Here is a 42,537-nt window from a genome sequence, read left to right as displayed (position 1 = left end):
TGCCCGGGCGGCAGGAGCCTGACCGTTAACACAGTCGGTCAACCCAGCCTGAGCAGCACAAACCACGATGAAACAACCCCATTGGGGCGCTTGGGGCTAGCGCTGCTGGAGACGCTCCGCGCGGATCGTCGGCGGGGCGGCGCGCTCGGTCATGGCTTCCGAAGCCGTGCGGGCGCCCGGGAGGTCCGGGGCGTGGCCGGAGCGGGTGGCGAGCTGGTCTTCCACCGCGTCGAGGAAGTCGTCGACCTCGCGCTCGTCGTAGCCGCGCTTGCCGATCAGCGGCTTCGCGAAGATCACGTGGTGCACTTCGGCGGCGGTCAGGTCGTCCTCCTCGGCGAACGTCTTGGCGATGCGCCGGACGAACTCGTCGACCTCGTGCTTCGCGTAGCCACGGCGGCCGATCGGGGCGTTACCGAAGGTGACCTCGGTGAGGTCTTCGGCGGTGAACGACATGCAACTCTCCGATTCCGGGGTTGGGCGGTGCGAACTGCCGTACACCGTCCTAGCCCGTGAACGGGCCCCCCGGAAGGGGCGGACCTCGAAGCTCACCCCGACGGGCGGCCGCCGTCCGCCTGTGAGTGAGCCGGGACTACGCAGCGCTGTGTGGCCGGACTCACATCCGTCAGGACCGGCCGAACCACTTCCGCGGGCCCTGCGGGCGCCGTTCTTCCACCGCCGGCCGCGGGTTCCGCAGCTCGATGAGCGCCGCCTCCGCCTCGTCCAGGAACAGGTCCACCTGCGCCTGGTCGTAGCTGCGCATGCCGACGGCCATGATCGTGAACTCGACGTAGTGGATGTCGTCGGCGGTCAGGATGTTCCGGCCGGCCAGCGCCTCGGCGATCAGGTCGAGGAAGGCGTCGACCTCGTCCTCGTTGTAGCCGCGCCGGCCGAAGCGGGGTTTGCCGAACGCGATCGCCCGGACTTCGTCAGGGGTCATGGGCTCACCTTGCCACTGATGTCAGCCTGCATGGAAGGCGTTTTGCGCGGCCGCGAGACCCGTGCCGACCAGTGCTTCGGTCGCGTCCGCGCACCTGTCCACCTCGAACGGGAGCTCCTTGCGCTCCACCGTCGAGAAGTCCTTCAGCACGAAGTCCGCGGGGTCCTGGCGGCCCGGCGGCCGGCCGATGCCGAAGCGGACCCGGTAGTAGTCGCGGGTGCCCAGTGACTTCGTGATCGAGCGGAGCCCGTTGTGGCCGTTGTCGCCGCCGCCGAACTTGAGCTTCAGCGCGCCGAAGTCGACGTCCAGCTCGTCGTGCACCACGACCACGCCGGTCGGCGGCACCTTGTAGAACCGCGCCGCGCCGACCACCGCGCCGCCGGAGAGGTTCATGTACGAGCGGGGCTTGACGAGCACGACGCGGCGGCCACCCAGCCGCCCCTCGAGGACTTCGCCGCCGCTCTTGTGCGTCTTGAACTTGCCGCCGACGCGGGCGGCGAGCTCGTCCAGCACCATGAAACCGACATTGTGCCGGTTTCCGGCGTACTGGGGTCCGGGATTGCCGAGGCCGGCGAGCAGGATCAGCTCGCCGGCCCCAGGCAGGTCTTCGGTCATGCGGAAATGCTATTCGGCGGCTTCGGCCGACTCGCCGCCCGCTTCGGTAGCGGCGTCTTCGTCGTCGGCCTCTTCACGCTGCGGCTCGTTGACGGCGACGACCAGCGACTCGGGGTCGGTGACCAGGGTGGCGCCCTGCGGCAGCTCGACCTGGCCGGCCAGCACCTGGCTGCCGACCTCGAGGCCCTCGATCGAGACCTCGAACTGCTCCGGGATGTGCAGCGCCTCGACCTCGACCTGCAGGGTGTCGACGCCCTGGTTGACCAGGCCGCCGGGGCCGGGGTTGCCCGTGACGACGAGCGGGACGTCGACGACGATCTTCTCGCCGCGCTTCACGACCAGCAGGTCGACGTGCTCGATGTAGTTCTTGAGCGGGTGCACGACGATGGTCTTCGTCAGCGCGAGCTCGTCGGAGCCCGCGATGGCGAGGGTGATGACGGCGTTGGAGCCGTTCTCGCGGACGACGCGGGCGAACTCGATGGCCGGCAGCGCGAAGTGCCGCGGGTCCGAGCCGTGGCCGTACAGAACGGCGGGGATCTTGCCGGCGCGACGCGTGCGGCGCGCGGCGCCCTTGCCGAACTCGGTGCGCGGCTCGACGGACAGACGTACCTCGGACACGGTGTGGCACTCCTTCAAATCACGAACATGGTGCGGGAGACAGCATGCTGCGGCGGGGGATGCGGGCGTTGTTCTGTTCAGGCGGTTGCGTTCGGCGGCGAGTTTCCGGGCGTGCACGACAGCCGGGGGCTACTCCGAGCCGCCGCGTCGATCACGCCGGGCACCCAAAAGGGCCCCGCCTCGCCGAGACAACCTCAAGAGTGTAAACCAACCTCATCACGGTGGGTTGCGGCGGGGGCCCTGGCCAGGCTAGAACCCTCCTGAACCCCGGTGCGTGACGACACAAATCCGGTGGCGGGACTTCACCGGCCGAGGTGTGCTCGGACACACCGGCAGAGCAGGGGGCGGAAGATGCGGGCTCGACGGGCCATGGCGGCGGCGGTGCTGCTGCTGGGCGGACTGCTGGCCGGCTGCCAGGTGGCGGTCCCCGGCACCGCCGGGGTCTCCGCGGCCGGGCAGCGGACGGCGGACCTGCGCGCCGAGCAGCGCGCCGCGGTCGACGCGGCCCTCACCGCGCTGGGCAAGGCGCCCGCGCTCTCCCTGAAGTCGACGACCAAGGGCGCCGAGCAGCAGTTCCGGATCACCCGCGGCGGCAACGCCTTCGGCGGGCTGCCGCTCGAAGGCCGCGTCGTCCAGGTGACCTCCGCCGCGGGCCAGTTCTACCTGCAGGCCGACGCCGACTACTGGAAGGCGCACGCCATCGACGAGGGCACGCAGTTCGGCACGAGCTGGGTGCGTTCGCTCGGCTCCGAGCTGCCCTTCGACCCCGCCGCCAAGTTCGCTCCGCAGGCGCTGGCCGACGGGCTGCGCAAGGCGCTGGCCGGTCTCGACCGGCTCGGCGAGCCGGTCAAGGCGAAGCTCCCGGACGGCACCGAGGTCTACCAGCTCGGCGCCGCGCCGACCGTCCTGCGCGTCACCACGGCCAAGCCGAACCGGGTCGTCAGCTTCGCCCCGGCGCTGCTCGACCCGCAGGCGGGGCCGAAGTTCGGCGCCGAGCTCCGCGTCGACCCGGTCGCCGGCGACGCGCTGAAGACGTTCCACACCGACCTCGACAACGCCGTCGGCGGGCTGGGGCAGCCGTTCGAGGGCCTGGTGCAGGCCAGCGCCGTCGTCACGAACGACAACCTCGACTGCAAGGACTTCGTCGGCTCCTGCACGACGACGGTCGACGTCTCCACCAGCGTGGTCGGCACGCCGGCGGCGGGCGGGAAGAGCGTCGTGCACATCAACCTCTCGGTCGAGGTCAGTGCCGACTCGCTCGGCGCGCAGACCTGCACGGCGGCGGCCGACGCCGAGCCGTACGCGACCGTGAAGATGTCCTGCACGGTCAAGTTCAAGCTGCCGAACCGCACGGCCAGCTACCAGGTGCTGTCGAAGCCGAACGCGACGGCGGAGGTCCGCGCGGCCCTCGACGTCAACGCGGTGAAGCAGAAGGTCGCCGCGGAGTTCGCGGGCCTGGGCGGCTGAGCTGGACACCTACCCGGGGGTGCGTTCCTTCCGTTGAAGTAGGTGATCTTCCGTTCTTAGCATCGGCTGCAGCAGCCGAATCGAACGGGAGAAAAGACATGGCCAAGCTGGTGGTTTTCGGGGGGACCGGGTACGCCGGAGGCAGGATCGGCGCCGAGGCGCTGCGGCGCGGGCACGACGTCGTCGGCGTCGCGCGGAACACCGGCACGGTGCCCGAAGGCGTCGAAGCGGTGCAGGGTTCGCTGCACGACGAGGAGTTCGTCGCGCGGGTCGCCAAGGACGCGGACGTCATCGTGGTCGCCACCCCGGCCCGCGCGATCGACGGCGAGAAGCTCATCGACGCCGTGCCGTCGCTGGCGCGGATCGCGCGCGAGAACGGCGTCCGGCTGTCGTTCGTCGGTGGCGCGGCGAGCCTGCTCGTCGCCGAGGGCGGCCCGCGGCTGTTCGACACCCCGGAGTTCCCGGCCGAGTACAAGGAAGAGGCCGGCAACCACGCCGAGGTGCTCGGCCTGCTGCGCGAACAGCCCGAGGGCTTCGACTGGTTCTACGTCAGCCCGGCCGCCGAGTTCGGCGCCTGGATCCCCGGCGAGCGCCGGGGCGGGTTCCGGGTCGGCGGCGACATCCTGCTGACCGACGAGAACGGCAAGTCGCACATCGGCGGCGACGACTTCGCGACCGCGTACGTCGACGAGATCGAGCAGCCGAAGCACCGCCGCGCGCGGTTCACCGTCGCCTACTGAAGTTCTTTCAGGACGGGCGCGAAGGTCTCGAAAAACGGCTCGAAGACCGTGATGTACGAGAAGCCGTAGCGCTCGCGCCGGTTTTCGAGCTGTCCGGCGATCTCCTCGACCGTGCCCAGCAGGAGCTGGGGCGCGTCGAGGAGCTGGCGGGCGTCCTGGACGGCGCTGCGCTCGGTCTTCTCGTGCCACGCCTCGGCGGCTTTGTCCCGGTCGTCGGTGACCTCGACGTGCTGGACCAGCATGTTGTACTCGATGTCGCGGCCCTCGGCGCGGGACCGGAAGTACGCGACGCGCTCGTCCACCGCCTCGGCGTTGTCGAGCTTGAAGGTGCCCGGCGGCTTGCCGGGCTGCTGCCTCAGACCCGCGAAGCCGACAATGTCGGCGTGCTCGGCGGCCAGGTCCAGGACGCCGTCGCTGTTGCCCGCGAGGAGTAGCCGGGGGTGCTCGATGCCCTCGTCCTCGAAGTGTTTCCGCAGGTAGCCGAGGCTCTCTTCGAGGTAGCCGATCCGGGCGGCGGCGTTCTGCCACGGCAGCCCGGCGGCGTCGAACTCGGCTTTCATGTGCCCGGCGCCGAGGCCCAGATCCAGGCGGCCGTCGAGCAGCGCGGCCGTCGAGGAGGCTTCGCGGGCGAAGAGCGCGAGGTTGTAGAAGGGCACGTTCGACACGAGGGTCCCGAGCCGCGGCCGCTCGGTGACGGCGGCCGCCATGGCCAGCACCGGGAACGGCGCGAAGCGTCCGGTGCCGAGGTGGTCGGGCACGGTGATGGCGTCGTAGCCGAGCTCCTCGGCCCGGCGGCACTTGGCGATCCAGGCGTCCCGGCTGCCGATCTCGCGGAAGCTGACGCCGAACTTGAAGTTCCCCATGCGCCGACGCTAGCGCCGGGAACCCCCGCCGGGCGCGGAGTTCGCGCCCGGCGGACGGGTTCGTCAGGCTTGGCCGTCGAACAGCGACGTGACCGAGCCGTCTTCGAAGACCTGCTGGATGGCCTCCGCCAGCATCGGCGCGATCGACAGGACCGTCAGCCCCTCGAAGCGCTTCTCCTCCGGGATCGGCAGCGAGTTCGTCACGATGACCTCGCGCGCCTTGCACTGCGAGAGCCGCTCGGTCGCCGGGTCGGACAGGATGCCGTGGGTCGTCGCGATGACGACGTCCGCCGCGCCTTCGTCGATCAGGGCCTCGGTGGCCTTCACGATCGTGCCGCCGGTGTCGATCATGTCGTCGATCAGGACGCAGAGCTTGCCCTCGACCTTGCCGACCACGCGGTTCGCGACGGCCTGGTTCGGCTTGTCCGGGTCGCGCGTCTTGTGGATGAACGCGATCGGGCGGTCGCCCAGCGTCTGCGCCCACTTCTCGGCCAGCCGCACACGGCCCGAGTCCGGCGAGACGACCGTGATGTCGGCGTTGCCGTAGGTCTTCTTGATGTGGTCGGCCAGCACGCTCTGCGCCATCAGGTGGTCGACGGGGCCGTCGAAGAAGCCCTGGATCTGCGCGGTGTGCAGGTCGACCGTCATGATCCGGTCGGCGCCCGCGGTCTTGAACAGGTCCGCGATCAGCCGCGCCGAGATCGGCTCGCGGCCCTTGTGCTTCTTGTCCTGGCGCGCGTACGGGTAGAACGGCATCACGACGGTGATCCGCTTCGCGCTCGCCCGCTTGAGCGCGTCCACCATGATCAGCTGCTCCATCACGTACTCGTTGATGGGCGTGGTGTGCGCTTGGATGACGAAGGCGTCGGTGCCGCGGACGGACTCCTCGAAGCGGACGAACAGCTCGCCGTTGGCGAACGTGTGCGCCGTCTGCGGGGTGATCGTCACGTTGAGGTGCTCGGCGACCTCTTCGGCGAGCTCCCGGTGCGCCCGTCCGGAGAAGAGCATCAAGTTCTTCTTCGGCGTACCTGACTTCGGACTCATGCTGGCGACTCCCCGTCGGTTCCTGCTGCTGAATCGGCGTCGAGGGCGGCCTGGGCCGCCTCCGCCGCGGGCGTACCCGGCCGGCGCCGGATCGCCCAGCCTTCGATGTTGCGCTGCGGCGGCGCCGACACCGCGAGTGTGCCCGGCGGGACATCCTCGCGGATCACGGCACCTGCACCACTGTAAGCGCCGTCACCGATCCGCACCGGGGCGACGAAGGTGTTGTCGGCACCCAACCGGACATGCGACCCGATAACGGTCTTGTGCTTGTTCACGCCGTCGTAGTTCACGAACACGCTCGAGCAGCCGATGTTGCTGTTCTCACCGATCGTGGCGTCGCCGACGTAGGTCAGGTGCGGCACCTTCGTGCCGGCGCCGATGTCGGCGGCCTTCGTCTCGACGAACGCGCCGAGCTTGCCCTTCTCACCCAGCTTCGTGCCCGGCCGCAGGTACGTGAACGGGCCAACGTTGACGCGGTCGCCCAGCTCGGAGTCGGAGCCGTGGACCCGCACGACGGACGCGCCGGCGCCGATGGTCATGTTCGTCAGGGTGCTGTCGGGTCCGAGCGTCGTGCCCTCGCCGACCGTCGTGGTGCCCTTGAGCTGCACGCCGGGCTCGATGACGACGTCACGCGACAGCGTCACGCCGGCGTCGATCCAGGTCGAGGCGGGGTCGACGACCGTGACGCCTTCGCGCTGCCAGCGCTGCACGATCCGGCGGTTGAGCTCGGCGCCGAGCACCGACAGCTGGACGCGATCGTTGACGCCCTCGGTCAGCCACGGGTCGTCGACGACGAGCGCGCCGACGTCGAGGCCGTCGCCGTTCGCGATGCCCAGGACGTCGGTGAGGTAGAGCTCGCCCTGCGCGTTGTCCGTCGACAGCCGCGAAAGGCCGTCGCGCAGCACAGCGGCGTCGAAGGCGTAGACGCCCGAGTTGATCTCGGTGATCTCCGCCTGCTCCGGGGTGGCGTCCTTGTGCTCGACGATCCCGGTGACCTTGCCGGCCGCGTCGCGCGTGATCCGGCCGTAGCCGGTCGGGTTCGCGACCACCGCGGTCAGCACGGTGACGGCGTTCTTCGCCTCGGTGTGCTCGTCGAGCAGGGCGCCCAGCGTCGCGGTGTCGAGCAGCGGGACGTCGCCGTAGCTGACGATCACGGTGCCGGTGAGGTCGGCGGGCAGCGTCGCGAGTGCGCAGGACACGGCGTGGCCGGTGCCCTTCTGCTCGGCCTGCACCGCGGTGCCGACGGCGCGGCCGAGGGCGTCGGCGACCTGCGCGAGGCGTTCGCCGACCGCCTCGCGGCCGTGGCCGACGACCACAACGAGGTGCTCGGGGCTCAGGCCGGCGGCGGCCCGGACGGCGTGCTCGACGAGGGGCCGCCCGGCGATCGGGTGCAACACCTTCGGCGTCGAGGAACGCATGCGGGTGCCTTCACCCGCGGCCAGGATCAACGTGCTCAGCGGGCCGGTCAACGACGCTCCCAACGGTAACCAAAAGATGGCTTCTGTCGGGCACTGATCCTAACTGGGCTCCTCAGGCTCCCACGTCGGGTCGGTGGGTAGGCCTTCACCCGCCCATGCCGCGGCCGGGTCGGCGGCCATCGAGTTGGCCGACGCCACCTGGTTGCCACCGCCGCGTTTCGCCTGGTACATGGCCGCGTCCGCGCGCGCGAGGACCTGCTCGGCGCGCTCCTGCGGCCGCAGCGAAACGAGCCCGATGGACAGCGTGACGCCGTGGGAAAGGTGGTTCGGCAGGCCCGCGACGGACTTCACGGCGCGGCCGAGCGCCATCTTCGCCGCGGACGCCGGCGTCCCCGGGAGCAGGACGATGAACTCGTCACCGCCGTAGCGCGCCACGAGGTCGTCTCCCCTCAGGGCGTCACGAAGCGTGCTCGCCACGACGCGCAGCACGTTGTCGCCTTCGGCGTGGGACGCCTTGTCGTTGACGCCCTTGAAGCCGTCGAGGTCGACCAGCGCGACGGCCAGGGGCTGCGCGTCGGCCGACGACGCGAGCTGGCGCAGCTTCTCGTCGAGCGCGCGCCGGTTCGGCAGGCCGGTGAGCGGGTCCTGCAGGGCCTGCTGGGTGATCGCGCCGTGCTCGGCGGAGAGCCGTTCGTGCTCGCGGCGGGCGTTCAGCGTGGCGATCTGCGACTCGCGCAGGCTCCACATCTCGGACTCGAGCCGGGTCGCGTAGTCGATCAGCGACTGGCTGGCGCCGGACGCGTAGTCCGGGCTGGTGTCGAGCCGGGCCAGCTCGCGGGCGATGTTCAGCCGCATCGACGGCTGCGAGGTGTCGTCGGTCAGCGACTCACGGGCGTGCCGCAGCACGCCGAGGGCCTCTTCGCGGCGGCCGGCCTGGTCGAGGCAGCGGGCCAGCGCGATGGCGACGATCTCGCGTTCGCCGGGGTAGCCGGTGCCTTCGTGCAGGGCCCGCAGCCGGTCGATCTGGTCGGCGCTCGGGCTGTGCAGCGCCTGCGCCGAGGCGAGGACGCCGACCTGGTCGACGGCCGGGACGTTCGCCTTCCGCGGGAACAGCGACTCGGTGAACGGGCCTTCGGCGGCCACGGCCATGGACGCGGCGGTGCGGAACTTCTCGGCGCTCTCGTCGTACTCGTCGATGCGCTCGAGCCGCAGGCCCCAGCCGAGCAGCATCTTGACCCGGTTCATCAGCTGCAGCGTGATCTCGTGCGGGCTCGCGCTCTCGCGGATCGCGCTGGCGGCGCGGCCGATCACCTCTTCGGCGGCTTCGTACACGCCGAGCTGGTTCAGCACGATCCAGCAGTCGTTCAGCGCCGACCACAGCATCCGGTTCCAGGCGCGGATGCCGACCTGCCGGTTCGGGATCGCGGAGTCGTCGAGGATGGCCAGCGCGCGGGCGATCTCGGTGAGCGCGGGGTCCTCCTGCGCGGCGATCACCAGCCGGCGGCCGCGCAGCGCGTGCGCGTCGGCCCGCAGCAGGGCGAGGCCGTGCCGGCGGGTGTGCGCGAGCATCTCGTCGAGCCGCGGTTCGGCCTCCGCGGCCAGGCCCCTGGTGATCAGGCGGGCGATCGCGGACGCGCGCAGCAGCTGCGCGATCATCGTCGGCTCGCCGCGCCGCTGGGTCTCGTCGAGGAGCTCGTCCATCAGCTCGACGATCTGGAGCTGCTGGTTGTACTCCTGCCGCTGGACCGCGGCGATGAGCTCCCGCGCGCGCCCGACGAGCCACGCATCGGACATTTCGGCCAGCGCGGGACGTCTGGCCGCCACCGGGTCGGTCGCCTCGTCGGTCAGCGCCAACCTCCCGGGTCGTGGGTTCGGGTCCTCTGAGCTGCTCCGCCGCCAGGATTCGAACCTGAACTGTCAGAACCAAAATCTGAAGTGCTGCCGATTACACTACGGCGGATCGATCCTGGTCAGGATAGCGACGATTGGGTGTCGTCCGCGCGGGGGTTGCGTTATCGCCCAGTCCGCCGGGTACCCCGGTTCCGAAGGGTCGGTGTGAGGTTCCGGCACTCCCCAGCCGCCGAAACCTCCTGTACCGTAACTTACGGCATCGTAGGTTAGGTAACCCTTCGTAAAAGGGCACCCGTGCAGGAAGAAGTGAAGCGTATGACGGCCACGCTCGACCGTTCTCAGCCCACCGGGGAGCCTTCGGCCCCCAAGGGGCCCAAACCTGTCATCGAAGGCACGCGAGGCATCGGCGTGCAGCTGTCGGTCTACTTCGGTGTGATCGCGCCGCTGGTGGCACTGCTGGTCGCGGTGCCGTTCGCCTGGGGCTGGGGACTGAGCTGGGTCGACGTCGGCATCTTCGTGGTGTTCTACGCGATCAGCGGGCTCGGCATCACCGTGTCGTACCACCGCTACTTCACGCACGGCTCGTTCAAGGCCAAGCCGTGGCTGCGCGTGGTCATGGCCATCGCCGGCAGCATCGCCCTGCAGGGCCCGGTCATCACCTGGGTCGCCGACCACCGTCGCCACCACGCGTTCTCCGACCGCGACGGCGACCCCCACTCCCCGTGGGCGTTCGGCACCTCGCCGTGGGCCATCGCCAAGGGCTTCTGGCACGCGCACATGGGCTGGCTGTTCGAGCGCGACCAGACCAACGCCGAGCGCTTCGCCCCCGACCTCGTCAAGGACCCAGCGATCAAGAAGGTCGACGACCTGTTCTGGCTGTGGGCCCTGGTCAGCCTGGCGCTGCCGGCGCTCATCGGCGGGCTCGTGTCCTGGTCGCTGTGGGGCGCCGTGACGGCGTTCTTCTGGGCCGGGCTGGTGCGCATCTGCGTGCTGCACCACGTGACCTGGTCGGTCAACTCGATCTGCCACATGATCGGCGAGCGCCCGTTCGCCGCGCGCGACAAGTCGGCGAACTTCTGGCCGCTGGCGATCTTCTCGTTCGGCGAGTCGTGGCACAACCTGCACCACGCCGACCCGACGTCCGCGCGCCACGGCGTCAAGCGCGGCCAGATCGACATCTCCGCGCGCCTGATCTGGATCTTCGAAAAGTTCGGCTGGGTGCACGACGTGCGCTGGCCGACCCCGCAGCGATTGGCCCGAATCGCCACGGAAAAGGGCTAGTCAACTAGGCTTCACGAATGGCGGGGAGACGACGTTCGAAGCGTGAGCAACAGGTCACCGGGGCACGTCCGGCCGCCCCGGTGACCCGCGTCCGGATGACCGGCAGCGAGCGGCGTCAGCAATTGCTGAACGTGGCGCGGGCGCTGTTCGCCGAAAAGGGGTTCGACGGTACGTCGATCGAGGAGATCGCGCACCGCGCCAACGTGTCGAAACCCGTGGTGTACGAACACTTCGGCGGCAAAGAGGGCATCTACGCGGTGGTCGTGGACCGCGAAACGCAGCTGCTGCTGGAACGCATGGTGTCCACCCTCCACGGCGGCCACCCCCGCGTGATGCTGGAACAGGCGGCGACGGCGTTGCTGTCGTACGTCGAGGATTCCCGCGACGGTTTCCGGATCCTGGTCCGCGATTCGCCGGTGGCGAGTTCGACGGGCACGTTTTCGACGGTGCTGAACGACATCGCGAGCCAGGTGGAGCACATCCTGGCCCAGCAGTTCGCGGCCCGCGGCTACGACGAGAAACTGGCGGCGCTGTACGCGCAGGCGTTGGTGGGCATGGTCGCGCTGACCGGCCAGTGGTGGCTGGACGCGCGCAAGCCGAAGCGCGACGAGGTGGCGGCGCATCTCGTGAACCTGGCCTGGAACGGGCTGTCGCACTTGGAGCACAAGCCGAAGCTTCGGCTGGGATGAGCGCCCCTCAGCGCAGCTGCCCGGTCTCGTGCAGGTGGTCGAAGATGATCTTGTCCACCGCCGAAACCTTCTCCCTGTCCGCATAGCCCAGCCACGCGATCTCTTCGATCTCGCTGCTCGCTTCCAGCGTTCCGGTGTACTCGGCCGTGAAGCACGTCATCCGCACCACGACGCCCGTTGCCTTGCCGTCCGCCTGGGCCTCGAAGACGCCCGCCGGCTCGATGGTCGGCTCGGTGATCGCCACCGTCAGCTCTTCGCGGATCTCGCGGACCAGCGTCTCGGCGTCCGTCTCGCCCGGGTCGCGCTTGCCGCCCGGCAGGTAGTACACGACCTTGCCGCGCGAGCGCGTGCTCAGGATCCGGCCGTCCACCAGGTACAGCCAGGCGATCTTGTCGATCATGCCAGCCCCTCGAGAGTCTCGTCCGTCGTGACGACCGTGCCGAGCCGCGGGAAGATCTTCGTGATCGCGTTCTCGTGCGAGATCTCGGAAAGCGCGGTCATCGCGTCCGACACCGCGACCGTGTCGTAGCCGTGGTCGGCGGCGGCGCGCAGGGTCGACTCGACGCCGAACTCCGTCGCGATGCCGCCGAAGTACACGGTTCGCACGCCCTTGCCGCGCAGGAACTCGTCGAGGTCGGTGTTCGCGAAGCCGCCGATCACGTACTTGGTGACGATCTTGTCGTCCTGCGCGTCGAAGACCAGCTCGTTGCCCGGCGGGTTGTCCGGCCGCGACACCTTGACGATCACCACGGGCGCGCCGGCCTCGCGGAACGCCGTCCGCAGCCGCAGCGCGTTCGCGACGACTTCCTCCCCGCTGTACGGCGTGGTCGGCAGCGCCACGATCCGCTCCTGCAGGTCGACGAGCACGAGCGCGGACGTGGCCGGGTCGATCTTGGTCATGCCCCGATCCTAGGCACTAGGCTCGGGCGCATGGGGAACAGCAGGGAAATCTTGGTGACGGGCGGCGGTACCGGCATCGGGTACGCCGTCGCGGCGGCCTTCGCCGAAGCGGGTGACCGGGTCACGATCACCGGGCGTCGCGAGCAGGTGCTCACCGAGGCCGCGACGCTCCTGGGCGCGCGGCCGGTCGTGTTCGACGCCGCCGATCCCGTGGCCGTCGAAGCCGCATTGGAAGAGTTGCCGGACCGCGTCGACGTGCTCGTCAACAACGCCGGGGGCAACACGGACTTCGTCGACGGCGACGGCGAGGGGCTGGCCGGCTTCGCGGCGGCGTTCGAGCGCAACCTCCGGTCCAATGTGGTCAGTGCGGCGCTGGTGACGCACGCGCTGCGTGAGCGCCTGGCCGACGACGCGCGGATCGTCACGATCGGCTCGATCGCCGCCCGCACCGGCGCCGGCTCGTACGGGGCCGCGAAGGCCGCGGTCGAGGCGTGGAACATCAGCGTGGCGCAGGAGCTCGGGTCGCGCGGGATCACGGCGAACGTCGTCGCACCCGGACTGATCGGCGAGACGGAGTTCTTCCACGGCAAGCTCTCGGACCGCCGCCGTGAATGGCTGATCGGCAACACGATGAACAAGCGACCGGGCACGCCGGAAGATGTCGCCGCCGTCGTGACGTTCTTGGCGAGCCCCGCCGCCGGGCACGTCACCGGACAGGTGGTGCACGTCAACGGCGGGGCTCACCTGGGCAAATAGGGCTCGTCGGGGTTCGTGGGTTGGAGGCCGGTCCCCGATCGCCAGGTCGGCGATGGCGCTCGGGGACCGGCGCGGTGCTGCCGCGGGAACGCTATCTTCGGACCGCGTCCAACACTCGTCGGGGGCGGGCGAAAACTCTTGGTACAGAACATGTTCCGCGATCCGCCACCCCGGCGGAAGTGCCCACGGCACCGGACGGCCGTGGTTTTCTCATGGGTGCGCGGGTATTCCGGCGAAAATCACTTCGAGCGTGCTGTGCCGCGGAAACGCGACGGCGCGATCAGGCCGGCGTGACCTTCAGCAGCTTGTCGCCGGTTCCGTCCGAAGTCGTCACGTACAGTGCGCCGTCCGGGCCGCTCCGCACGGCCCGCAAGCGGCCGAACTTGTCGTCGAACTCCGGGGGGAGCGTGACGTCCAGGACCTTGCCCGCCGGGTCCAAGTGGTACAGCAGCAGCTTCTGGCCCTTCAGCGCCACCACGACCAGCGCGCCGTCGTTCGGGCCCCACTGCGCGCCCGTCAGGAACGCGTCGCCGCTGATCGCTTCGGTGATCTTGCCTGAGGTCCACAGTGGACTCACCGCGTCCGGGAACCGCTTGAGGTCGGTCATCGGCACGCTCTCGTCGTAGCTCGAGTCCGTGCCGCCCTTCGACGGGTCCCAGCCGTAGTTCGCGCCCGGCTTCAGCAGGTTGACCTCGTCGTCGAAGGTCGGCCCGTGCTCGGCCGTGATCACCTGGCCGCTGCCCGGCCGGATCGCCACGCCCTGGACGTTGCGGTGGCCGAAGGTGTAGATCAGTCGCTCGCGCGGGTCCGCCGACGTGATGAACGGGTTGTCCGGCAACGGGTTCCCGGTCTTCGCGTCCAGCCGCAGCACCTTGCCGCCGAGGGAGTGGCGGTCCTGCGCGATCGTCGACCGCGCCGTGTCGCCGGTGCCGACGAGCAGCGCGCCGTCCGGCGCGAACGTCGGGCGGCAGCCGGAGTGCCGGCCGCTCGGGTTCACCGGCAGCCCGGTCAGCAGGTTCTTGACGCGGGTCGCGCTCCCGCCGTCCTCGGCCAGCTTCCAGGTGACCAGCCGGATGTCGACGGCCTTGCCGCCGTCCTGGTGGTCCTGGCACGTGATGAACTCGCGGCTGGTCGCGAAGTCGGGGCTGATGACCATGCCGAGCAGCCCGCCCTCGCCCTGCACGAGGACGTCGGAGAAGTCGGCCTGGACGTCGGCGGCCTGCCCGCCGCGGACCAGCGCGAGCTTGCCGGGCCGCTGCGGCACGAGGATGCCGCCGTCGGGGAGGAAGCCGATGTCCCAGCCGTGCTCCAGCCCGGCGGCCACCGTCTCGACCTTGAACTTCCCGGTCGACGCCGCCGGCGTGGACGCGGGCGGGACGCTCTGGACGGGCGCGCTCGACGCTCCCGAGCAGCCCGCGACCAGCAGGGACACCGCACCGATGAGACCCAGCACACGCCGCATAAGGCTCATCCTGCCATCAAGCGGTGAAATCGCCGTTCGCCGCTGCCTCCTTCAGGAACTCCAGGTCGTTCGAGCCCGGGATGTAGTGCCCGGTTCCGGGTACCAGGTCGACGGTCGCGCCGGCCGCCTCGAGTCGCCGCTGGGTCGTCGCGGAGTCGACCATGGCGTCCTCCGACCCGGCGACGGCGTACACCGGCATGGTCAGCTTCCCCAGCGCCGCGTCGCCGAAGACCGGGAACGGGCCGGTGCGGTACCGGTAGTTCGCCGACACGAGCAGCTGGTGTTCGACGATCGGCGACGTCTCCGGCTCGCCCACCGTTCCGGCCACGGACTTCCGCCGTCCCCGCTCTCCGAGCAACGACAGGAACACCGCCTTGACGATGAAGCCCTTCTTCATCGGGCCGAGGCCGATCGGGCACCGCAGCGCCAGCGCGGCGACGCGCTCGGGCCGCCGGATCGCGTGGTCGAGCGCGAGCCAGCCGCCGAACGACGAGGTCAGGAAGGCCGCCCGCGAGACGTCGAAGTGGTCCAGCACCGCGTCCAGCCACTGCGCGTACCGGTCGCTGTCGAGCGGCGGCCGCGTCTCGGCGCTCATCCCGGGCTCGCCGATGATGTCGACCGCGTACACCCGGAACCGCTCCACCAGCGACGGGATCCGGGGCGCCCACTCCGCCGAGTTGCTGCCGGAGCCGTGCAGCAGCACCAGCGGCGGCGCGCTTTCCGGGCCGGAGACCAGGACGAACGTCTCGCCTTCGGGTGTCGGCACGCGCACTTCGTCGTGCGGGACGGGCCAGCTCGTCAACGCCTCGAGGTAGCGCTCACGCAGGAGGCGGGCGCCCGCTTCGGACTTGTATATCGTCATGCAAAGTACTCTATCCTTCCCTATCAAGTGGATAAAAGGGAGTGATCAGGAACCTGGACGCACCAGCCCGGACTCGTAGGCGAAGACCACGGCATGCACCCGGTCGCGCAGCCGCAGCTTGCCGAGGATCCGCCCGACGTGGGTCTTCACCGTCGTCTCGCCGATGTAGAGCTTCGCCGCGATCTCGCCGTTGGAGAGCCCGCGCGCGATGAGCCCCAGCACGTCCTTCTCACGCTCGGTGAGCACGTCGAGCTTCGCGACGTCGACCGGGTCGTGGTCGTCGGCGAGGTAGCGGTCGAGCAGCCGCCGCGTGACCGACGGCGAGACCATCGAGTCGCCGCGCAGCACGCCCCGGATCGCCACGAGCATCTCGTCCGAGGGCGCGTCCTTCACCAGGAACCCGCTGGCACCCGCGCGCAAGGCGGCGTAGGCGTACTCGTCGAGGTCGAAGGTCGTGATGATCAGGACGCGCACATCGGGCAGCTCGGCACAGATCCGCCCGGTCGCCGCGACGCCGTCGAGCACCGGCATCCGGACATCCATCAGCACCAGGTCCGGCCGCAGTTCCCGGGCTTTGGCGACGGCCTCCTCGCCGTTGGAGGCCTCGGCGACGACGAGGAGGTCGTCCTGGCTTTCGACGATCATCCGCAGCCCGACGCGCACCAGCTCCTGGTCGTCGCAGAGCAGCACTCGGGTGGTCATGGCTGTACCGCCTGGCTCTTGTGGGGGTCGAGCCGGGCTTGCTCGCCGGGCAGTGGTGGGGAAACTTCGCAGGCCGACGCTCCGGGGGAAAGCAAGCGGGGCGTGGGACCGGATTTCGTTCGGGGTCTGGTGTGGGCTGGTGGTCGGATGGTCATGGCTGCGCCCGACAGGCTCGTAGGTGTGGGGCTTTCTCGCCGGGCCGCGACGGAGGAGTTCCGCGTGCCGATGTCCACGGGAAGCTGGGCGGGCGCGGGGCGAGAGGTTGGCCTGGTGCGGGCCGGTGGCCGGACGTTCATGGCCGCACCACCAAGCTCGCGCCCACCCGGTAGCCGCCCTCCGGGAGCGGCCCGGCCGACAGCTCGCCGTGGTACATCTCGACGCGCTGGCGCATGCCGGTCAGACCTCGCCCGGATGACGGCAACGCCGGCGCCGGGGCCGGGGCGGCCTGACCGCCGGTGTTCGTCACCTCGATGCGGATCTCGGGCGGCTCGAAGGCGACGCTGACGCGGCCGGTCGCGTCGGCCGGGGCGTGCTTGATCATGTTGGTCAGGGCCTCCTGGACGATCCGGTACGCCTGCAGCGCCGCGCTCGCGGGCAGGTCATCGAGGCCGCCGGTGACCTCGAGCGTGACGTCGCGCCCCGACTGTTCGACGAGCCCGCGCAGCTCGGCGACGGTCGGCTGGGGGCTGCGCGCCTCCTGGCCCGCGTGCAGGACTTCGAGGAGCCGGCGCAGCTCCGCGAGCGCGTCGCGGCCGGTGCGGCCGATCGTGTCGAGCGTGCGGTCGACGACGGCCGGGTCGCGGTGCCGGGCGAGCTTCGCGCCTTCGGCGTTCAACACGATCACGCTGATGCTGTGCGCGAGCACGTCGTGCAGCTCGCGCGCGATCCTCGTGCGTTCCTCGGCGGTGGCCGCACGGGTCTGGGCGTCGGCGCGTTTCTCCTCCTCGGTGGTGAGCTGTTCCTTGGTGCGGAAGAACTCCCCGAGCGCCCACGCGGCGATGTGCAGCGGCAGCACGCCGAGGATGGAGAAAGTCGGGTTCTGGGTGTACGTGCCCCAGGTGAACCCCCACATGACGTCCAGCACGACGACGCACCCGGCGATCAGCGCGCCGAACCGCCGGTCGCCGCGCGCGACCAGCGTGAACAGGACCACCGCCATGGACAGTTCGGTGCGGCCGCGGTCGTACGCCCAGAGCCCGTTCGCATACACCGCCGTCGCCCCCGCCATGACCAGCACGGCGACGGTCCGCGGGAACCGCCGGCGCACCAGCAGCGGGAGCAGGAACAACATCGGGATCGCCCGGACCGACCACGAACCCGTGCCGGCCCAGTTGGGCGCGAGGGAAATGAACACGGCGTAGAGCGGCAGGTCCACCGTCCACCGGTGCCTGCGTACCCACACGACGATTCGTTCCACGCCACCGAACGTAATGCCGGGACCCGGCCCGGGTCGTCATCCCTTCGGTCCGACCGTGTCCTCCCTTGGGAGGACCACGACGGTCGAGCCGGCGGATTCGCGGCCACGCCCGCTGTTCCTAGCGTCGAAAGCATGTCGATCACCAGGGAATTCCTCCGCCACCCCGTGCTGACGGGCGCGATCGCGCCGAGCTCACCGCGGCTGACCGAAACGATGACCGCAGGCCTCGGTCTCGAACGCGCGGCCCGCGTCGCCGAACTCGGTCCGGGCACCGGCGTCTTCACGGAAGCGGTCCTCGCGCTGCTTCGCCCCGAAGCGCGCCTGACCGCTTACGAGATCAACCCGCGTTTCGCGGCCTCGGTCAGCGAGCGCTTTCCGCAGGTCGACGTCGTCACCGGCTCGGCGGAGCACCTCGCTCTCGACCACGTCGACGTCGTCGTCTCCGGACTGCCGTGGACGGCCATGACCGCGGATCGGCAGCACCGCATCCTCGACGCCGTCACGGCGGCTCTGGCCCCGAACGGCCGGTTCACGACGTTCGCGTACGCCCACACGGCCTGGACGCCACCCGCACGTCGCTTCGCCGCTTCACTGCGAAGCCGTTTCGCGGTCGTAGAGCGCACTCCGGTCGTCTGGGGGAACCTGCCGCCCGCGTTCGTCTACCGCGCGGCGCTGCCGGTGACGGTGGGGAGGGCGAGCCATGGACAGCCTGCTGCGGCCACTGCTTGACGCGCCCCCGCCGGTCGTCTACCTCGTCTGCGCGATCCTGATCACGGCGGAAACCGCGCTGCTGCCCGGAATCGTGCTGCCGACGCTGTCGGCGTTGCTGCTCATGGGGTTCCTCGCGGAGCGGGGCACGCTCCACCTGGGACTCGCACTGGCGGTGGCCGTGCTCGCCGCCGTCCTCGGCGACCAGCTCGCGTACCTGGAAGGACGGCATTGGGGACGCCGGCTGGCCCACCGCGTCGGTCAGGACCGCTGGGACCGCGCGGAGGCGGCGGTCGCGCGGTACGGCGTGCCCGCGGTGATCGCCGGGCGCTGCCTGGTCGGCGTCCGCACGGTGATGCCGCGCGTCGCGGGCTCGGCGGCGATGCCGTACCGCCGGTTCGCCGCGGGCAGCGTGGGCGCGGCGGTGCTGTGGGCGAGCGCCGAGTTGCTGGTGGGTCACCTGACGGCGGCGGTGGTGTGAAGCCGTTCCGCGGTCTCGGCGTCCGCGGGCAGGAACGTCTCCAGCTTCAGCTCCGACACGGTCACGTCCGCCGCCGTCGCGAACGTCGTGATCGCCGTGATCAGCCGCAGCTCACCGGCCGAAGTGGACAGTCGGACCGGCACCGCGAACCCCAGGTGCTCCGGGCCCGGAACGGTCGCCGGTGGCAGGTAGCTCTCCAGCTCGGCGAGCTGCCGCGCGAGCCGGTCGTCCGGGGTGCGGGCCAGGTCGTTGCGGATGCGCTCGAGGATGTGCCGCGCCCAGTCGTCGAGGTTCCGCACGCGCGGAGCCATGCCCTGCGGGTGGAGCGCGAGCCGCAGCGTGTCGACCGGCTCTTCGAGGAGCTCCGGCGCGACCCCCTCGGTGAGCAACGCGAACGCGTCGTTCTTCGCGACCAGCACGCCGTAGCGGTCGACGACGAGCGCGGGGTAGGGACGGTGGCCGTCGAGCAGCCGCCGCAGGCCGTCGAGCACCGGCTCGATCGCCGGGTCGTCGAGCCGTGTCTCGGGGTACGACGGGGCGAAACCGGCGGCGAAGAGCAAGCCGTTGCGCTCACGCAGGGGCAGCTCCAGCGATTCGGCGACGCGCAGCACCATCCCGCGGCCGGGGAGCGAGCGGCCGCTCTCCATGAAGCTCACGTGCCGCTGGGTCGTCCCGGCCCGCAACGCCAGGTCGAGCTGGCTGAGGTGCCGCCGCGTGCGCCAACCCTTGAGCGTGGTTCCGAAGTTCACGGGTCCATCATCTCGGCCCGGGCCATTCCCCGCGAGGAATTGAGCGCATACCCCGCCGCGGCGAGGCTGACGGCATGACGAACTACGGCCTGGTCGTACCGACCTACCAGCCCATCCTCGACGCCGGGCGGACCGCGCCCGAGCTGGTCGACGTCGCCGTGGAAGCGGAACGCCTCGGCCTCGACTCCGTGTGGGTGGGCGACACCCTCGCCCGGGCTCCGCTGGACGCTTTCACGGTTCTCGCCGCCTTCGCCGCCCGGACTTCGCGGGTGACTTTGGGGACGTCCGCGCTGCTCCCGGCGTTGCGGGACCCGGTTCTCTCGGCGAACCAGCTGCTTTCCCTCGACCTGCTCAGCGGCGGCCGGCTCACGGTGGCGGTCGGCGCGGGGTTCGCCGGGCGGAGCGAGCCGGAGTTCGCGTTCGTGGGTGTCCCGTGGGAGCGCCGGCGGGCGCGGCTCGACGACATCGTGGGCCTCTGGCGGGCGGCGTGGAGCGGTGAGCCGTCCTTCCACGGCGAGGTGCTGCACTACGACTCGCTGCCTTCCTATCCCGCGCCTTCGCGGCCGGGCGGCCCGCCGGTGTGGCTGGCGGCGTACACGCCGGGGGCGCTGGAGCGCATCGGCCGGCGGTACGACGGCTGGCTGCCCTACCCGCCGGATCCGGCGGACTACGTGTCGGGCCTGGCCCGGATCCGCGAGCGGGCGTCGCGGCCCGTGACCCCGGCGTTGTTCGCCACGGTCCTGGTGGAGGACGACGCCGACCGCGGACGCGCGCTGCTGGAGGAGTACTGCCAACTCAACTACGGCATGCCGGCGGACTTCGTTCAAGGCATCCAGATGCAGGTGACGGGGTCGGCGCCGGAGATCGCTTCGCGGCTGCGCGAGTACGAAGGAGCGGAGCACGTATTGCTGCGGATCGCGAGCACCGACCCGAAGGTGTTCGACGAGCAGTTGCCGCGGCTCGCGGAGGTGGCGGAACTGCTGCGCGACCAGCCGTGATCGGAAACCTGTCGGGGGTGGCACGTAGTCTGGGACCGTGACCGACGCTCCATTGTCCGGACTCCTCACCGCCACCCTTCCCGACCCGGCCCTGCGTGGCGTGGTCGAGCGCGCCGGCGCGCCGCTGCTCGAGCTGCAAGGCCCGATCGCCGCCCGGCAGCTCGTCGCCGCCGCCCTCGCCGCCGACGAGGGCGGGGCCAAACCCGTCCTCGCCGTCACCGCCACCGGCCGCGAGGCCGACGAGCTGACCGCGTCGCTCAGTGCCCTGCTCGGCGCCGGGAGGACCGCCGACTTCCCCTCCTGGGAGACCCTCCCGCACGAGCGGCTCTCCCCGCGCGCCGACACCGTCGGCCGCCGGCTCGAGGTCCTGCACCGGCTGAAGACCGGCGACGACGACCTTCGCGTGGTCGTCGCGACCGTCCGCAGCCTGATCCAGCCCATGGCCCCCGGCCTGGGCTCGCTCGAGCCGATCAATCTCGTCGTCGGCGAGGAAGAGCCGTTCGAGGAGCTGCTCGAACGGCTCGTCGAGCTGGCCTACACCCGCGTCGACATGGTCGAGAAGCGCGGCGAGTTCGCCGTCCGCGGCGGCATCCTCGACCTCTTCGGGCCGACCGCGCAGCACCCCGTCCGCGTCGAGTTCTGGGGCGACGAGGTCAGCGAGATCCGCGCGTTCGCCGTCTCCGACCAGCGGTCGCTGCCGGGCGAGATCCCGCGCGTCACCGCGCCGCCGTGCCGCGAGCTGCTGCTCACGGTGCCGGTCCGGGAAAAGGCCGCGGAGCTGGCGAAGACGTACGAGGCCGACGCCCACCTGGCCGAGATGCTCACCAAGCTCGCCGACGGCATCCCGGTCGAGGGCATGGAGGCCCTCATCCCGGTGCTCTGCGAAGGCGAGCTGGAGCTGCTCACCGACGCGATGCCGGTCGGCACCCACGTCCTGCTGACCGACCCCGAGAAGATCCGCGCCCGGGCCGCCGACCTCGTCCGCACCGGCCAGGAGTTCCTCGAAGCGTCCTGGACGACGGCCGCGGCGGGCGGCCAGGCCCCGATCGACCTCGGCGCGTCCGCCTACCGCGGGCTCGACGAGATCGCGTCCCACGCACAGGACACGAAGCGCACCTGGTGGACGCTCAGCCAGCTGACCAGCGAAGACCCGGACGTCTACCGCGTCTCGGTCGAGGCCGCCCCGGCTTACCGCGGCGAGCTCGAGCGCGCGATGACGGACCTGCGCGCGCACACCGCGTCGGGCGGCACGGCGGTGCTCGTCGTCGCCGGTCAGGGCACCGCGGCGCGCGCGGTCGAGCAGCTGTCGGCCGCCGACGTCCCGGCGACCCAGGCCGGTGACGGCCTGAAGAGCGCCCCGGCACCCGGCATGGTCACGGTCACCTGCGGCGGCCTCGCCGAGGGCTTCGTCTCGCCGGAGCGCGCCCTGGTCGTGCTCACCGAGGCGGACCTGACCGGCCGCGGCTCCGGCGCCGGAGTGTCCACAAAGGACCTCAACACGAAGATGCCGTCCCGGCGGCGCAACGCGGTGGACCCGCTGGCGCTCAAGAACGGCGACTACGTCGTGCACGAGCAGCACGGCATCGGCCGGTTCGTCGAGATGGTGCAGCGCACGGTCGCCGGCGCCACCCGCGAGTACCTGCTGCTGGAGTACGGCTCGTCCAAGCGCGGCCACCCGGGCGACCGGCTGTTCGTGCCGACCGACCAGCTCGACGAGGTCTCCAAGTACGTCGGCGGCGAGCTGCCCACGCTCAACAAGCTCGGCGGCTCCGACTGGAAGAACACCAAGGCCCGGGCCAAGAAGGCGGTCAAGGAGATCGCCGCCGAGCTGGTCCAGCTGTACGCCGCGCGCCAGGCCGCGCCCGGGCACGCCTTCGGCCCGGACACGCCGTGGCAGGGCGAGCTCGAGGACGCCTTCCCGTTCACCGAGACCAACGACCAGCTCGCCGCGATCGACGAGGTCAAGGGCGACATGGAACGCGGCGTCCCGATGGACCGCGTCATCTGCGGCGACGTCGGGTACGGCAAGACGGAGATCGCCGTCCGCGCGGCGTTCAAAGCGGTGCAGGACGGCAAGCAGGTCGCCGTGCTCGTGCCGACGACGCTGCTCGCCCAGCAGCACCTGAACACCTTCACCGAACGCATGCGCTCGTTCCCGGTGAAGATCCGGGGCCTGTCACGGTTCTCCGCCAAGAGCGAGACCGACGCGACCCTGGAGCAGCTGGCCAGCGGCGAGATCGACATCGTGATCGGCACGCACCGCCTGCTGCAGACGGGCATCCGCTACAAGGACCTCGGTCTCGTGATCGTCGACGAGGAGCAGCGGTTCGGCGTCGAGCACAAGGAACACATCAAGTCGCTGCGCACGCACGTCGACGTGCTGACGATGTCCGCGACCCCGATCCCGCGCACACTGGAGATGTCGCTGGCCGGCATCCGCGAGATGTCCACGATCCTCACCCCGCCCGAGGACCGGCACCCGATCCTGACGTACGTCGGCTCGTACGACGACAAGCAGGTGGGCGCGGCCATCCGGCGTGAGCTGCTGCGCGACGGCCAGGTGTTCTACGTCCACAACCGCGTCTCGTCGATCGAGAAGGCCGCGCGGCACATCCGGGAGCTGGTGCCGGAGGCGCGCGTCGTCACCGCGCACGGGCAGATGAACGAGGACAAGCTCGAGAAGATCATCCAGGGCTTCTGGGAAAACGAGTACGACGTCCTGGTGTGCACGACGATCGTCGAGACCGGTCTCGACATCTCGAACGCGAACACGCTGCTCGTCGAGCGCGGTGACCTGCTCGGGCTGGCGCAGCTGCACCAGCTGCGCGGCCGCGTCGGGCGAGGGCGCGAGCGCGGGTACGCGTACTTCCTGTACCCGCCGGAGGCGCCGCTGACGGAGACCGCGCACGACCGGCTGGCGACGATCGCCCAGAACACCGAGCTCGGTGCGGGCATGGCGGTCGCGATGAAGGACCTGGAGATCCGCGGCGCGGGCAACATCCTCGGCGCGGAGCAGTCCGGGCACATCGCGGGCGTCGGGTTCGACCTGTATGTGCGGTTGGTCGGCGAAGCGGTCGACGCGTTCCGCAGGCACGCGGGCGCGGAGCCGGCGGAGGACGAGGAGATGGCCGACGTCCGCGTCGACCTCCCGATCGACGCCCACATCCCCCACGACTACGTGCCGGGGGAGCGGCTGCGGCTGGAGGCGTACCGCAAGATCGCGGCGGCGCCGGACACCGAGGGCCTGGAAGCGGTCCGCGAAGAGCTGATCGACCGCTACGGCCAGCCGCCGGCGCCGGTGAACCGGTTGCTGGCGGTGGCGCGCTTCCGGCACACGTGCCGAGAGGCGGGCGTGACGGAGGTGGCGGTCCAGGGCAACACGATCCGGTTCGCTCCGCTGCCGCTGGCGGACTCGCAGATGGTCCGGTTGAAGAGGCTGTACCCGAAGGCGATGTTCAAGGCGGTGACGAACACGGTGTCGGTACCGAAGCCGACCGAAGGACCGGCGGGTGGCCGGATCGGTGCGCCGACGCTGCGGGACGAAGAGCTGTTGGACTGGTGCACGAAGCTGCTGACGCAGCTGACCAAGAAGCCCGCCGCCGTGTGACGCGCTGCGGACACCGGGCGCCACTTCGGGGGAACTCTCGTTGTGGCGCCGGGGTTCGCTCCGGGGTTCCTCAGCCGACTTCGCTGAACATCGGCGGCGAAGCCGCCGCCAACCCCATCTTCACCGACTCCACCGGCACCGGAACCGCCCCGGCACCCGCCATGGGCAACGGCCGCGGGTTCCGAGGCATCCGCGACCCCGCACCCCCACCACGCCCCGGGTACACGAGCAACCCCCGCGCCGGATCCGGGACCGCGTCCAACGCCGCCGTCACGACCGGCAGCGCGCGGAACGCGTCGCGGCTTTCCTCCGACTTGAACTCGATTTCCAGGACGACGCCCCAGCGGTGTTCGTGCCACACCCACTGTTCCGCGCCGTTCGTCAGTGCTGCTTCGGTGAGTGCGTCACCGCGGGCGAGCCGCCACAAGGAAGCCGTGGACTCGCCATCGAAGACCTCGATGGTCAGCCAGTGGTCCATGTCGTCGACGTTACGCCCGGCGACACCGCACGGGTGTTGCGTTTCGGCGGCGATGGTGTGAGAGGGTATGCGCTGTGATGCGGATCATCGGGCGCCCTCGCGCGCTGGTCGCGGTCGTTGCCGGTGCGTTTCTGCTCGCCGGGTGCGGTTCGGGTCCCAGCCAGGTCGGCAGTGCCGCCATCGTCGGCGACCGGTCGGTCTCCATCGACCAGGTGCAGAACCTCATCGACAAGGCCGTCCGCGAGCAGCCGTACGCGAAGAAGCTCGCCGCCGAGCACAAGCTCGACGTGCTGGGCCGGGCGGTCGTCAGCTCGCTCGTCCTGCACGAGCTGCTCGCCACGGCCGCGGAAAAGCAGGGCATCACGCCCAACTACGGGCAAATCGAAGCCCAGCTGGCCAAGGATCCCCTGAACGGCACGGTGGCCGCGGACGCGAGCGACGAGACCCAGGCGGTCAGCGAGCTGGTCACCCGCACGCGTGACCACCGCGAGGCGCTGACCGACACCTACCTCGCCCAGGCGCTGGCCGAGAAGGCCATCCCGAACCTGTCGGTCACCTTCGACTACACGTCCATCGGCTCGATGCCGGACGCCACGACCGGCGACACCCCCAAGGGGCCCGACGCGAAGAAGGCGGCCTTCGACCTCGCCCGGCAGTTCGCCGCCGATCCGGCGGCCGCGACCAAGCGCATCGGCACCGACGTCCAGTACGAGGGGTCGCTGCGGCAGCAGGCGGCTCAGCAGGGGCAGAACACCGACTCGATCCCGCCGCTCACCGGCCTCGGCGAGGCGGTGCCCGCGTCGCAGGCCGGCGTGCTCGCCGCCAGCCCGCTCTTCGGGTCGCCGGCCGGCAGCGTCACGGTCTTCCCCTACCCGAACCGTGAGGGCACCTGGTTCGTCGCGGTGGTCCGCCAGCGCGTGGACGACAAGCCCGTCGCCACGGAGCAGGCGCCCGCCCTCGACGACGCCTCGAAGACCGCGATCGGAATGCGCCAGCTGCAGCCGCTGTTCGACCAGGACGACGTGCGGATCAACAAGCGATACGGCGTGTGGGATGTTGTGGGCATGAACGTCCTCCAGAACCTGGACGCCGCCCAGGGCCTCGTGCTGCCCCAGGGTGGTTCCGGCCGTACGCAGCAGTGAGCACGGGCGTCGTCGTGGTCGTCCGCGGGGCGACGCTGCCCGCCGCGGCGCTGAAGATCCTGCGTGACGCCACCGCCGTGTACGCGGCCACCGACGTGGACGCGAGCGTGTTCGGGGTCCCGGCCGTGACCGAGGCGCCTTCGCTGAGGGACGTCGTGCTGCTCGCCGGGTCGCGGGACGAGCCCGCGGCGTCGCTGCTCATCGCGACCGGCGCGGAGGTCATCGAGACGCCGGCGCCGCCGCTGGTCGAGGCCGCCGAGGTGATGGACCGGCTCCGCTCGCCGGGTGGCTGCCCGTGGGACGCGGCCCAGACGCACGAGTCGCTGCGGCAGTACCTGGTCGAGGAGACCTACGAGCTGCTCGACGCCATCGAGTCGGGCGACCGCGAGGCACTGCGCGAAGAGCTCGGCGACGTCCTGCTCCAGGTGCTCTTCCACGCGCGGGTCGCGGCCGAAGACCCCGAAGACCCCTTCGGCATCGACGACGTCGCCGCCACGCTCGTCGCGAAGCTGGTCGGCCGGCACCCGCACGTCTTCGCCGACGCCGACCGGGTGCACACGGTCGAGCACCAGAACCTCAAGTGGGAAGAGCTGAAGCAGCAGGAGAAGCAGCGCAGGTCCATTGTGGACGGCGTGGCGCTCGGCCAGCCCGCGGTGGCGCTGGCCGGCAAGCTCGGGCAGCGTTCCGGGCGCGCGGGCATCCCGCTCGACCTCTTCCCGGCCGGCACCGCCGCCGCCGCCCAGCTGTTCCGCATCGCGGCCACGGCGCGGCGCGCGGGCGTCGACCCCGAGGGCGAGCTGCGGGCGCTGGCGAAGCAGTTCGCCAACGACCTCCGGGCCGCCGAGCAGGCCGCGCGGGACGCCGGGCTGGAGCCGACGACCTTGGAGGCCGACGGCTGGCGGAAGTTCTGGCCCTCGGTGTGACGCAGCACACAATCGGGTGAGAACCGTTTCCGCGCGTCCGGCGTCTTGCCTGGTGTGAGACAGAAGCCACTGGAGGACGCCGACGAGGAGCACCTCGTCCGGCGCGCGGCCAAGGGCGATCGTGCGGCGTTCGAGGAGCTCTACCGCCGCACGTCGCCCTGGCTCGCCGTGCGCCTGCGCCGCCGGTGCGCCGACGAGCAGGTCGTCGCCGAGGTCATGCAGGAGACGTACCTGGCCATCTGGCGCGCGGCGGGCTCCTTCGCGGGGGCCGCGACCGGCGGGAGCGCGGTCGGCTGGGTGTGGACGATCGCGGCACGACGGCTGGTCGACGCGTTCCGGCGCCGGGCGCACCACGCCGACCTGCCGGTGGAGGTGGCCCTCGACGTCGCGCCGGTGCCGGCGGCGGAGGACGTCGCCCTGGCGGCGACGATCGGTGACGAGGTCGGTGACGCGCTGCGCGACCTCGCGCCCGAGCTGCGGCAGGTGCTGCAGGCGATGGTGCTCGACGGGCTGACCGTCCGGGAGACCGCCGTCCTGCTGGGGCTGCCGGAAGGAACCGTCAAGACCCGCGCCCGCCGGGCGCGGATCGCGATGCGGGAGGCACTGTCATGACCCATGCGTCGGACGAGCTCATCGCCGAGTACGTGGCGGGTTACTGCCTCCCGGCCGACCGGCTGTGGGGACTCGAGGCCCACCTCGAGACGTGCCGGGAGTGCCGGGCGCGGCTCGCCGCGGTGGCGCCCGTCCAGCCGGTGGTGGACGTCGTCTGGAACCGGCTCGGCGCCGAGATCGAGCTTTCGGGCGTCCCGTTCCACGGGCCGCCCGTGCGACCCCGGGCCCGGTACCGGAGCCGGCGGCGGTGGCTCGACACGTGGGTCACCCCGGTGATGCTGCCGTGGCTCGGGATGATCGTGCTGCTCACGCTGCTCGCGGTGGCGTTCGACCGCATCGGGAGCTCGCTGCTGGACGTGACGGCGGTGCAGCTCTTCGCGCCGATGCTGCCGGTGGCGGGCGTCGCCGTGTCGTGGGCGCGGGGGTTGGATCCGGCGTACGAAGTCGTCGTCGCGACGCCGCGGGCCGGGCTGTACCTGATCGCGCGGCGGACGCTGGCGGTGCTCGTCGTCGTCCTGCCGGTGCTCGGGGTCGCCGGGTGGCTGACCGGCACGGCCCTCGCGCTCTGGCTGCTGCCGAGCCTGGCCTTCACCACGGGGACGCTCGCGCTGGGTGGCCTGATCGGCATTACCCGCGCGGCGTACACGCTGGTCGCGGTGTGGGGCGCGGGACTGGTGCTGCCCACCGTGGTGGCCCATGAGCAACCGTTTGCGCTCAGCACCGGCGCGTTGCCGGTGTGGGCGGGGATCTTCGCGCTGACGTCGGTGGTCGTCGCCCTGCACAAGGGCGCGTTCACCCGGCTCGGCGCGCGCAACTAGGGAGGAAGAACATGCGTGCAGTCGGGGCCGCCGAGGTCGCGCCCACGGCCTACGCCTGGGAAATCCAGGCCGAGGGGCTGAAGGTGCGGGTCGGCCGGAAGAAGATGGCCGTGGACGGGGTGGACCTGTCACTCGGCAAGGGGGTGCACGGCTTGCTCGGGCCCAACGGCGCGGGCAAGACGACGCTGATCCGGGCGCTGGCGACAGTGCTCCGGCCGGCGGAAGGCAGGTTGTCGCTGCTCGGTGCGCCGGCCGGGGGGCCCACCGGGCAGCGCGGCCTGCGCCGGCGGATCGGCTACCTGCCGCAGAACTTCGGGTTCTACAAGCGGTTCACCGTCCGGGAGTTCGTCGAGTACATCGCGTGGCTCAAGGAGGTGTCCAAAGAGGACATCCCCGGCGCGGTGCAGCGCGCGATCGAGCGGGTGGGGCTCGCCGACCGCGCGGACGACCGGATGAAGACGCTGTCGGGCGGCATGGTCCGGCGGGTCGGGATCGCGCAGGCGATCGTCAACGACCCGGACATCCTGCTGCTGGACGAGCCGACCGCCGGGCTCGACCCGGCGCAGCGCGTGCGGTTCCGCGAGCTGGTGCAGGAGCTCGGCCAGGACTCGTGCGTGCTGATCTCGACGCACCTGGTCGAGGACGTCGGCACGGCGTGCTCCGACGTCGTCCTGTTCGACGAGGGCAAGCTGGTGTTCCAGGGGACGCCGGAGGCGCTGGCTGCGGCCGGCACCGCGGCGCACGTGGGGGACAGCCCGATCGAGCGTGGCTACTCGGCGCTGCTCAACCACGAACCGGGCAAGGGGGCTTGGTGATGATCCTGCGCACCGAACTGCGGCGCTCGATCGCGCCCTGGGCCGGGCTGGCGCTGCTCGTGGTGGCGCTCGGCCTCCTGTTCCTGCTGTCCGGGCCGTGGTGGAAGGTGCCGGCGCCGTGGACGGGGAACACGACGACCACCGCCCTGTGGCTGCGGTTCATGCTGGTGTTCCTGTGGCCGGTCGCCGTCGGCGCCGGGGCGATCCAGGGCATGCGCGACAGCCGTTCCGGCATGGTCGAACTGCTGTCCACGACGTCGCGGCCGGGCTGGCACCGGGCGATCAGGCTGGCCGGAGCGGTGGGGGCGCTGAGTGCGCTCGGGTTCCTGCTGGTGTTCGGCGTCGGCTTGGTGGAGGTGCTGGCACACGGCGGGTTCGTGTCCGCGATCTTCGTGCCGGTCATCCTCGTCGGCCTGCTCGCCATCGTGGCCGGGAGCTGGGCCGGCCTGGCGATCGGGCGGCTCCTGCCGCACCCGCTGACCGCGCCCGCGCTGGCCGTGCTGACCCTGGTGGTGTCGGTGGTGGCCTGGACGTCGCTCGAAGAGAGCGTGCTGTCGATGGCCTACAGCCCGTTCGGGCTGCTCGCGCCGACCCTCGGGCAGCCCCGGGGCACGCTGGTGACGACGGCGGCTTCGGTGAACCTCGGGCAGGCGGCGTGGTTCGTGGGTCTGGCCGTGACGGGATTCCTGCTGCTGGCAGCGAACTCCGTGCGGGCCAGGGTCCTCGGCCTGCTGCCGCTGGTGGCCGGCGCGGCGATCGCGCTGCCGGTCTTCCCGGCTTCCGCCGACGGGCTGCTGGTCCCCGACGGCGTCGCCGCCCAGAAGCTCTGCGACGGGCCGATCTGCGTCACCCGGGCGCACGAGGACAGGCTGGCCGCGCTGGCCGGGCCGGGGCGCGAAGCACTGGCCATGCTGGCGAAGCTGCCCGGCGCGCCCACCCGGATCGAAGAGCGGATCGCGCCGACCTCGTTCACCATCCCGGCCACCCGCGATCCCGGCGTCGTCTACCTCAACTTCCAGCGCGACGACAACCTGCTCACGGCGAACGCGGACGAGCTGCGGCTCGCGGTGCTGTCCGGGGCCGGACTGCCATCGTGCTTGCCCCCGAGCTACGGCGACCTGACCGACGTGGGCGGCCGCATGATCGCGGCGGCGTACTTCACCGGCGAGCTGAAGCCGCTGCCCGAGTTCGGTGCGGGGTGGGCCACCCGTCAGCCCAGTCCGATCGACGATGCGTGGGCGAAGTTCCGCGCGCTACCGGACGACGTCCGGTTTTCGCGGATGGTCGCGCTGCGCCGGATGTTGCTGACGTGTCAGGGCGACCCGCTCAACACGCTGGTGCCGGGGGCCATGAGATGAGGTGGGCGACGCTCTACGCGCGTTCGCGGCAGGTCCCGGCGGCGTTCACGGCCTTGCTGGTCGCCACGGCGGGGGTGTGGTTCCTGGCGCGTGACTCGTGGTCGCCGATCCCGGTCATGCTGACGCTGACGGCGGGCATCGCGGTGGCGGCGATCGGCCTCAGCGGCCAAGACCCGGACCTGGACCGCACCGCGGCGCTGCCGTGGCCGGTCCGGCGGTTCGCGCACCTGGCCCTGATCGGCCTGGCGGCCGGGGGCGCGGTGCTGGCGGTCCAGGAGCTGGGCACGCTGACTGTCGACTTGTCGATCATCCTGCGCGACGCGGCGGGGCTGCTGGGCCTGGCCGGCCTGGCGGCGACGGTCGCGGGCGGCCAGTACGGCTGGACGCTTCCGCTCGTCTGGGCGGGCATAACGCCCTTCGTCCAGAACGACGGCTCGACGACGAGCCACGTCGTGGCCTGGATGCTGCAGCCGGCGGGGACGGCGGCGGCCACCTGGACCGCGCTGGTACTGGCAGTCGCGGGCACCGCGGCCTACACGGCTTGGGGCGGCCGCCGCTGACACCGGCCAACCGGCGAGGCCGCCACGGGAACCCCCAGAGTCCCGTGGCGGCCGCCGGACCTCAGACGTCGCGGATGTTCGTCGCCAGCTCCAGCGGCTCCCGGTCCCAGTCCTCCACGCCGAACGCCAGGATCCGCGAAGGGTGGATGCGGATCACGGCGTCGTCGAAGTGGTTGTCCGGCAGGTTCACCTCGGCCAGCGCCTCCGCGCGGCCGCGGATCTCCAGGCAGCGCACCCGCCACGGGTTCGTCGACGGCAGGTCGTCGACGACGAACGCGACGTGGTCGTCGGCCGCCAGGTTGCGGAACTTCTTGCTGCCGCGCAGGTTGTGGCCGGTGACGTCGATCGTCTTCTCGTCCGGGTTGTACCGGAAGCCGACCGGGTTGACCTGCAGCGTTCCGTTCGGCTGCCGGGTGGCGAGCCGGCCCAGCGGCTGGGCGTCGAGGTAGGCGAGCTCTGCTTCGGTGAACATACCCCGAAGCATTCAACTTCAAGGGAGCTTGAAGTCAAGCGAACGGGCCGCCGAACGCCAGCTCCGTGAAGCGCGAGGCGATGCGCCGGTGCGCCGCGCCGTCGGGGTGCAGCTCGTCCGGCAGCGGGAACTCGGCGTAGTCGGCCGGGCCGTACAGCGAAAGCCCGTCCAGGTAGTGCAACTGCGGGTCCTGCCGCTCCGACGTGATGCGCGCCAGCTCGGCGCGGACCACCTCCAGCGTCAGCTTCCCGGCCGCGACCTCGGCCGGGTCGCCGGTGGCCCGGAACCGCACCACGCCCGAGGCCAGCGCCTCGTGGTCGAAGTCGCCGGGGCCGGGCGTCCGCTCGTGGATCGGGCAGTACAACGGCGAGACGACCAGCAGCGGCGCCGACGGGTGGCCTTCGCGGATCGTGTCCAGGAACCCGTGCACGGCCGGGCCGAACGCGCGCAGGCGCATCAGGTCGGCGTTGACGATGTTGATGCCGAGCTTGACGCTGACCACGTCGGCCGGGGTGTCCCGCAGCGCGCGGGCGGTGAACGGGTCGAGCAGCGCGTTGCCGCTGAAGCCCAGGTTGACCAGCTCGACCCCGGCGGACAACGCGGTCAACGCGGTCCACGTCGTCGAGGGACTGAGCGCGTTCGAGCCCTGGCTGATCGAGCTGCCGTGGTGCAGCCACACCCGGTCCAGGGACGACGCGGGCGAAACCGGAGCGTCCGTCCGGAGGGCGACCAGCGCGGTCATCTCGTTGTGCGGCAACCAGATCTCGACGTCCTTGAGGTGCCCGGGCAGCTCGGCGAACCGCACGCCGCCGGGCGCGGTGGCCTGCGCGGCGAGCTTGCCGTCCACGAGCAGGTCGTACACGCCGTCCGGACGGGGTGGCGCGCCCGGATATTCCACCTTGGTCGGCAGCGTCTCCAGCTCGATGACGCTGGCCGTCGTACGGAACCGCAGGTGGACGCCGGCGGGCTGCGCGTCGGCCATCGCGAGCCGCGGGTCGGTGTTCTGCGCCCGCGCGCGGGCGGGCAGCCGGTGCGGCACCAGGCCGCGTGGGGTGTCTTCGAGTTCGAGGGCGCCGCGCACGAGGTCGGCGGTCAGCGGGGTGGTGATCAAGGTCGTGGCCAATCGCGCAGAAGGGAATCGAGGACGTCGAGGAGGCGGGCCCAGGTGTCGGCGGACGCCGGCGAGCTGTGGTCGAAGCCGCCGTCGGCTTCGAGGGCGACGAACCCGCGGAAGAAGCTGCCGAGCAGCCGGACGGCGTGCGTCTGGTCCGGCCCGGTCAGGTCGTAGCCGCGCAGGATCGCGCGCATCAGCTGCGCGTGCCGGACGCCCGCGCTCGCCGCCGCGGTCTCCGGGTCGAGCCGCAGCTGCGCCGCGGCGAACCGGCCGGGGTGCTCCCGGGCGTAGTCGCGGTAGACGCCGGCGAACGCGACCAGCGCCTCCCGCCCGGCCCGGCCGGCCAGCGCGGCGGCGGCCCGGTCGGCGAGCTCGTCCAACGCGAGCAGCGCGATCCGCGTCCGCAGGTCGTGCGCGTTCTTGACGTGCGAATACAGGCTGGCGACCTTGACGTCGAACCGCCGCGCCAGCTCCGACGGCGTCACCTGCTCGAAGCCGAGTTCGTCGGCCAGCTCGGCGCCCGCTTGCACCACGCGTTCCGTGGTCAATCCGGCACGAACCATCACTACGCCCCCTTTGCCTAAAGAGAGCATAGATCAGCCTAAAGGCATTAGGCAAACAGCGCGTCGCCCCAGGAGCCGGTCGGCGAGACACCCGGCGGCACCGCGAAGTGCGCCGAACCCGTGTGCTGGACGTACTCCATCATCGCGTCCTTCGACGACAGCGCCTGCTGCATCGGCACGTACTGCTTCCGCGTGTCCCGGTTGAACGCCAGGAAGAACAGCCCCGCCTCGAGGTGGCCGACGCCGTCGGAGCCGTCGACGAAGTTGTAGCCGCGGCGCAGGATCCGCACGCCGTTCAGCGCCTGGTGCGAGGCCAGCCGGACGTGCGCGTCCGCCGCGATCACCTTCTCGCCGCCCGCGCCGCCGACGTCGAGGTCCAGCTCGTCGAACTCCGCGGTCTGGCCCAGCGGGGCGCCGGTGCCCTTCGTGCGGCCGACGATCTGCTGCTGGCCGTCGAGGGTTTCGCGGTCCCACGTCTCGATGTGCATCCGGATCCGGCGCGCCACCAGGTACGAGCCGCCGGCCATCCACGCCGGGCCGTCGGCCGCCGTGGCCCAGACCTGGTCGCGCAGGAAGTCGGTGTCCTCGGACTTGATGTTGTTCGTGCCGTCCTTGAAGCCGAACAGGTTCCGCGGTGTCTGCTGCGCGCGCGACGTCGAGGAGCTGCGGCCGAAGCCGAGCTGCGACCAGCGGACCGCGGTGACGCCGAAGCCGAGCCGCACCAGGTTGCGGACCGCGTGCACCGCCACCTGCGGGTCGTCCGCGCAGGCCTGGATGCACAGGTCGCCGCCGCCGCGGGCCGGGTCGAGCTTGTCCTTCGGGAACAGCGGCAGGTCGATCAGCTGCGGCGGCCGCTTCCCCGCGAGGCCGAAGCGGCCGTCGAACAGCGACGGCCCGAAGCCGATGGTCAGCGTCAGGTGCGACGCGGGCAGGTCGAGCGCCTCGCCCGTGTCACCGGGTGGCGCGTAGTCGCCGCTGCCCACCGCGCCGTTCGGCACGACCTCCTGGCCCGCCGTCATCCGGCGGGCCGCGTCGGTCCACGTCTTGAGCAGCTGCCGCAGCTTCGCCGGGTCCTTGGTGGTGACGTCGAGGGCGGCGAAGTGCAGGTTCGCCTGGGCCGGCGTGACGATCCCGGCCTGGTGCTCGCCGTGGAAGTCGACGGTGGTCACCGACGCCTCGGCGTTGCCGCTCGTCGCCTTGTCGATCCCGATGCCCGCCGCGGCTCCGGCCCCGGCGAGCGCGACACCCGCTCCCGCCAGGCCGAAGAGCTTCCGGCGGGAGACGCGGGTGCCGTCTTCACTCACTTGGAAACAACCTCCGCGACCTTGCTCAGCGGCTCGCCCAGGGCGTCGACGGCCGAGGCGAACGCCTTGATCTCGTCCTGGGACAGCTGGTTGTAGAGCTTGTAGCCGTCACCGACGCGCGTCTTGTCGAGCAGGCCCTGGACGTTCGCGAACTCCTTGTCCAAAGTGGACACGAGGGCGGCGTCGCGCTCCTGCAGCAGCGGCCGCAGCGAGGCGATCGCGCCCTTCGAACCGTCCACGTTGGCCTGGAAGTCCCACAGGTCGGTGTGCGAGAAGGTCTCCTCCTCGCCGGTGATCTTGCCGGTGGCGACCTCGTCGAGCAGGCCCTTCGCGCCGTTGGCCAGGTCGAGCGCGGTCAGCTCGAGGGTCTTGGACTTGGCGACCAGGTCCTTGACGTCGGTCAGCAGCTTGTCCGCGATCTGCGGGCTGTCGGCCTGCAGGCCGGTCACGTAGAGGTCCTTCTCGAGGCGGTGGAAGCCGGTGAACTGCTGGCCCTGCTCGAGGTCCGCCTCGCGGACGTCGATGGCCGGGTCCAGGTCGCCGAACTTCTCGGCGACCGGCTCGATGCGCTCGTAGTAGATGCGGGTGCGCGCGTACGCGGCCTTCGCCTCGTCGACCTTGCCGGCCTTGACGAGGTCGACGAACTTGCCCGTCTCCTCCTCCAGCGCGGCGGAGTTGTTCGCGACGTAGTCGGCGTAGCTCTTGGTGGCCTGGGCCTTCTGCGCGTTGGCGTCGGCCTGCTTAGGCGCGCCACCGGTGATCGTGAAGTCGCCGCGGATGCCGTTGCCGGCCATGCCCGGCTTGCACGCCGTCTGGTACTTGCCGGCGTCGGAGGCTTCGACGATCAGGCGCCGGTTGAGCCCGGGCGCGATGTTCTCGACCTCGCCGACGATCCGGTCGCCCTCGGCGTAGAGGTAGAACTCGGTGACCTTGGTGCCCTTGTTGGTGATCTCGAAGGTCACGTTGCCCGCGGCGGCGGTGTTCGCCGAGACGGTGCAGGCGGAGTCGGACGCCTCGACCTTGATCGGACCTCCGGCCGCGCCGGTTTCGTTCCCGGTGCTGCCCTGGCTGTCGCACGCGGCCAGCGTCACCAGTACGGCGGCGCCGGCCACCACGGCCAGCGGGGTTCTGTGGGTCTTGCGCACGGTCACTCCTTCGAGGCGGCCGCGGCGGCGGGCGCCGGCGCGGTCTTCTTGCTGGGCTTGAGGAAAAGGGGCAGCACGATGACGACGTAGGCGACCCACGCGATGGCCTGCAGCACGGTCGTCTGCTGCGAGTAGTTGAAGATCCCCTTGAGCAGGGCGCCGTACCAGGACGTCTCCGGCAGCACGTTCGAAGCGTCGAAGGCCAGGGTGGTGATGCCGGGCAGGAAGGCGGCCTCCTGCAGGTCGTGCAGGCCGTAGCCGAGCACGCCCGCGGCGACGAACACGAGCAGGACGCCGGTGATCGTGAAGAACTTGGCGAGGTTGAACCGGACGGCGCCCTTGTAGAGCAGCCACGCCAGGAGCACCGCCGCCACGATGCCGACGGCGAACCCGATCAGCGGCTGCACGGTGTCCGACTGCGCGGCCTGGACGGTCGAGTAGAAGAACACCGCGGTTTCGAGGCCTTCGCGCCCGACCGCGAGGAACGACAGCAGCAGCACGGCCATCGGGCCGACGTTCAGCGCGTCGTCCATTTTCCCGCGCAGCTCGGCGGCGATGCTCTTCGACGCCTTGCGCATCCAGAAGATCATCGCCGTGACGAACACGACCGCGACGATCGACAGGCTCCCGCCGAGCAGCTCCTGGTGCTCGAACGACAACTGGGCGGTCGTGTAGGTGAGGACCGCGCCGAAGGCGATCGACAGCAGCACCGCGGCGCCGACGCCCGGCCACACCCAGCGCAGCGCGTGGCGGCGGTCGGTCTTGACCAGGAACGCCACCAGGATGCTGACGACCAGCGCGGCTTCCAGGCCTTCGCGCAGCCCGATCAACGCGCTCGAGAACACCACTGGTCCGCCTCCTGAGATTTTCTGGGTCCAGGAAGTTTTTAGGTAAGGCTCACCTGTAAGTCCAGTGGGCGAAGGGCGGCCCGAAACGATGCAACCGGACAAACAGGACGTGGCTACGAAGTTAGGTTAGGGTAACCGCAGGTCAGGGCCTTGCGCGTCGACTCGATAACGAATTCTGTGACGTCGCTGGCAGCGGACCTGTTTTTACCCTCCGCTTGCCTGGTCAGGCGGTTGGGGGACCCCCTTGAGTGGCTCCGTAACCTGTTCGGGTGGCCGAAACCGCTCAGCCGACCGTCACGCCTCCGTCGTCGCCTCCGGGCCCGCCCAGGCGGTACGTCGGCCGGGTGGCACTCGCGCTCGGGCTCGTCGTCGCCGGCGTGGTCCTCGTCCTCACGATCGGCATCCGGGACCCGGACGCCCCGGCGTCGGCCCCGCCGGTGCAACCGGCGCTGGTCATCCCGGAGCAGCGCCCGCAGCCCGGCGCCGAGTCGCCGCGCGCCGGGCTCGCCGCCCCGGTCGACCGGCCGGCGGTGTCCGACCAGGTCGAGCTGGACGCGTGGGCGACCCGCGTCGCGGACAAGACGCACGTCCCGGTGCGCGTGCTCGCCGCGTACGGTCGGGCGGAGATGTGGATGCAGCGCCAGAAGCCGACGTGCCACCTCTCGTGGGCGACGCTGGCGGGCATCGGCCGGGTCGAGACCGGCCGGGGAGACTTCGACCTCTCGGCGATCGGCGCGAACGGCCGCGTCGTGAAGCCGGTGATCGGCCCGCCGCTCGACGGCTCGCCGGGCGTCCCGGCGGTGCACGACACCGACGGCGGCAGGCTCGACGGCGACAAGTCGTGGGACCACGCGATCGGCCCCCTGCAGTTCCTGCCGTCGACGTGGAAGAAGTACCAGGAGCGCGCCAACGGTGACGGCGGCACGCCGGACCCGCAGAACGTCGACGACGCGGCCTTCACGGCGGCGCGCTACCTGTGCTCGGGCGGCGACGACCTGGGCACCCCGGCGGGCTGGTGGCGCGCGATCCTGTTCTACAACCCGGGAGTCGCGTACGGCCAGGACGTCTTCAGCGCGGCGGACGCCTACGCGGAGGCGAGCGTCGCGCCTTAGAGCTCGCGGTCGGCGAAGAACGGCGTGACGGCCATGAGCACCAGCAGCAGCAAGCCGGCGTAAGCACCCAGTGTGACGAAGATCGACATTTCCGGTTCCTCCCTCGTACGGTCTGGAACCAGCTTCGCCGGACGAGGGGGTGCCGCGGATCGGCCGAGGGGCCCGGACGGGTCAGCCGAAAGTCTGAGACCGTGGGGGCCGTTCGGCACTGGCGGCTAGTGCTCGCGCAGCGCGATGTGCGCCTTGACCTCGCTGATCGCCTCGAGGTACTCCGGCACCGGGTTCATCGCCGACGCCATCCGCATCTGGGCCAGGGCCTCGACGAACCGGCCGAGGCGCTGCAGGGTCCGGCCCAGGACGAACCGGGCGTAGTGGTCGGTCGGGTCCAGCTCCAGCACCCGGGTGAAGGCCTGCTCGGCGCGCCGCAGCTGCGCGGAGTGGAAGTACGCGCGCCCGGCCAGGAGGTGGACCGACGGCTTGTCCGTTTCGGATTCCAGCAAGGGCTGCAACGCCTTCAGGGCGTCCAGCGGACGGCGCTGGCCGACCAGATCCTCGGCCTGGCGGAAGGCATGGAACCGCGACTCCTCGGGAGGCTGCGAAGCAGCTGCGGCGTCCGTCATGGTCATCCCACGTTACCAATCCGGCCAAAAGTAGGCCATCCCTTCGGGCGGCGCGTGACCGCTGCCAGGGAGCCATTCGGCCGTGACTGTGGCCGGATCGGTAACCATCGGTGCAGTACCTCGGAAGAGGGGCTTGCACACGCCTCCGAACGGGACGTGATGGACTGTGGCGCCATGAGCAGCCCGTACCGGGGCCTGGCGCCCTACCTGTACTACTCCGACGCCACGGCGGCGCTCGCCTGGCTGACCAGGGTCTTCGGGTTCACCGAGGAGGTCCGGTTCTGCGACGGGGCCGGCGAGGTCTTCCAGGCGACGCTGCGCGCGGGCGACGCGCGGATCCAGCTCGCCGGCGTCGGGCCGGACTACTGGCCGGCCAAGGGCGTCGACGGGCCGGTCGGCCAGCTCAACATCCTCTACGTCGACGACGTCGACGAGGTCCACGCCCGGATCGAGGCGGCGCTCGGCGACGAGGCCGAGCTCGACCCGCCGCAGGACCAGCCCTACGGCGCCCGGGTGTTCACCGTCGCCGATCTCGGCGGCAACAGCTGGACGTTCTGGCAGCAGACGTCCGAGACCGTGGACCTGCCGCCCGGCTGGCAAGCGGTCCGCACTGACGAGTGAGTGACCGGCCGTGCCTCCAACGGGTGAACTGCGGCGACGGCTAGGCTGGGCGCGAAACCGCAGGCACGACGCACCGAGGAGCATGGCGTGGCTCTCATCGAGCAGGTAGGCGCGCGCGAGATTCTGGACTCGCGCGGCAACCCGACCGTCGAGGTGGAGGTGGCCCTCGACGACGGAACGCTGGCGCGGGCCGCGGTCCCGTCGGGTGCGTCCACCGGTGAACACGAGGCGGTCGAGCTGCGGGACGGCGACACCGGCCGCTACAACGGCAAGGGCGTCGAGCGCGCGGTCGCCGCGGTGCTCGACGAGATCGGCCCGGAGATGGTCGGCATCGAAGCCGTCGACCAGCGGATCGTGGACCAGAAGCTGGTCGACCTCGACGGCACGCCGGCGAAGTCCCGCCTCGGCGCGAACGCCATCCTCGGCGTCTCGCTGGCCGTCGCGAAGGCCGCCGCCGAGTCGGCCGAGCTGGAGCTGTTCCGCTACCTGGGCGGGCCGAACGCGCACGTGCTGCCCGTGCCGATGCTGAACATCCTCAACGGTGGTTCGCACGCGGACAGCAACGTCGACGTCCAGGAGTTCATGATCGCGCCGATCGGCGCGGAGACCTTCCGCGAGGCCCTGCGCTGGGGCGCCGAGGTCTACCACTCGCTGAAGTCGGTGCTGAAGGGCCGCGGCCTTTCGACCGGTCTGGGCGACGAAGGCGGCTTCGCGCCGAACCTGGCGAACAACCGCGAAGCGCTCGACCTGATCCTGCAGGCCATCGAGAAGGCCGGCTACGCCCCGGGCCGCGACGTCGCGCTCGCGCTCGACGTCGCCGCGACGGAGTTCTTCGCCGACGGCGCGTACACCTTCGAAGGCAGCAAGAAGAGCGCGGAGCAGATGTCGGCGTACTACGCCGAGCTGATCCGCGACTACCCGATGGTCTCCATCGAGGACCCGCTGAGCGAGGACGACTGGGACGGCTGGGTCACCCTGACCGCCGACATCGGCGAGAAGGTCCAGATCGTCGGCGACGACCTGTTCGTCACCAACCCGGACCGGCTCGAGGAGGGCATCACCCGCCGCGCCGCCAACGCGCTGCTGGTGAAGGTCAACCAGATCGGCACCCTGTCCGAGACGCTCGACGCGATCTCGCTCGCGACGTCGTTCGGCTACAAGTCGATGATGAGCCACCGTTCCGGCGAGACCGAGGACACGTTCATCGCGGACCTCGCGGTCGCGACCGGCGTCGGCCAGATCAAGACCGGCGCCCCGGCCCGCGGCGAGCGGATCGCCAAGTACAACCAGCTGCTGCGCATCGAGGAGACCCTCGGTGACGCCGCCCGGTACGCCGGCGAGCTGGCCTTCCCGCGGTTCAGCGCCGAGGGCTGAGCCTGCATGGCCGACCGGGGGAGGACGACACGCAACCGCCGAGGCGGCGGCGGGGCCACGCGGGCCAACCGGCCCGCGCCGGCCCGCCGTCCCGAGGCGGTGCGGCGCCGTACCGGTGACGTGGACACGACTCGGGCCCGGCTACGCCGGAGCCTGGCGGCGAAACGCGCGTCCGGTGCGGCGAAGGTGCTCGGCATGTCCACCACCCGCCGCGCGGCGGTGGTGGCGATCGTGGTGTGCGCGCTCGCGTTCACCATCGCCGTGCCCCTGCGCACGTACCTCGCCCAGCGCACCGAGATCCGCGAACAGCAGGCCCAGCAGGCCCAGCTGCAGCAGACGGTCGCTCAGCTCCAGGGCCGCAAGTCCGAGCTGAGCGACCCGGCGCAGATCGAGGCCGAGGCCCGGCGCCGGCTGCGGTACGTCAAGCCGGGCGAGACGCCGTACATCGTCCAGCTGCCCGAGGACAAGGCCCCGGACGCGGCGCCCCCGCCGGGACAGCAGCAGGTCCCGGACGGCTCCTGGTACGAGAACCTCTGGAACCAGGTCTCCGGCGGCTGAGCCCCGCTTCGGGCCACGCATTAGCCTTGAGTGCGTGAACAGCACGCAGCAGCACCGGTTCGAGCCCGTCACCGACGCCGACCGCGAGATCATCGCGGAGCAGCTCGGACGGCCGCCGCGGGCGCTGCGGGCCGTGGCCGCGCGGTGCCCGAGCGGGCACCCGTCGGTTGTGCAGACCAGCCCGCGGCTGGAGAACGGCACGCCGTTCCCGACCCTCTACTACCTGACCTGCCCGAAGCTGAACTCGATGATCGGCACGATCGAGGCGTCCGGGCTCATGAAGGAGATGACCGAGCGGCTCGCCACCGACCCCGAGCTCGCCGCGCTTTACCAGCGGACCCACGAGACCTACCTCGCCGAGCGCGACGCGATCGAACCCCTCGGCCACCAGGTCACCGCGGGGGGCATGCCCGGCCGCGTCAAGTGCCTGCACGTGCACGTCGCCCACTCGCTGGCGGTCGGTCCCGGGGTGAATCCGTTCGGTGACGAGACGCTGGAGCTCCTTAAGACGAACGGGTGGCCCTCGGGGGACTGTGCCGAGTAACGCTCGCGGCACGTAAACAGATAACTGGGCTGGGTGAGCGAAAACCCCCGTCCGGCGAGATCCAGACTCCCGAAGGGGTGAAACCGCGCCCCGGGTACGGCAGGCTGTCACCCGAGGGTGGGTGACCGATCCGGCCAGGAGGACTTCGAGCCATGCGCGTGCGGCGACTGCCTGACGCAGTCGGGAGCCACACCCGAAGATTCGGGATCCGCCACCGCACCGCGTTCCCCCTGATCGCCGGCATCTTCGCGGTGGTCCCGGCGCTCGTGGCCGGTGCCGGCACCCTCGGCTGGCTCGGCGGGAGCGGTGACCACACCCGCGACGCCGTGCTCGGCCAGGGCTACGACCCCGGCCACGCCGCCATCCAGCAGATCGCCGTCGACGGCACCCTCCCCGGCGCCCCCACCCCGCTGCCGCTCCCGGCGTACGAACTCCCCGACGGCCCCCTCGGCATCCCCGCCACCGCGCTCGCCGCGTACAAGAACGCCGCCGACATCCTCGGCCGCGAGCAGGCCGCGTGCCACATCGACTGGGCCCTGATCGCCAGCATCGGCCGGATCGAGTCCAACCACGCCCGCGGTGGGTACGTCGACGCGAACGGCACCACCCGCGAGCCCATCCTCGGCCCCGAGCTCAACGGCCAGGGCGCGTTCGCCGCGATCCCGGACACCGACCACGGCGAGCTCGACACGGACCCGGTGTGGGACCGCGCGGTCGGCCCGACCCAGTTCATCCCGGCGACCTGGCGCGGTTACGCCTCCGACGGCAACGGCGACGGCAAGTCCGACCCCAACAACATCTTCGACGCGGCCCTGGCCACCGGCCGCTACCTCTGCTCCGGCGGCTTCGACCTGGCGAACGCGGACCAACTGCGCGGCGCGATCTACCGCTACAACAACTCCGACACGTACGTGAACACCGTGATCCTGTGGGCCGAGGCCTACCGCAACGGGATCATGCAGGTGCCGGACAGCACGGTCCCGATCGGCGCCCCGAACGCGGCGGCCGGCCCGCCCGCACCGTCGGTCCCGCCGCCCCCGGTCCCGACCACGACGCCGACCGGCCCGCCGCCGCCGACGACGTCCCAGCCGCCGACGACCACGAAGCAGCCCTCTTGCGCGCCGCCGACCACGACGGTCACCACGACGACGGTCACGAGCACGACCACGACGACGACCCCGCCGCCGACGACCACGACGACGCCTCCCGGTGAGACCTCGCCGAGCCCGACCACGACGCCGACCCCGACGTGCGGGCAGACGGTCACCTCGGTCACGACGACGACCACCCCGACCACGACCACGGCGTCGCCCACCGGCTGAGGAGCCGGCCCGGGAGGTCGCGAATGACTCATTCGCGGCGCCGGATGTCCCGAATGAGTCATTCGCGAC

Annotated in this window: 45 protein-coding genes and 1 tRNA gene; 22 read left to right on the top strand and 24 right to left on the bottom strand. The window is 71.1% G+C overall.

From position 1 onward, the window contains the following. Positions 1–96: 96 nt before the first annotated feature. From AB0C38_RS46520 to AB0C38_RS46505, 4 genes are all read right to left on the bottom strand, one after another. Positions 97–453 (bottom strand): DivIVA domain-containing protein, encoded by a 357-nt coding sequence (locus AB0C38_RS46520; protein WP_360687042.1) that lies wholly within the window; start codon positions 451–453, stop codon positions 97–99. Positions 454–622: 169 nt separating this feature from the next. After that, positions 623–937: a DivIVA domain-containing protein gene (locus AB0C38_RS46515; RefSeq protein WP_360687039.1), complete on the bottom strand. Its 315-nt coding sequence runs from the start codon at positions 935–937 to the stop codon at positions 623–625. Positions 938–958: 21 nt separating this feature from the next. Next, a complete protein-coding gene (pth, locus tag AB0C38_RS46510; RefSeq protein ID WP_360687036.1) occupies positions 959–1,552 on the bottom strand; it encodes an aminoacyl-tRNA hydrolase in 594 nt (197 codons plus the stop codon). A 9-nt stretch (positions 1,553–1,561) separates the two neighbouring features. Next, positions 1,562–2,170: a 50S ribosomal protein L25/general stress protein Ctc gene (locus tag AB0C38_RS46505; protein ID WP_360687033.1), complete on the bottom strand. Its 609-nt coding sequence runs from the start codon at positions 2,168–2,170 to the stop codon at positions 1,562–1,564. A gap of 351 nt (positions 2,171–2,521) precedes the next feature. On the opposite strand from AB0C38_RS46505, the gene AB0C38_RS46500 reads away from it, so the two are divergent. Together AB0C38_RS46500 and AB0C38_RS46495 are read left to right on the top strand one after the other, a co-directional pair. After that, the gene (locus tag AB0C38_RS46500) at positions 2,522–3,637 is read left to right on the top strand and encodes a hypothetical protein (RefSeq protein WP_360687030.1); all 1,116 of its coding nucleotides are present in this window, start codon (positions 2,522–2,524) and stop codon (positions 3,635–3,637) included. Between the two features lie 98 nt (positions 3,638–3,735). Then, a complete protein-coding gene (locus AB0C38_RS46495; RefSeq protein ID WP_360687027.1) occupies positions 3,736–4,377 on the top strand; it encodes an NAD(P)H-binding protein in 642 nt (213 codons plus the stop codon). Here AB0C38_RS46495 and AB0C38_RS46490 read toward each other — a convergent pair. The 5 genes from AB0C38_RS46490 to AB0C38_RS46470 all read right to left on the bottom strand — a co-directional run bounded on the left by AB0C38_RS46490 (position 4,371) and on the right by AB0C38_RS46470 (position 9,662). Beyond that, complete coding sequence (locus AB0C38_RS46490) at positions 4,371–5,240, bottom strand: TIGR03621 family F420-dependent LLM class oxidoreductase (protein WP_360687023.1); 870 nt, start codon at positions 5,238–5,240, stop codon at positions 4,371–4,373. The two genes, AB0C38_RS46495 and AB0C38_RS46490, sit on opposite strands and share 7 nt — an antisense overlap. Positions 5,241–5,303: 63 nt before the next feature. Beyond that, entirely contained in the window at positions 5,304–6,284 is a 981-nt protein-coding gene (locus tag AB0C38_RS46485) for a ribose-phosphate diphosphokinase (protein WP_360687020.1), read from the bottom strand. Beyond that, positions 6,281–7,753 (bottom strand): bifunctional UDP-N-acetylglucosamine diphosphorylase/glucosamine-1-phosphate N-acetyltransferase GlmU, encoded by a 1,473-nt coding sequence (gene glmU / locus AB0C38_RS46480; RefSeq protein WP_360687017.1) that lies wholly within the window; start codon positions 7,751–7,753, stop codon positions 6,281–6,283. Before glmU ends, AB0C38_RS46485 begins: the two co-directional genes overlap by 4 nt. Positions 7,754–7,801: 48 nt before the next feature. Beyond that, complete coding sequence (locus AB0C38_RS46475) at positions 7,802–9,556, bottom strand: GGDEF domain-containing protein (protein ID WP_360687014.1); 1,755 nt, start codon at positions 9,554–9,556, stop codon at positions 7,802–7,804. A 34-nt stretch (positions 9,557–9,590) separates the two neighbouring features. Continuing rightward, a tRNA-Gln gene (locus AB0C38_RS46470) sits at positions 9,591–9,662 on the bottom strand. Between the two features lie 206 nt (positions 9,663–9,868). Here AB0C38_RS46470 and AB0C38_RS46465 point away from each other — a divergent pair. Together AB0C38_RS46465 and AB0C38_RS46460 are read left to right on the top strand one after the other, a co-directional pair. Continuing rightward, positions 9,869–10,834 carry an acyl-CoA desaturase gene (locus tag AB0C38_RS46465; RefSeq protein ID WP_360687011.1) on the top strand — a complete coding sequence of 322 codons (966 nt, stop codon included), beginning with the start codon at positions 9,869–9,871 and terminating at the stop codon, positions 10,832–10,834. 95 nt (positions 10,835–10,929) lie between these two features. Next, on the top strand, positions 10,930–11,523 hold the full coding sequence (locus AB0C38_RS46460) for a TetR/AcrR family transcriptional regulator (RefSeq protein ID WP_360687053.1): 594 nt from the start codon (positions 10,930–10,932) through the stop codon (positions 11,521–11,523). Between the two features lie 7 nt (positions 11,524–11,530). Here AB0C38_RS46460 and AB0C38_RS46455 read toward each other — a convergent pair whose 3' ends face one another. Both AB0C38_RS46455 and AB0C38_RS46450 read right to left on the bottom strand, forming a co-directional pair. After that, entirely contained in the window at positions 11,531–11,923 is a 393-nt protein-coding gene (locus tag AB0C38_RS46455) for an NUDIX domain-containing protein (protein ID WP_360687008.1), read from the bottom strand. Next, positions 11,920–12,423 carry an isochorismatase family protein gene (locus tag AB0C38_RS46450; RefSeq protein ID WP_360687005.1) on the bottom strand — a complete coding sequence of 168 codons (504 nt, stop codon included), beginning with the start codon at positions 12,421–12,423 and terminating at the stop codon, positions 11,920–11,922. Before AB0C38_RS46450 ends, AB0C38_RS46455 begins: the two co-directional genes overlap by 4 nt. A 30-nt stretch (positions 12,424–12,453) precedes the next feature. Here AB0C38_RS46450 and AB0C38_RS46445 point away from each other — a divergent pair, with 30 nt between their 5' ends. Next, on the top strand, positions 12,454–13,179 hold the full coding sequence (locus tag AB0C38_RS46445; RefSeq protein WP_360687002.1) for an SDR family oxidoreductase: 726 nt from the start codon (positions 12,454–12,456) through the stop codon (positions 13,177–13,179). A 280-nt stretch (positions 13,180–13,459) separates the two neighbouring features. Here the strand turns inward: AB0C38_RS46445 and AB0C38_RS46440 are convergent, their stop codons facing one another. From AB0C38_RS46440 to AB0C38_RS46425, 4 genes are all read right to left on the bottom strand, one after another. Further along, a complete protein-coding gene (locus AB0C38_RS46440; protein WP_360686999.1) occupies positions 13,460–14,641 on the bottom strand; it encodes a PQQ-dependent sugar dehydrogenase in 1,182 nt (393 codons plus the stop codon). Between the two features lie 16 nt (positions 14,642–14,657). Next, entirely contained in the window at positions 14,658–15,503 is an 846-nt protein-coding gene (locus AB0C38_RS46435) for an alpha/beta fold hydrolase (protein WP_360686996.1), read from the bottom strand. Positions 15,504–15,548: 45 nt separating this feature from the next. Further along, positions 15,549–16,205, bottom strand: coding sequence for a response regulator transcription factor (locus AB0C38_RS46430; RefSeq protein WP_360686993.1), 657 nt, complete (start codon positions 16,203–16,205; stop codon positions 15,549–15,551). A 292-nt stretch (positions 16,206–16,497) separates the two neighbouring features. Further along, entirely contained in the window at positions 16,498–17,622 is a 1,125-nt protein-coding gene (locus AB0C38_RS46425) for a histidine kinase (RefSeq protein WP_360686990.1), read from the bottom strand. A gap of 132 nt (positions 17,623–17,754) precedes the next feature. Here AB0C38_RS46425 and AB0C38_RS46420 point away from each other — a divergent pair, with 132 nt between their 5' ends. Next, positions 17,755–18,351, top strand: a complete 597-nt coding sequence (locus AB0C38_RS46420) for a methyltransferase domain-containing protein (RefSeq protein ID WP_360686987.1) — start codon at positions 17,755–17,757, stop codon at positions 18,349–18,351. After that, positions 18,323–18,811 carry a DedA family protein gene (locus tag AB0C38_RS46415; RefSeq protein WP_360686984.1) on the top strand — a complete coding sequence of 163 codons (489 nt, stop codon included), beginning with the start codon at positions 18,323–18,325 and terminating at the stop codon, positions 18,809–18,811. The genes AB0C38_RS46420 and AB0C38_RS46415 overlap by 29 nt, the downstream gene beginning before the upstream one ends. Here the strand turns inward: AB0C38_RS46415 and AB0C38_RS46410 are convergent. After that, complete coding sequence (locus tag AB0C38_RS46410) at positions 18,787–19,560, bottom strand: helix-turn-helix transcriptional regulator (protein WP_360686981.1); 774 nt, start codon at positions 19,558–19,560, stop codon at positions 18,787–18,789. The two genes, AB0C38_RS46415 and AB0C38_RS46410, sit on opposite strands and share 25 nt — an antisense overlap. 74 nt (positions 19,561–19,634) lie before the next feature. Here AB0C38_RS46410 and AB0C38_RS46405 point away from each other — a divergent pair, with 74 nt between their 5' ends. Then, positions 19,635–20,558 (top strand): LLM class flavin-dependent oxidoreductase, encoded by a 924-nt coding sequence (locus AB0C38_RS46405; RefSeq protein ID WP_360686978.1) that lies wholly within the window; start codon positions 19,635–19,637, stop codon positions 20,556–20,558. 52 nt (positions 20,559–20,610) lie between these two features. Then, complete coding sequence (mfd, locus tag AB0C38_RS46400) at positions 20,611–24,165, top strand: transcription-repair coupling factor (protein ID WP_360687050.1); 3,555 nt, start codon at positions 20,611–20,613, stop codon at positions 24,163–24,165. 70 nt (positions 24,166–24,235) lie between these two features. Here mfd and AB0C38_RS46395 read toward each other — a convergent pair whose 3' ends face one another. Then, a complete protein-coding gene (locus AB0C38_RS46395) occupies positions 24,236–24,643 on the bottom strand; it encodes a hypothetical protein (RefSeq protein ID WP_360686975.1) in 408 nt (135 codons plus the stop codon). 77 nt (positions 24,644–24,720) lie between these two features. On the opposite strand from AB0C38_RS46395, the gene AB0C38_RS46390 reads away from it, so the two are divergent. From AB0C38_RS46390 to AB0C38_RS46360, 7 genes are read left to right on the top strand one after another with little or no spacing between them, the layout of a single operon-like run. Beyond that, complete coding sequence (locus AB0C38_RS46390; RefSeq protein ID WP_360686972.1) at positions 24,721–25,785, top strand: SurA N-terminal domain-containing protein; 1,065 nt, start codon at positions 24,721–24,723, stop codon at positions 25,783–25,785. Next, the gene (locus AB0C38_RS46385) at positions 25,782–26,708 is read left to right on the top strand and encodes a MazG family protein (protein ID WP_360686969.1); all 927 of its coding nucleotides are present in this window, start codon (positions 25,782–25,784) and stop codon (positions 26,706–26,708) included. Before AB0C38_RS46390 ends, AB0C38_RS46385 begins: the two co-directional genes overlap by 4 nt. A 54-nt stretch (positions 26,709–26,762) precedes the next feature. Beyond that, entirely contained in the window at positions 26,763–27,320 is a 558-nt protein-coding gene (locus AB0C38_RS46380) for a sigma-70 family RNA polymerase sigma factor (RefSeq protein WP_360686967.1), read from the top strand. Next, positions 27,317–28,138, top strand: a complete 822-nt coding sequence (locus AB0C38_RS46375) for a zf-HC2 domain-containing protein (RefSeq protein ID WP_360686964.1) — start codon at positions 27,317–27,319, stop codon at positions 28,136–28,138. Before AB0C38_RS46380 ends, AB0C38_RS46375 begins: the two co-directional genes overlap by 4 nt. A gap of 11 nt (positions 28,139–28,149) precedes the next feature. After that, complete coding sequence (locus AB0C38_RS46370) at positions 28,150–28,953, top strand: ABC transporter ATP-binding protein (RefSeq protein WP_360686961.1); 804 nt, start codon at positions 28,150–28,152, stop codon at positions 28,951–28,953. Beyond that, positions 28,953–30,311, top strand: coding sequence for a hypothetical protein (locus AB0C38_RS46365; RefSeq protein ID WP_360686958.1), 1,359 nt, complete (start codon positions 28,953–28,955; stop codon positions 30,309–30,311). Before AB0C38_RS46370 ends, AB0C38_RS46365 begins: the two co-directional genes overlap by 1 nt. After that, a complete protein-coding gene (locus AB0C38_RS46360) occupies positions 30,308–30,871 on the top strand; it encodes a hypothetical protein (protein ID WP_360686955.1) in 564 nt (187 codons plus the stop codon). The genes AB0C38_RS46365 and AB0C38_RS46360 overlap by 4 nt, the downstream gene beginning before the upstream one ends. A gap of 61 nt (positions 30,872–30,932) precedes the next feature. On the opposite strand, the gene AB0C38_RS46355 is transcribed toward AB0C38_RS46360, so the two are convergent. The 6 genes from AB0C38_RS46355 to efeU are packed head-to-tail and all read right to left on the bottom strand — an operon-like array spanning position 30,933 to position 36,317. After that, the gene (locus AB0C38_RS46355; protein ID WP_360686952.1) at positions 30,933–31,343 is read right to left on the bottom strand and encodes a PPOX class F420-dependent oxidoreductase; all 411 of its coding nucleotides are present in this window, start codon (positions 31,341–31,343) and stop codon (positions 30,933–30,935) included. 34 nt (positions 31,344–31,377) lie between these two features. After that, a complete protein-coding gene (locus AB0C38_RS46350; RefSeq protein ID WP_360687047.1) occupies positions 31,378–32,454 on the bottom strand; it encodes an SGNH/GDSL hydrolase family protein in 1,077 nt (358 codons plus the stop codon). After that, positions 32,451–33,020, bottom strand: a complete 570-nt coding sequence (locus AB0C38_RS46345) for a WHG domain-containing protein (RefSeq protein ID WP_360686949.1) — start codon at positions 33,018–33,020, stop codon at positions 32,451–32,453. The genes AB0C38_RS46350 and AB0C38_RS46345 overlap by 4 nt, the downstream gene beginning before the upstream one ends. A gap of 47 nt (positions 33,021–33,067) precedes the next feature. Further along, the gene (gene efeB / locus AB0C38_RS46340; protein WP_360686946.1) at positions 33,068–34,324 is read right to left on the bottom strand and encodes an iron uptake transporter deferrochelatase/peroxidase subunit; all 1,257 of its coding nucleotides are present in this window, start codon (positions 34,322–34,324) and stop codon (positions 33,068–33,070) included. Beyond that, entirely contained in the window at positions 34,321–35,475 is a 1,155-nt protein-coding gene (efeO, locus tag AB0C38_RS46335; RefSeq protein WP_360686943.1) for an iron uptake system protein EfeO, read from the bottom strand. Before efeO ends, efeB begins: the two co-directional genes overlap by 4 nt. Further along, the gene (gene efeU / locus AB0C38_RS46330; protein WP_360686940.1) at positions 35,472–36,317 is read right to left on the bottom strand and encodes an iron uptake transporter permease EfeU; all 846 of its coding nucleotides are present in this window, start codon (positions 36,315–36,317) and stop codon (positions 35,472–35,474) included. Before efeU ends, efeO begins: the two co-directional genes overlap by 4 nt. A 344-nt stretch (positions 36,318–36,661) precedes the next feature. Between efeU and AB0C38_RS46325 the strand changes: the two genes are divergently transcribed. Continuing rightward, positions 36,662–37,429, top strand: coding sequence for a murein transglycosylase (locus AB0C38_RS46325; protein ID WP_360687045.1), 768 nt, complete (start codon positions 36,662–36,664; stop codon positions 37,427–37,429). Between the two features lie 215 nt (positions 37,430–37,644). On the opposite strand, the gene AB0C38_RS46320 is transcribed toward AB0C38_RS46325, so the two are convergent. Further along, positions 37,645–38,049: a tetratricopeptide repeat protein gene (locus tag AB0C38_RS46320; RefSeq protein ID WP_360686937.1), complete on the bottom strand. Its 405-nt coding sequence runs from the start codon at positions 38,047–38,049 to the stop codon at positions 37,645–37,647. Positions 38,050–38,223: 174 nt separating this feature from the next. On the opposite strand from AB0C38_RS46320, the gene AB0C38_RS46315 reads away from it, so the two are divergent. The 5 genes from AB0C38_RS46315 to AB0C38_RS46295 all read left to right on the top strand — a co-directional run bounded on the left by AB0C38_RS46315 (position 38,224) and on the right by AB0C38_RS46295 (position 42,468). Next, positions 38,224–38,670, top strand: a complete 447-nt coding sequence (locus AB0C38_RS46315; protein WP_360686934.1) for a VOC family protein — start codon at positions 38,224–38,226, stop codon at positions 38,668–38,670. Positions 38,671–38,757: 87 nt separating this feature from the next. Continuing rightward, entirely contained in the window at positions 38,758–40,044 is a 1,287-nt protein-coding gene (gene eno, locus AB0C38_RS46310) for a phosphopyruvate hydratase (RefSeq protein WP_360686931.1), read from the top strand. Between the two features lie 195 nt (positions 40,045–40,239). Next, positions 40,240–40,602 (top strand): septum formation initiator family protein, encoded by a 363-nt coding sequence (locus AB0C38_RS46305; protein ID WP_360686928.1) that lies wholly within the window; start codon positions 40,240–40,242, stop codon positions 40,600–40,602. 34 nt (positions 40,603–40,636) lie between these two features. Then, positions 40,637–41,146 (top strand): DUF501 domain-containing protein, encoded by a 510-nt coding sequence (locus AB0C38_RS46300; RefSeq protein ID WP_360686925.1) that lies wholly within the window; start codon positions 40,637–40,639, stop codon positions 41,144–41,146. A gap of 152 nt (positions 41,147–41,298) precedes the next feature. Next, positions 41,299–42,468 (top strand): lytic murein transglycosylase, encoded by a 1,170-nt coding sequence (locus AB0C38_RS46295; RefSeq protein ID WP_360686922.1) that lies wholly within the window; start codon positions 41,299–41,301, stop codon positions 42,466–42,468. Positions 42,469–42,537 lie beyond the last annotated feature (69 nt).

Source organism: Amycolatopsis sp. NPDC048633, from assembly GCF_040650695.1.
GTDB lineage: Bacteria > Actinomycetota > Actinomycetes > Mycobacteriales > Pseudonocardiaceae > Amycolatopsis.
Note: the sequence above shows the minus strand (reverse complement) of the source record. Positions and strands in the feature narration are given on the sequence as shown.

What these genes read in the sequence shown, in the direction of transcription:
- AB0C38_RS46520 (WP_360687042.1), bottom strand. Translation starts at nt 453, where the DNA reads ATGTCGTTCACCGCCGAAGACCTCACCGAGGTCACCTTCGGTAACGCC.
- AB0C38_RS46515 (WP_360687039.1), bottom strand. Translation starts at nt 937, where the DNA reads ATGACCCCTGACGAAGTCCGGGCGATCGCGTTCGGCAAACCCCGCTTC.
- pth (WP_360687036.1), bottom strand. Translation starts at nt 1,552, where the DNA reads ATGACCGAAGACCTGCCTGGGGCCGGCGAGCTGATCCTGCTCGCCGGC.
- AB0C38_RS46500 (WP_360687030.1), top strand. Translation starts at nt 2,522, where the DNA reads ATGCGGGCTCGACGGGCCATGGCGGCGGCGGTGCTGCTGCTGGGCGGA.
- AB0C38_RS46495 (WP_360687027.1), top strand. Translation starts at nt 3,736, where the DNA reads ATGGCCAAGCTGGTGGTTTTCGGGGGGACCGGGTACGCCGGAGGCAGG.
- AB0C38_RS46490 (WP_360687023.1), bottom strand. Translation starts at nt 5,240, where the DNA reads ATGGGGAACTTCAAGTTCGGCGTCAGCTTCCGCGAGATCGGCAGCCGG.
- AB0C38_RS46485 (WP_360687020.1), bottom strand. Translation starts at nt 6,284, where the DNA reads ATGAGTCCGAAGTCAGGTACGCCGAAGAAGAACTTGATGCTCTTCTCC.
- AB0C38_RS46465 (WP_360687011.1), top strand. Translation starts at nt 9,869, where the DNA reads ATGACGGCCACGCTCGACCGTTCTCAGCCCACCGGGGAGCCTTCGGCC.
- AB0C38_RS46460 (WP_360687053.1), top strand. Translation starts at nt 10,930, where the DNA reads ATGACCGGCAGCGAGCGGCGTCAGCAATTGCTGAACGTGGCGCGGGCG.
- AB0C38_RS46455 (WP_360687008.1), bottom strand. Translation starts at nt 11,923, where the DNA reads ATGATCGACAAGATCGCCTGGCTGTACCTGGTGGACGGCCGGATCCTG.
- AB0C38_RS46450 (WP_360687005.1), bottom strand. Translation starts at nt 12,423, where the DNA reads ATGACCAAGATCGACCCGGCCACGTCCGCGCTCGTGCTCGTCGACCTG.
- AB0C38_RS46445 (WP_360687002.1), top strand. Translation starts at nt 12,454, where the DNA reads ATGGGGAACAGCAGGGAAATCTTGGTGACGGGCGGCGGTACCGGCATC.
- AB0C38_RS46440 (WP_360686999.1), bottom strand. Translation starts at nt 14,641, where the DNA reads ATGCGGCGTGTGCTGGGTCTCATCGGTGCGGTGTCCCTGCTGGTCGCG.
- AB0C38_RS46435 (WP_360686996.1), bottom strand. Translation starts at nt 15,503, where the DNA reads ATGACGATATACAAGTCCGAAGCGGGCGCCCGCCTCCTGCGTGAGCGC.
- AB0C38_RS46430 (WP_360686993.1), bottom strand. Translation starts at nt 16,205, where the DNA reads ATGACCACCCGAGTGCTGCTCTGCGACGACCAGGAGCTGGTGCGCGTC.
- AB0C38_RS46420 (WP_360686987.1), top strand. Translation starts at nt 17,755, where the DNA reads ATGTCGATCACCAGGGAATTCCTCCGCCACCCCGTGCTGACGGGCGCG.
- AB0C38_RS46415 (WP_360686984.1), top strand. Translation starts at nt 18,323, where the DNA reads ATGGACAGCCTGCTGCGGCCACTGCTTGACGCGCCCCCGCCGGTCGTC.
- AB0C38_RS46405 (WP_360686978.1), top strand. Translation starts at nt 19,635, where the DNA reads ATGACGAACTACGGCCTGGTCGTACCGACCTACCAGCCCATCCTCGAC.
- AB0C38_RS46395 (WP_360686975.1), bottom strand. Translation starts at nt 24,643, where the DNA reads ATGGACCACTGGCTGACCATCGAGGTCTTCGATGGCGAGTCCACGGCT.
- AB0C38_RS46390 (WP_360686972.1), top strand. Translation starts at nt 24,721, where the DNA reads ATGCGGATCATCGGGCGCCCTCGCGCGCTGGTCGCGGTCGTTGCCGGT.
- AB0C38_RS46375 (WP_360686964.1), top strand. Translation starts at nt 27,317, where the DNA reads ATGACCCATGCGTCGGACGAGCTCATCGCCGAGTACGTGGCGGGTTAC.
- AB0C38_RS46370 (WP_360686961.1), top strand. Translation starts at nt 28,150, where the DNA reads ATGCGTGCAGTCGGGGCCGCCGAGGTCGCGCCCACGGCCTACGCCTGG.
- AB0C38_RS46365 (WP_360686958.1), top strand. Translation starts at nt 28,953, where the DNA reads ATGATCCTGCGCACCGAACTGCGGCGCTCGATCGCGCCCTGGGCCGGG.
- AB0C38_RS46360 (WP_360686955.1), top strand. Translation starts at nt 30,308, where the DNA reads ATGAGGTGGGCGACGCTCTACGCGCGTTCGCGGCAGGTCCCGGCGGCG.
- AB0C38_RS46355 (WP_360686952.1), bottom strand. Translation starts at nt 31,343, where the DNA reads ATGTTCACCGAAGCAGAGCTCGCCTACCTCGACGCCCAGCCGCTGGGC.
- AB0C38_RS46345 (WP_360686949.1), bottom strand. Translation starts at nt 33,020, where the DNA reads ATGGTTCGTGCCGGATTGACCACGGAACGCGTGGTGCAAGCGGGCGCC.
- AB0C38_RS46320 (WP_360686937.1), bottom strand. Translation starts at nt 38,049, where the DNA reads ATGACGGACGCCGCAGCTGCTTCGCAGCCTCCCGAGGAGTCGCGGTTC.
- AB0C38_RS46315 (WP_360686934.1), top strand. Translation starts at nt 38,224, where the DNA reads ATGAGCAGCCCGTACCGGGGCCTGGCGCCCTACCTGTACTACTCCGAC.
- AB0C38_RS46305 (WP_360686928.1), top strand. Translation starts at nt 40,240, where the DNA reads ATGTCCACCACCCGCCGCGCGGCGGTGGTGGCGATCGTGGTGTGCGCG.
- AB0C38_RS46295 (WP_360686922.1), top strand. Translation starts at nt 41,299, where the DNA reads ATGCGCGTGCGGCGACTGCCTGACGCAGTCGGGAGCCACACCCGAAGA.